General features: G+C 68.9%; 39 protein-coding genes and 3 pseudogenes. 18 read left to right on the top strand and 24 right to left on the bottom strand.

Annotated features, from left to right (window positions below):
• A pseudogene (locus ON26_RS06525) lies at positions 1-1,176 on the bottom strand (hypothetical protein); the annotation flags it as partial.
• Positions 1,177-1,324: 148 nt separating this feature from the next.
• Positions 1,325-3,175, bottom strand: coding sequence for a translation elongation factor 4 (gene lepA, locus ON26_RS06520; protein ID WP_157171803.1), 1,851 nt, complete (start codon positions 3,173-3,175; stop codon positions 1,325-1,327).
• A gap of 111 nt (positions 3,176-3,286) precedes the next feature.
• On the opposite strand from lepA, the gene ON26_RS06515 reads away from it, so the two are divergent.
• Entirely contained in the window at positions 3,287-3,838 is a 552-nt protein-coding gene (locus ON26_RS06515) for a type II toxin-antitoxin system PemK/MazF family toxin (protein ID WP_040795069.1), read from the top strand.
• 45 nt (positions 3,839-3,883) lie between these two features.
• On the opposite strand, the gene ON26_RS06510 is transcribed toward ON26_RS06515, so the two are convergent.
• Positions 3,884-4,744, bottom strand: a complete 861-nt coding sequence (locus tag ON26_RS06510; protein WP_083883797.1) for an aquaporin — start codon at positions 4,742-4,744, stop codon at positions 3,884-3,886.
• 274 nt (positions 4,745-5,018) lie between these two features.
• Between ON26_RS06510 and rpsT the strand changes: the two genes are divergently transcribed.
• Together rpsT and ON26_RS06500 are read left to right on the top strand one after the other, a co-directional pair.
• Positions 5,019-5,279 (top strand): 30S ribosomal protein S20, encoded by a 261-nt coding sequence (gene rpsT, locus ON26_RS06505; protein WP_040795068.1) that lies wholly within the window; start codon positions 5,019-5,021, stop codon positions 5,277-5,279.
• 123 nt (positions 5,280-5,402) lie between these two features.
• Positions 5,403-5,651, top strand: coding sequence for a hypothetical protein (locus ON26_RS06500; RefSeq protein WP_040795067.1), 249 nt, complete (start codon positions 5,403-5,405; stop codon positions 5,649-5,651).
• A gap of 138 nt (positions 5,652-5,789) precedes the next feature.
• Here the strand turns inward: ON26_RS06500 and holA are convergent, their stop codons facing one another.
• Both holA and ON26_RS06490 read right to left on the bottom strand, forming a co-directional pair.
• Positions 5,790-6,761 carry a DNA polymerase III subunit delta gene (gene holA / locus ON26_RS06495; RefSeq protein WP_040795084.1) on the bottom strand — a complete coding sequence of 324 codons (972 nt, stop codon included), beginning with the start codon at positions 6,759-6,761 and terminating at the stop codon, positions 5,790-5,792.
• Positions 6,762-7,074: 313 nt separating this feature from the next.
• Complete coding sequence (locus ON26_RS06490) at positions 7,075-8,427, bottom strand: ComEC/Rec2 family competence protein (RefSeq protein ID WP_218000549.1); 1,353 nt, start codon at positions 8,425-8,427, stop codon at positions 7,075-7,077.
• Positions 8,428-8,506: 79 nt separating this feature from the next.
• Between ON26_RS06490 and ON26_RS34155 the strand changes: the two genes are divergently transcribed.
• The gene (locus ON26_RS34155; protein ID WP_218000548.1) at positions 8,507-8,821 is read left to right on the top strand and encodes a hypothetical protein; all 315 of its coding nucleotides are present in this window, start codon (positions 8,507-8,509) and stop codon (positions 8,819-8,821) included.
• A 322-nt stretch (positions 8,822-9,143) separates the two neighbouring features.
• Here ON26_RS34155 and ON26_RS32095 read toward each other — a convergent pair whose 3' ends face one another.
• The 10 genes from ON26_RS32095 to ON26_RS06435 all read right to left on the bottom strand — a co-directional run bounded on the left by ON26_RS32095 (position 9,144) and on the right by ON26_RS06435 (position 19,598).
• Positions 9,144-10,409 (bottom strand): ComEA family DNA-binding protein, encoded by a 1,266-nt coding sequence (locus ON26_RS32095; RefSeq protein ID WP_083883793.1) that lies wholly within the window; start codon positions 10,407-10,409, stop codon positions 9,144-9,146.
• Between the two features lie 120 nt (positions 10,410-10,529).
• Complete coding sequence (locus ON26_RS06475) at positions 10,530-11,372, bottom strand: DegV family protein (RefSeq protein WP_040795065.1); 843 nt, start codon at positions 11,370-11,372, stop codon at positions 10,530-10,532.
• 3 nt (positions 11,373-11,375) lie between these two features.
• Entirely contained in the window at positions 11,376-12,119 is a 744-nt protein-coding gene (octT, locus tag ON26_RS35005; RefSeq protein WP_040795081.1) for a diglucosylglycerate octanoyltransferase, read from the bottom strand.
• A 1,087-nt stretch (positions 12,120-13,206) separates the two neighbouring features.
• A complete protein-coding gene (locus tag ON26_RS06465; RefSeq protein ID WP_040795064.1) occupies positions 13,207-13,866 on the bottom strand; it encodes a histidine phosphatase family protein in 660 nt (219 codons plus the stop codon).
• Positions 13,863-14,267 (bottom strand): ribosome silencing factor, encoded by a 405-nt coding sequence (gene rsfS / locus ON26_RS06460; RefSeq protein WP_040795063.1) that lies wholly within the window; start codon positions 14,265-14,267, stop codon positions 13,863-13,865. Before rsfS ends, ON26_RS06465 begins: the two co-directional genes overlap by 4 nt.
• Positions 14,268-14,303: 36 nt before the next feature.
• Positions 14,304-14,945 carry a nicotinate-nucleotide adenylyltransferase gene (gene nadD, locus ON26_RS06455; protein WP_281032359.1) on the bottom strand — a complete coding sequence of 214 codons (642 nt, stop codon included), beginning with the start codon at positions 14,943-14,945 and terminating at the stop codon, positions 14,304-14,306.
• 22 nt (positions 14,946-14,967) lie between these two features.
• Positions 14,968-15,819, bottom strand: coding sequence for a hypothetical protein (locus tag ON26_RS06450; protein ID WP_051026747.1), 852 nt, complete (start codon positions 15,817-15,819; stop codon positions 14,968-14,970).
• A gap of 152 nt (positions 15,820-15,971) precedes the next feature.
• On the bottom strand, positions 15,972-17,396 hold the full coding sequence (locus tag ON26_RS06445; protein WP_040795062.1) for a vWA domain-containing protein: 1,425 nt from the start codon (positions 17,394-17,396) through the stop codon (positions 15,972-15,974).
• A gap of 1 nt (position 17,397) precedes the next feature.
• Complete coding sequence (locus tag ON26_RS06440) at positions 17,398-18,291, bottom strand: AAA family ATPase (protein WP_040795061.1); 894 nt, start codon at positions 18,289-18,291, stop codon at positions 17,398-17,400.
• Between the two features lie 41 nt (positions 18,292-18,332).
• Positions 18,333-19,598 carry a glutamate-5-semialdehyde dehydrogenase gene (locus ON26_RS06435; RefSeq protein ID WP_040795060.1) on the bottom strand — a complete coding sequence of 422 codons (1,266 nt, stop codon included), beginning with the start codon at positions 19,596-19,598 and terminating at the stop codon, positions 18,333-18,335.
• Positions 19,599-19,884: 286 nt separating this feature from the next.
• Between ON26_RS06435 and ON26_RS06430 the strand changes: the two genes are divergently transcribed.
• Positions 19,885-21,102: an RtcB family protein gene (locus ON26_RS06430; protein WP_040795059.1), complete on the top strand. Its 1,218-nt coding sequence runs from the start codon at positions 19,885-19,887 to the stop codon at positions 21,100-21,102.
• Positions 21,103-21,183: 81 nt separating this feature from the next.
• On the top strand, positions 21,184-23,316 hold the full coding sequence (locus ON26_RS06425; protein ID WP_051026746.1) for a RecQ family ATP-dependent DNA helicase: 2,133 nt from the start codon (positions 21,184-21,186) through the stop codon (positions 23,314-23,316).
• Positions 23,317-23,366: 50 nt separating this feature from the next.
• Here the strand turns inward: ON26_RS06425 and ON26_RS06420 are convergent, their stop codons facing one another.
• Positions 23,367-23,675: a hypothetical protein gene (locus ON26_RS06420; RefSeq protein ID WP_040795058.1), complete on the bottom strand. Its 309-nt coding sequence runs from the start codon at positions 23,673-23,675 to the stop codon at positions 23,367-23,369.
• Positions 23,672-23,923 carry a hypothetical protein gene (locus ON26_RS06415; RefSeq protein WP_040795057.1) on the bottom strand — a complete coding sequence of 84 codons (252 nt, stop codon included), beginning with the start codon at positions 23,921-23,923 and terminating at the stop codon, positions 23,672-23,674. Before ON26_RS06415 ends, ON26_RS06420 begins: the two co-directional genes overlap by 4 nt.
• 159 nt (positions 23,924-24,082) lie before the next feature.
• Between ON26_RS06415 and ligD the strand changes: the two are divergent.
• The 11 genes and pseudogenes from ligD to ON26_RS33160 form a co-directional block, all read left to right on the top strand.
• A pseudogene (ligD, locus tag ON26_RS06410) lies at positions 24,083-24,436 on the top strand (non-homologous end-joining DNA ligase LigD); the annotation flags it as partial.
• A 37-nt stretch (positions 24,437-24,473) separates the two neighbouring features.
• On the top strand, positions 24,474-26,063 hold the full coding sequence (locus ON26_RS06405) for a recombinase family protein (protein WP_169333685.1): 1,590 nt from the start codon (positions 24,474-24,476) through the stop codon (positions 26,061-26,063).
• 263 nt (positions 26,064-26,326) lie between these two features.
• Positions 26,327-27,490 carry a hypothetical protein gene (locus ON26_RS33165; protein ID WP_157171802.1) on the top strand — a complete coding sequence of 388 codons (1,164 nt, stop codon included), beginning with the start codon at positions 26,327-26,329 and terminating at the stop codon, positions 27,488-27,490.
• Positions 27,491-29,753: 2,263 nt separating this feature from the next.
• Positions 29,754-30,644: a hypothetical protein gene (locus ON26_RS06385; RefSeq protein WP_157171801.1), complete on the top strand. Its 891-nt coding sequence runs from the start codon at positions 29,754-29,756 to the stop codon at positions 30,642-30,644.
• A 142-nt stretch (positions 30,645-30,786) separates the two neighbouring features.
• Positions 30,787-31,008, top strand: coding sequence for a hypothetical protein (locus ON26_RS34150; protein ID WP_157171800.1), 222 nt, complete (start codon positions 30,787-30,789; stop codon positions 31,006-31,008).
• A gap of 620 nt (positions 31,009-31,628) precedes the next feature.
• Complete coding sequence (locus ON26_RS06370) at positions 31,629-31,892, top strand: helix-turn-helix domain-containing protein (RefSeq protein WP_051026744.1); 264 nt, start codon at positions 31,629-31,631, stop codon at positions 31,890-31,892.
• A 98-nt stretch (positions 31,893-31,990) separates the two neighbouring features.
• Positions 31,991-32,617 (top strand): annotated as a pseudogene (locus tag ON26_RS06365) (DNA polymerase domain-containing protein); the annotation flags it as partial.
• A 291-nt stretch (positions 32,618-32,908) separates the two neighbouring features.
• Entirely contained in the window at positions 32,909-33,859 is a 951-nt protein-coding gene (locus ON26_RS06360; RefSeq protein ID WP_040795073.1) for a D-isomer specific 2-hydroxyacid dehydrogenase family protein, read from the top strand.
• Positions 33,860-34,092: 233 nt separating this feature from the next.
• Complete coding sequence (locus tag ON26_RS06355) at positions 34,093-34,803, top strand: ESX secretion-associated protein EspG (protein WP_040795050.1); 711 nt, start codon at positions 34,093-34,095, stop codon at positions 34,801-34,803.
• Positions 34,779-35,276, top strand: coding sequence for a hypothetical protein (locus ON26_RS06350; protein WP_245545747.1), 498 nt, complete (start codon positions 34,779-34,781; stop codon positions 35,274-35,276). The genes ON26_RS06355 and ON26_RS06350 overlap by 25 nt, the downstream gene beginning before the upstream one ends.
• Complete coding sequence (locus ON26_RS33160) at positions 35,273-36,448, top strand: hypothetical protein (protein WP_040795049.1); 1,176 nt, start codon at positions 35,273-35,275, stop codon at positions 36,446-36,448. The genes ON26_RS06350 and ON26_RS33160 overlap by 4 nt, the downstream gene beginning before the upstream one ends.
• On the opposite strand, the gene ON26_RS34145 is transcribed toward ON26_RS33160, so the two are convergent.
• Positions 36,418-36,627: a hypothetical protein gene (locus ON26_RS34145; RefSeq protein ID WP_040795048.1), complete on the bottom strand. Its 210-nt coding sequence runs from the start codon at positions 36,625-36,627 to the stop codon at positions 36,418-36,420. The genes ON26_RS33160 and ON26_RS34145 overlap by 31 nt on opposite strands.
• A 75-nt stretch (positions 36,628-36,702) precedes the next feature.
• Positions 36,703-37,863: an erythromycin esterase family protein gene (locus ON26_RS06335; RefSeq protein ID WP_040795047.1), complete on the bottom strand. Its 1,161-nt coding sequence runs from the start codon at positions 37,861-37,863 to the stop codon at positions 36,703-36,705.
• Positions 37,864-37,945: 82 nt separating this feature from the next.
• On the opposite strand from ON26_RS06335, the gene ON26_RS06330 reads away from it, so the two are divergent.
• A complete protein-coding gene (locus ON26_RS06330) occupies positions 37,946-38,704 on the top strand; it encodes a MerR family transcriptional regulator (RefSeq protein ID WP_040795046.1) in 759 nt (252 codons plus the stop codon).
• Between the two features lie 38 nt (positions 38,705-38,742).
• On the opposite strand, the gene proB is transcribed toward ON26_RS06330, so the two are convergent.
• From proB to ON26_RS06305, 5 genes are all read right to left on the bottom strand, one after another.
• Positions 38,743-39,843, bottom strand: a complete 1,101-nt coding sequence (gene proB / locus ON26_RS06325; RefSeq protein WP_040795071.1) for a glutamate 5-kinase — start codon at positions 39,841-39,843, stop codon at positions 38,743-38,745.
• 155 nt (positions 39,844-39,998) lie between these two features.
• A complete protein-coding gene (gene obgE / locus ON26_RS06320) occupies positions 39,999-41,459 on the bottom strand; it encodes a GTPase ObgE (RefSeq protein ID WP_040795045.1) in 1,461 nt (486 codons plus the stop codon).
• A 156-nt stretch (positions 41,460-41,615) separates the two neighbouring features.
• The gene (gene rpmA / locus ON26_RS06315; protein ID WP_040795044.1) at positions 41,616-41,882 is read right to left on the bottom strand and encodes a 50S ribosomal protein L27; all 267 of its coding nucleotides are present in this window, start codon (positions 41,880-41,882) and stop codon (positions 41,616-41,618) included.
• Between the two features lie 36 nt (positions 41,883-41,918).
• Positions 41,919-42,230: a 50S ribosomal protein L21 gene (gene rplU / locus ON26_RS06310; protein ID WP_040795043.1), complete on the bottom strand. Its 312-nt coding sequence runs from the start codon at positions 42,228-42,230 to the stop codon at positions 41,919-41,921.
• A gap of 315 nt (positions 42,231-42,545) precedes the next feature.
• The coding region (locus ON26_RS06305; RefSeq protein ID WP_040795042.1) for an Rne/Rng family ribonuclease at positions 42,546-45,471 on the bottom strand (2,926 nt) is incomplete at its 5' end.

Raw genomic sequence — 45,471 nt, 5'->3', positions numbered from 1 at the left:
CGGAGCGACGGGGACTGCGGCCACCACGGGCGCGGGCGCGGGCTGGGGGGCGGAGACGGGGGTACCGGCCGCGGCGGGCGTACCCGTGGCCGCCGCCGGGGTGGCGCCACCGGCGCCGGGGCCCGACTGCTCGTTGACGCGGTTGCCGGGCGCACCCGGACCACTGCCGCCCATCCACTCGGACATCTTGTCGATCTGCTCGCCGACATTGTTGCCCGCGGCTGCCTTGACGGTGAGCCCGGCCGAGGCGTCCACGCGGACATCGGTGGTCAGATAGACGCCCTTGGGTCCGATCTCGAGATCCACATCGACCTTGGCCCAGATCTGGGCATAGGCGTCGGTCTCGATCCAGACGCCGAAGCCCTCACCCGCGCCCTCTCCGATGCCGTCGAACAGGTCCCGGCCCTGGAACGGATCGAATCCGCTGTAGAAGTCCTCGGCGCGGGGAGCCGACCCCTCGCTCCCGTCCTCGGGTCCGATCTCGCCGACGGCGGGCTTCGTCGGCAGGAACGGATTGGCGGCCGGGTTGGTCAGGTCGTCGAGGCCGGGAGCGCCGAAGTCGTAACCGGGCTGACCGGTGCCGTGCCCGGGCAGGCCGAAGCCGTCCGGCCGCCACCAGTCCGACGGGTCGTCGTGGCCGGGACCGTAGCCGCCGCCGGTGACGGGCGAGACCGATCCCTCGGTCGGAGCCGGCACATCGTCGGTGCCGTAGCCGTAGCCGCTGCCGTAGTCCGAGGAGGCGCCGGAGTCGCGGTAGTACTCGTGGTAATCGGGATACTCGCCGTAGGAGCGCGCCTCCTGCGTCGGTGCGGACGGGTCGTGCCCGGCGCTCGCCAGATCGATCACGGTGGGCGCGTCACCGAAGCCGGGGACGGGTGCGGGCACGGGATCGGAGTCGTACCGGAAGCTGGGCACCGGGTCCGGGAAGGTGACCACCGGGCTGGGCACATCGGGCTGCGGGTCGCTGTTGTAGGCCCAGCCCGCGTTCCAGCTGTCGAGCTGCTGCCCGTCGGACTGCCCGGAACCGCCGGCCCCGTGCGAGGCCACCAGCGCGCCGCCGGTGACATAGGCGCCCGCTCGCGCCACCCGCGCGACGCCGGTGGCGATCTTGTAAGCGGTGTCGTCTCCTGGCGCCGTGACAGCGGGGTCGTCGTCGAAAGGCAAGTCGCGCTTCATAAGGGCTCCACGTCTCGGGAATGCCGGCCATCCTCACCCCGGCCGCCCGAGAGAAGACATCCATACGATATTTCCGCTGGCCCCGGCTGTCACATCTTCGGCACAGGCCGGTCACCACAGTGTGATGACCGACACATATGCCGATTCGCTATTTCTTCTCTTTCGGCTTGTCCGAGGACGCGTCGGAGGACAGCGCGGCCACGAAGGCTTCCTGCGGAACGTCCACCCGGCCGATGGTCTTCATCCGCTTCTTGCCTTCCTTCTGCTTCTCGAGCAGCTTGCGCTTACGGCTGATGTCACCGCCATAGCACTTGGCCAGCACATCCTTGCGGATGGCGCGGATGTTCTCGCGCGCAATGACTTTCGAACCGATCGCGGCCTGGATCGGCACCTCGAACTGCTGACGCGGGATCAGCTCGCGCAGCTTGGTCGTCATCTTGTGGCCGTAGGCCTGCGCGGCGTCCTTGTGCACGATCGCCGAGAACGCGTCCACCGCCTCACCCTGCAGTAGGATGTCGACCTTCACCAGATCCGAGATCTGCTCGCCGGACTCCTCGTAGTCGAGGCTGGCGTAGCCGCGGGTGCGCGACTTCAGCGAGTCGAAGAAGTCGAAGATGATCTCGGCCATCGGCAGGGTGTAGCGCAGCTCGACGCGGGTCTCCGACAGGTAGTCCATGCCGCCCAGCTCACCGCGGCGCGACTGGCACAGCTCCATGATCGAGCCGATGAACTCGCTGGGCGAGATGATGGTGCACTTCACCACCGGCTCGAACACCTTGCGCACCTTGCCCTCCGGCCAGAAGGAGGGGTTGGTGACGACATGTTCGGCGCCGTCCTCCATCTCCACCCGGTAGACCACGTTCGGCGCGGTCGAGATGAGGTCGAGGTCGAACTCGCGCTGCAGGCGCTCGCGGGTGATCTCCATGTGCAGCAGACCGAGGAAGCCGCAGCGGAAGCCGAAGCCCAGCGCCACCGAGGTCTCCGGGGTGTAGCTGAGTGCCGCGTCGTTGAGCTGGAGCTTCTCCAGCGCGTCGCGCAGATCCGGGTAGTCCGAGCCGTCCACCGGGTACAGACCCGAGTAGACCATCGGCCGCGGTTCGCGATAGCCGGTGAGCGGATCGGTCGCGCCGTTGCGCGCCGCGGTCACCGTGTCGCCGACCTTGGACTGGCGCACGTCCTTCACGCCGGTGATCAGGTAACCCACCTCACCCACGCCCAGACCGGTGGTCGGCTTGGGCTCCGGGGACACGATGCCGATCTCCAGCAGCTCGTGGGTCGCGCCGGTGGACATCATCTTGATCTTCTCGCGCGGGGTGAGCTTGCCGTCGACCACGCGCACATAGGTCACCACGCCGCGGTAGGTGTCGTAGACCGAGTCGAAGATCATCGCCCGCGCGGGCGCGTCCGGATCGCCGACCGGCGCGGGCACCTGCTTGATCACCTCGTCGAGCAGCTCCGGCACGCCGACACCGGTCTTGCCCGACACCCGCAGCACATCCGAGGGGTCGCAGCCCACGATGTGGGCGAGCTCGGCGGCGTAGCGATCCGGATCGGCGGCGGGCAGATCGATCTTGTTCAGCACCGGGATGACGGTCAGATCCTTGTCCAGTGCCAGATACAGATTGGCCAGGGTCTGCGCCTCGATGCCCTGCGCGGCGTCCACCAGCAGAATCGCGCCCTCGCAGGCCTCGAGCGCGCGGGAGACCTCGTAGGTGAAGTCGACGTGCCCGGGGGTGTCGATGAGGTGCATGACGTAGTCGGTGTCCTCGACGCGCCACGGCAGGCGCACGTTCTGCGCCTTGATCGTGATGCCGCGCTCACGCTCGATGTCCATCCGGTCCAGGTACTGGGCGCGCATCGCGCGCTCCTCGACCACACCGGTGAGCTGCAGCATCCGGTCGGCCAGCGTCGACTTGCCGTGGTCGATGTGCGCGATGATGCAGAAGTTCCGGATCCGCGACGGATCGGTGAACGTCGTATCGGCGAAGCTGGCGGGCACTGAACTCCTCAGCTGGGGTATCGGCAAACTGCCCCCATCGTCCCATGTGCGCGCGAGCACGATCGCCACCGGTCCCGGGCCTACCGGCGTGAGCGCCGTTATTCTCCAGAGATGGCGCGCAATTGGAACGCGATCGGCAAGCAGCTGAGCACGATCGCGAAACAACAGGGCCCCCGGATCGCCAAGCAGCAGGGGCCGCGACTGGTCCAGCGCCTGGTCGGCGGCCTCTCGCAGCGGAAGCCCGCACCGGCGACCGGGCGGCCCGCCGCATCGATGCCGGTTCCGACCGCGGAGCGGGCCAGGCAGATCGTCTACGCACCGCACCTGGACGGCCGCGCCGATCCGGGCGAGATCGTGTGGACCTGGGTTCCCTACGAGGAGGACCCGAGCAACGGCAAAGACCGTCCGGTGCTGGTCGTCGGCCGCGACAAGCGCACCCTGCTCGGGCTCATGCTCTCGTCGAATTCCGAGCGTCAGCACGACCGCGACTGGCTCGCCATCGGCAGCGGCGACTGGGACCACCAGGGCAGGCCGAGCTGGGTGCGGCTGGACCGCGTGCTCGACGTGCCGGAGGCGGGCATCCGCCGCGAAGGCGCGATCCTGCCGCGTAAGACCTTCGACCTCGTCGCGCACCGGCTCGTCGTCGAATACAACTGGAGCTGATCTTGCGGCCGGTGATCCGGGACCGCCCGGATCACCGGATCCCGGTCACTCGGTGTCGGTGATCCCGCGGTCGGCCTCCTCGCTGTCGGCCCGCTCGCGTTCCAGCTCCCGCTCGATCTCCTGCACGATCTCGCGGCGACGGCCGAACAGCAGGCCGTAGATCAACGCGCCGAGCACGCCGCCGATCAGCGGAAAGACCACGAATGCCCACACCTGACCACCCGCGCCGTCCTGGTAGAAGGCGACACCGAGGCTCCGAGCCGGGTTCACCGAGGTGTTGTCGACCGGGATCGCGACCAGGTGCATGACCGCGAGCGTGACGCCGATCGACAGCCCGGCCAGCGGCACGTCGGAGATCTGGTCGGTGGAGGCCAGCACCACGAAGACCAGAACCGCGGTGAGCAGGACTTCCACGATCACCATCGCCGCGAAGCCGTAGCCGTCCTGGACGACTACCTGGCCGAGCGGCCCCTTCACGGCCGAGGGACTGTGCGGCCCCCAGCCGTTGGCACCGAGCCCGTCGACCGCCCGGTCGTAGGAGGGCAGGTTCTTGGCCAGCGCGAAGAGCACGAGACCGGCCAGAAAGGCGCCGATCAGCTGAGCCACGATGTAGCCGGCCGCGTTGACCGCCGATACCCGCCCGAGAATCAGCTGCCCGGTGGTGACCGCCGGATTGACGTGACAACCCGACAGCGGCCCGATCGAGTAGACCAGGAACATCAGGGTGAGGCCGAAGGCCAGCGCGATGCCGAGCGCCCCGACCCGGTCGCCGGCCAGCACCGCCGTGCCGACACCGCTCATCACCAGCACGAAGGTGCCGAACCCCTCCGCCGCCCACTTCTTACCGTCGGGAATCGGCCGGTTCTCGGCGAATTCCTCTACTACTTCCTGCGCCGTCGGAGACATACAGACACACCTTCCGCCATCTCGAGCCGTTTCTGCCGCTGAGCCGAATTTGCTGCCGCTACGCCAAGACGAGGTACTGCCGGAACGTTCCTGTCTGGAAAGCTACGCCAGGCGGGTGGCAGGGACAATGACCACGGACCGGATGCGATTTCGTGTGCCGCGTCGGGGCTGGTACCCTCGACATTCGGCATGGCGTGACCCGATATTCCGGAGTTTCGCCGTCGCGAGACTTCTCGAAGCAACCCATTCAGCGACAGGAACACGAGGAACAGGCGTGGCCAACATCAAGTCCCAGGTGAAGCGGATTCGTACCAACGAGGAAGCGCGCAAGCGCAACCAGTCGGTCAAGTCCGCGCTGCGCACCGCGATCCGCAGCTTCCGTGAAGCCGCCGCGGCCGGCGACAAGGACAAGGCCGCCGAGCGTCTGCAGTTCGTGAGCCGCAAGCTCGACAAGGCGGCCTCGAAGGGCGTCATCCACGCCAACCAGGCCGCCAACAAGAAGTCGGCGCTCGCGCTGGCCCTCAACAAGCTCTGATTTCCCGGTCCCGCACGCCGGGACCGGATTTCGCTGACGCAGCCGCCGCGGCCTCGATGACCACGGCGGCTTTTGTCGTGCCCGTCGGGCGTTCTGTCGCCTCGGACCGCTACCATTCCGCGCATGGTAACCGTCTACGCGAATCAGACCGTGGTCAGAGCAGAGGATCTGCCGGATGTGATCCGGGCCGCCGAAGTGCTGGGAATCGGCCTGCGGATCGAGAACGTCATGGTTCCCGACGACGAGGGCGGCTATACGCCCGAGTGGATCGTCACCAGGGAGGACGATATCCCGGTGTACGACGAATGGGAGGGCCGTTTCGACGAGTCCGACATCGACGAGGAGCTGGTGATCTCCGCGACGTCCGAGTGAGCGAACGCGGCACGCCCACCGATGCCCCCGGCCGACCGTAGCCGGGCGTCGCCGAATCGGCTGGGGGTCCGTTCGCCACGGACTCCCACATTCGACGGTGCCTACCGGTCTACCGGCCGTGCTCGCCGGGTTGCGCCGTCAGTTGGCGGCGCGCAGATCGAGAATGCGTCCCAGGGCATGTTCGAGGGCGTAGCCGGAGTCCGCCGCCCCGCCCTTCACATCCGCGTTCAGGGCCGCCACGACCTGCAGTGCCACGCCGATGGAGGCGGGAGTCCAGCCCCGCGCCTGGGCCTGTGCCTTCTTCACCTTCCAGGGCGGCATGCCGAGTTGCTGAGCGAGGGCGAACGGGTCGCCCCGGCCCGCCGAACCCACCCGCGCGATGGTGTGCACCGAATCGGCCAGCGCGTCGGCGAGCAGCACATGCGCCACCCCGCGGTCGGTGGCCCAGCGCAAGGCCTCCATGGCCGCCGCCCGGTCACCGGTCACCGCGAGTTCGGCGACCTCGAAACCGTTCACCTCCGCCTTGCCCGAGTAGTAGCGCCGCACCGCACCGACATCGACCTTGCCACCGGTGTCGGCCACCAGCTGCGAGCAAGCTGCGGCCAATTCGCGCAGCTCCGACCCAACCGACTCGAGCAGGGCCTGCACCACGTCGCCGGAGACCCGGACCCCCGCCGTCCGGAACTCCGCGCGGACGAACTCGACCCGTTCGGTGGCCTTGGTGAGCTTGGCGCACTCGTGCACCACCGCGCCCGCCTTCTGCAGCGCGGGCACCATAGCCTTGGCCCGGCCGCCGCCGGAGTGCAGCACCACGATCACGACACCGTCCGGAGGATCCTTCGCCGCGTCGGCGATCAATCCCGCTGCTTCCTTGCCCGCCTCGGCCGCGGACTCGAGCACGATCACGCGGTCCTCGGCGAACAGCGAGGGACTCAGCAGTTCGGCCAGCTCCGCCGTACCGGAATCGCCCGCCCGCCGCCGGTCCACCGGGACCGCGTCGGGGTCGGGCGCGACCGCCCGCACCCCGGAGACGATCGCGGACACCGCGCGCTCGATCAACAACTCTTCCTCGCCGAGGACGAGGTGTACCGGTGCCGGTCGTTCGCTCACCCGGCCGATCCTACGGACCCGGGCCACCACCACGACGCTCGATGTCGAGCTGGTCGCAGCCCGACGCGCGACACCCAGCGCCGCGACGCTCGACGCCCGGCGAGACGTGACCCGACGCCACGACGCCACGAACCTGACGCTCGACACCACGACACCCGACGCCTACGCCCGACGCGACGTAACCCGGCACCCGACACCACGACGCCCGACGCCTACGCCCGGCGCGACGTAACCCGGCACCCGACACCACGACGCCCGAGACCACGACGCGACGTAACCCGACACCGCGAGACCCGACGCCCCGCGCGGCGGATCACGAGGCGCGACTTGCAGGCCGAGCGTGTCCGGAGCCGCTGGGACCGGAACCGGTCGGTGCGCGTGAGCGGATCAGCAGGACAACCCAGATGGCAACGGCGGCGGCCGCGGCCCCGCCCGCGGTCCCACCCGGCACGTCGACGGCCGCGCCGGGCAGCGCCGCGGCACGGTCACCGACGGTCAGCAACCACCACATCGGCAGCGCCGCCAGATGCAGAAACCCTTGCGCGAGGGGCGACCACAGCCACGCGACCGCCGCGGCCAGGGCGCCGAGCACGGTGATGGGGGCGACGACCGGGGCCACCAGGACGTTCGCCGCGATCGCGACCACGCTGACCCGGCCGGTCAATGCCACCATGATCGGCAGAGTGACGGTGAACGCGGCCGCCGACACCGCGAGTAGCTCGGCGGGAAACTGCCACCAGCCCCGGTTGCGGAGCCGGTCCGCCCAGCCGGGTGCGAGCAGGATCAGCCCGCCGGTCGCCAGCACAGACAGCGCGAAGCCCGCGCTCACGGCCAATTCCGGCCGGACCAGCAGTACGCCGATGACCGCGGCGCACAAGGCGGGCAGCGCCTGTTTTCGCCGGCCGGTGAGCAGGGCGAGCAGTGTCACCGCTCCCATCGCGGCAGCGCGCAGCACGCTCGGATCGGGCCGCGCGATCACCACGAACATCGCCATCGCCGCGGCCGCGACCCCCACCGACGCCCGTGGTCCCAGCGTCAGCCTGCGAGCGACGGCCAGCACGGCCGCGCCGATGATCGCGAAATTCGCCCCGCTGACGACACACAGATGCTGCAATCCGGCGATCTCGAACTCGTCGCGCACCGAGTCCGGCAGTCCGCCGGTGTCCCCGACGACCAGCGCGGGCAACAGCCCGGCCGCTTCCTCCGGCAGCGCCCGCACCGCCGCCGCACGCAGGCCGGTGCGCACCGCCACCGCGACACGCTGCCACCAGGGCAGCGGGCCGGCGATCTCGGGATTCCCCTCCGCGCGCAGAATCGCCACCGTGAGATCCCGGCGATCGGGTTGCCCCACCCTGGCATCGAAGGCGATCGCCTGCCCGGGCGGCAGCGTGGCCCAGCCGTCGCCGCCGGCCAGCACCACCACCGCTCCCCCGCCGCGCACGACGACATCGCCGCGCCGATAGGCCCCCAGTTCGGCACGCACCACCCACCGCTGCCGCCCGTCGAACGATCTGCCGCGTAGCGGTCTCGGATCACCGACCGGCGTCACGGTCACCTCGATGCGCGCCTTGGCACCGATGTCCCGCAACGGATGAGCATCCACCTGATACGCCCGCCAGCTCGCCGACAAGGCGAAGCCCGCTGCCAGACCCGCCGTCGCGACCACAACCGTCAGCAGCGTGCGGCGGCCGCTCGTCCCACAGGTCGCCGGTGACCGCCACCGCCTCTGTGGACGGTGCTCGTCCTTGCGCGGCACGGTGGCCGAGCGGCACGTCCACGTCGACGCTCGCCGCGACGACAGCGGCTGGGTACTCGGCCCCGCCACCGGGCTCGACCGCCGTGTGCAGCCGGACGGCCGCGAGAGCTTTCGTCGCCTCCCCACGCGCTCCGTACACCCACGGGTGCCGATCACCCAGATCACCACTCCGGTCACCGAGGCCACAACGGCGACAACGACTCCCACCGGCCATCCGGCACGGATCACCACCAACGTGGTCATCCAAGCGCCCGAGGCCGCGGGCAGAAGCCGGGCGTCGAGAAGCTCCGTCGGCCTCCGATGATCCCCGACCAGAGCCTGTCGTATGCGTCGGACAGTCGCCCCGGCCGCCCCGCCTCGAACGTGTGGAGCAGCCGTTCCCGACACTGCGCCCGGAACACGTCCAGCTACCGCCCCCACCACCGCGAACCGAACACGTCGGGCAACCGCCCCCACCGACACGACCCGCGGACTCGAGGCGGCCACCACGTCTCGTATGCGTGGGCCGGCTCTCCCCCATCCGGGTCGCGGCGGGGCCTCGCTCGGGCCTGTGCGCCGCGACCACCGCCTGATTGCCGACGTGGCCGGGCGTGCGGGCCGGGCGCGCGCGGCACGGCGCCGGTGCGTCATACCGTGACCAGATCTCTGAGGCGGGCCAACCGAGTGGGGCCGATGCCGTCGACTTCGGCGAGCTGATCGATCGAGCCGAAGCGGCCGTTGGCCGTGCGCCAGGCCAGGATGGCGCGGGCGGTCACGGGGCCGATTCCCGGCAGGGCGTCGAGTTGCGCCTCGGTCGCGGAGTTGAGGTCCACCTTGCCGGTGGGACCGATCTCCGGCGTGGTGTCCGCACCGGGCGCGGCGCCGGACCCGCTGACGGTCACGCTGCCCGCCTGCGGGGGACCGCCCTCGTGTGGGGCCGCGCCGACGAGGATCTGGTCACCGTCCCGAACCCGCTGCGCGAGATTGAGACCGGTCAGATCCGCGCCTTCCCGTGCCCCGCCCGCGGCCGCGACGGCGTCGGCGACACGGGCGCCTTCGGGCAGTCGGACGAGGCCGCTGTTGTGGACGAGGCCGACGACACTGACGACGAGTTCGACCGGCGCACCGGCGCTTACGGGTGGCGAGAGCCCGGCATCGGGCGGCCGTGCCTCGGACGTGGGTACTCCCGGCCCGATCGTCGTTGTCTGCACGGAGGCGAGCGGCGGTACAGGATAGGAAACCGGTCGCTCACGCATCACCACGTACGCCGTGAGGAACAGCGCGATCAGGCCGACGACCGCCAAGGTGAGCGCCCCGCGACGGCCCGGGTCGAGTCGCGCGCCCCCGAATCGGCCGACCGGCACAGCATCGTCCCCCTCGAAGTCGTCGTCCCCGCCGAGGTCGTCGTCGCGATCGTGGCGGTCGCGCAACCAGTCCGGTGTCCGGACGTCGGTCTCGTCATCGGTTTCGGCGACGGCCGACGGCGCCCGGACATCGGACCCGACGGTGCGGCGCTGCCGTCGGACGGGCTGCGCCGGAACCGGTTTCGGCGTGCCTTCCCGCACCCCTTCCCCGATGGACGACAGTGCCGAATCCGGGGGTGCGATCGTCGATGCGGTGCTGGTCCTCGGCGCTGTGCCGGACCCCGCACCCGCCCGCACCTGCTCCCCGGCAGCCTCATCGTCCGGTAGGTGTTCCAGATGCCACCGCGAGGTGGTCCGGGTGATGGAATCCGTCGACTCGGTTCGTCGTTCGCGTCCCTCCCGGACGGCCGAGCGCAGGTGCACACGGTCGGGATGCTCGACCGCGTTCGGTTTCCCCGGTGGGAGTACCGCCGCACGGCTCGCACCCACTCGCTCGGACAGCACCCCCAGCCGGCGGCGACGCCGCTCGCGTTCGTCATGTCGCACCATGTCGGCGAGAGTACGACCCACGGGAGCCGGAAACAGTTGCGCGACCAGGGAATACACCGGCCCTGTGGACAACCCCGGGGCTGTGGAGAACTCAGATCCGAGCGGCCGGGGCCGGCGCGCTCACCCGCATCCGCCGGGCACCACGAGCACCCCGACCGCGCCGAGGCCGAGGTGCACGCCGAGCACGGGACCGAACTCCGCCACGATGAGTTCGGCTATGCCGGGAACCCGCTCGCGCAGCTGATTCGCGATGTTCTCGGCGGTGTCGGCGGCGCCCAGATGTTGCACGGCGACAGCGGCGCCGTCCGCGCCCGCCGCCTCCACCGCGGCGGCGACCAGGCGGGCGTGTGCCTTGGAGCGAGTGCGGGCCTTCTCCCGCAACTCCAGTCGGCCCTCGACGATCTGCAGAATGGGTTTGGTGACCAATTCACTGCCGAAAAACGAGGCCGCGGTGCTCAACCGGCCGCCACGGCGCAATTGTTCGGTGCGGTTGACCAGGATGAAGGTCCTGGCCCGGTGCGCCGCGGTGACCGCCGCCTCGTAGACCTCGTCCAGCGCGGCGCCCTGGGCAGCGCGACGGGCGGCGGCCAGGGTGGGCAAGCCGGTGGCCAGGCCCGCGCCGAGCGAGTCGACCAGACGAATGTCGCCGTCCGTGCCCAGATCCCGCACGGCCTGCCTGCCCGCCTCCCAGGTGGCCGAGAGCTGGCGGGACAGGTGTACGGCCACCACGCCGTCACCGCCGCTGCGGGCCAGGGCGCGTTCGTAGGCCTCGCGCATCTCGCCGGGCGAGGCCGCCGAGGTGGTCACCGTGTCCGAGCTGTAGTCGATCTCGATCGGGTCGACGCCATCTCGGATCGCGCGGTCACCGACCAGCACGTGCAGGGGGACCACGGCGATGCCGAGCTCGTCCACCGTTTCGGTGGGCAGGCCGGCCGACGAATCGGTGACGACCACGACGGCCACGGACTACCGAACCTCCTGCAGGGTCTTCACCATCGCGTTCGCGACCGCGGTATGACCGTCCCAGCCCCAGTGGATGCCGTCGGGGTTGGCGTCGCCGGAGAAGATGTTCTCCCGCACCGCTTCCGCGAGATCAACCAGCGGCACCGCGGTCTTCTCCGACCACGCGCGCAGTGCCTTCTCGGCGCGCGGGCGACCGGAGTGCACCCGCCCGTAGGCGTCGCAGTTGTGCACCGAGGGCAGCACGGCGATCACCGGCAGGTCGGGGCGCAACTGGGTGATCGCCTGCCGCGACTGTTCCAGGTAATCCACGCTCAGCCGCGGCGGCAGCGCCACCGGCCGGCCCAGCTTGGACAGCTTCGGCTGCAGCCAGTTGTAGACATTGCGTACCACCCGGCGCAGGGCAGGCGGGCGGATGTAGCGGATCAGTTCCCGCAGCGCGGTGGGCAGCGGCGAGGGCAGCGTGTCCATGCCGCCCACCGCGAAGACCACGGCGGAAGCCTTCGGCACGGCCGCCCAGATCCGGGGATCGCCGATCAGCGCCCAGTAGGCGTCGCGGCTGGTCCAGCCGATCCGGCCGACGAGCTCGACATCCCAATCCAGTTCCGCGCCGACCAGATTCGGCCAGATTCGCGGATGATCGGCGGGCAGTCCGCCCTTCGGTCCGAAGTAGGACAGCGAATCGGCGATGACGATCAGCACCGGACGCTGCGATGCCGCCGGTACCTGCGCCGGGGCCGCGGCGGCCACCGGGGACGGCGATCCGGCATCGGCGCCCGCGTCGGGTGTCGAGGGAGTTGCCGCCGTCGGGGTCAGCTCCGCAGGAGCATCGACCGCCGGGGTGGATGCCTCCCCGGCAACGAGCCGGTCGCCGGCCGCGGGGTCGCCGGTTGCGCCCTCTCCGATCGCGGCTTCTTCGATCACGGCGTTGCCGGTCGCGGCGTCGTCAGTAGCGGCGCCTTCGGTCACGGCCTTGCCGTCCGCGGCGTCGCCGGTAACGGTGTCGCCCAGCGCACCGGCGGTGTCGGGTGCGCTCGCGGGCGCAGCCGCGTCACCGGCACTCGCCTCGGCGACCGCCTCCGCGGCAACCGAATCCGACTCTGGTTCCGCCTTGGCGACAGCGGTACCGCTCTCGGCCACGATCGTGCCCGGAGCGGAACTCGTTCCGGCACCGACGGCCGCGGCGGATCCGGCTGCGACCGGACCGTCGGCCGAGTCCGCCTCGGCGACCGCATCGGCGCCGACCGCGGCAGAGCCCGACTCGGCATCTGATTCCATTGCGCCCGAATCCACGCCGGCCCTGGCGATCCCGGGATCCGTCCCGGCATCCACCGCCGGATCGGCAGCGGCCCCCGGCGCGGGATCCGCCTCGACAGCGGCTCGGCCGACCGAATCCGAATCCGGGGCAGTGTCCACGCCGCCCGGAGCCGAACCCGGATCGGCGACCTGCGATTCGCCGGAATCACCCGGCGCGGGCTCCTTCGTGGAAGCCGAAGCCTCGGAGCGCGATTCGGCCTCGTCGGCCTCGGGAGCGGGCGCAGCGGCTCCCGGTACGGGCGAACTCGGGAACGGCCCGCCGAACAGCAGGTCCGGCAACTGCCGTTCGGCCTTGGCCGAGACCTTCTGCTTGAACAGCTCGTCGGGCACCGACCGCGCGTCCTCGGCCGCCGCGCGCGCACGCCCCCTCGCCTCGGCGGGGTCGTCCTCCGGCATGTCCTCGCGGACCGGACCCGCCTTCGCCGGCGGCGGGCCGCCGAAAAGCGCATCGGGGAGTTGTCGTTCCGGTTTGGCACTCACCTTCCGGAACAGTTCGTCCGGTACGGACCGGTCGGGCTCATCAGAGGACATCGGGTGCTACCTTCGCCGCTGCGTTCCACACATCGAGACGCCAGCCGGGCTGGTCGATGCCTGGACCGTGGCTGCTCAGTTGCACCCAGCTGGTATTGGCCAGTCCACCGAGGACAGGCCAGTTCTGCGGCGGCAGTTCGAGCAGCGCGGCCGTCAAGGCGGCGATCAGCCCGCCGTGCGCAACCAGGATGATAGTCCCGCCGGGCCAATCCTGCCGCTCCTTGTACAACTCCTGGACCACGGGCAGCGCCCGGGCGCCGACCTCGAGTTTGCTCTCCCCGCCGGGCGGGCGATAGGTCGCGTCGAGCCGCCAGGCCACCCGAGCGCCGGGAGCCCGAGCGTCCACGTCGATGTGCGTCAACCCCTGCCAGTCACCGAGGTGGGTCTCGCGCAGGCGCGGATCCACGGTGACCGGCACGTCGGTGTGCTCGGCGAACGCGAGCGCGGTGTCGTGGGCCCGCCGCAGATCCGAGGTCACGATGGCGATGGCGTTACGCGAAACGAGTTCGCGGGCGGCCTCTTTCGCCTGCCGACGCCCCAGTTCGGTGAGGTCGGTGTCGACCTGGCCCTGCATACGATCGGAGGCGTTCCATTCCGTCTGCCCGTGCCGCAGCAGGATCAGCGTGCGGACGCCGGCGTACTTGTTCACGCGTCGTTTTCTCCCTCGGCGGCCGTCTCCGGCCGCGGTCCCCCGACACCCTCGACCGGCAGGACCGGGCAGTCCTTCCAGAGCCGTTCCAGCGCATAGAAATTACGCTCGTCATTGTGCTGGATGTGCACGACGACGTCGATGTAGTCCAGCAGCGCCCAGCGACCCTCGCGGGTGCCCTCGCGGCGCACGGGACGGTGCCCGGCCGCGCGCAGCTTCTCCTCGACGTTGTCGACGATGGCGTTGACCTGCCGCTCGTTCGGCGCCGACGCGATGATGAAGCAGTCGGTGATCACCAGTTGCTCGGAGACGTCGAGCACGACCACGTCGGTGGCCAGCTTCTCGTCGGCCGCGCGCGCCGCCACTTCGGCCATCGCGATCGCTTCGGCGGACGCGCTCACCCGCTCACCTCCGAGCGGTACACGTTCTCGTTCAACTCAGTTACCTTCCGAGGGCTCCGACACATACAGGTGCCGCTTCGATATGTACTGCACCACGCCGTCCGGGACGAGGTACCAGACCGGCCGCATGTGCGCGGCTCGGCGACGGCACTCGCTCGAGGAGATCGCCAACGCCGGGATTTCGAGCATGGTCACCGCATCATCGGGGAGGTCACGCAGGTGTTCCGCGAGATGATCGGTGTTCAGTTCGTAGCCCGGACGGCTCACCCCGACGAACTTGGCCAGTTCGAACAGTTCGGCCCAATCCTGCCACGACAGGATGTTCGCCAGTGCGTCCGCACCCGTGATGAAGTACAGCTGCGCGTCCGGGTACTGCGCTTTCATCTCCCGCAGGGTGTCCACGGTGTAGGTGACCTTGCCCCGGTCGATATCGGCGCGACTGACCGAGAACCGCGGGTTGGAGGCGGTCGCGATGACCGTCATGAGGTACCTGTCCTCGGCCGGGCTGACCGTCTTGTGCGCCTTCTGCCACGGCTGCCCGGTGGGGACGAAGATCACCTCGTCGAGCTCGAACCGGTGCGCGACCTCGCTGGCGGCGACCAGATGCCCGTGGTGGACGGGATCGAACGTGCCGCCCATCACACCCAGCTTGCGGCCCGCCGACCCTGTCTCGTGCATGAGCAACGAGCTTACTGCGGCCTCAATCGAGCATGTCGGTGAGCTGGCGGCGAGTGTGATCGAGCTCGTTGGCGATCTCCCGGCTGGGCTGTCTCTCGGCGCGCTCCTGCAATTCGGCCAGCAGGCTCCGCAACGCCTCGATGCTCGGCCCGCGCAGTTCGCTGGTCGGGGCTGCCCAGAACCGCAGCCAGGCCGCCGAGCGCAGGCAGCGGGCACGCGGGCCGATCCGGCCGAGCTCGCCCCACAGATCGGCAGCCCGCAGGTAGGCGAGCGCGGCCGGGCCGTCGGCGCCACAGGCATCCAGCGCCGAGGCCGCCGACCAGGTGAGCTCCGCACGCAGTTCCCGGTGATCGCGGTGCCCGCGAATGGAATGCGCGGCCGCGAGGTACTGCCGGGCGGCCCCGCGATGGTCGCTCAGCAACCGCAGCGAACGGCCGTACTGGCCGCGCAACACCGCCATCTCGGGAGCCGGATAGGGGGCGGGCCCGGCGAGCGCGGCGGCGAACAACTCGGCGGCGCGGGCGTGCCTGCCGGCGCGGTGCAGTGCGCGGGCGGCCACCAGGATCAGATGGGTGGCGGTGTCGCCGGACAGCGCTTCCCAGTGCCGCGCGGCATCGAGCGCGGCCTCGGCCAATTCGGGCTCGCGATCGTGCGCACCGGACAGCACCGTGACCAGTTGGGCGTGCAATCGCGCCAGCTGCTCCTCGGCCAGCACACCGGTCCCGGCGGCCAGCGCCGCACGCAGATAGCGCTCGGCTTCCTCGGGTGCGGTGAGCAAACTGCTCGCAGCCAGTTCGCCGAGCCTGGTCGCCTCCCCGATCGGATCGGGATCCGGGCCGGTCGATGTCACGCCGTCGGGCGTCGTACTCCCCATGGCGGCGAATGCTGGCCAGCTGCCCCAACGATCCGCTTAACAAATCCTTGAACGCGGGCACGGCGAAGCGCCGGGAGCTCGGCGACCTCTCGTTCGAGTCAGGATCGACAGGTGCATGCGGTTCGTTAACCGCGCGCGCGAATCGGTGGCGATCAGACCGGCAGCAGGCGGGAGACCACCTCGGTCAGCTGCCTGGCCGAGCGGCATTCGTGCATCTCGATGACATCGACATACTTGTCCGCCGCCGAGTCGCCCGAACCCCAGTTGTGCGTGGGCTCGGGGTTGAGCCAGTGCGCGTGTTTGGCGGTGCCGACCAGTTCCCGCAGGGTGTCCAGCGCCGGGTCGCGGTAGTTGGTGCGGGCGTCGCCGAGAATCAGCAGCGAGCTGCGGCTGGTGACGGCGTCGGGGAAGTGCTCGGCGAAGGAGCGCAATGCGTTGCCGTAGTCGGAGTGTCCGTCGAAGCCGACCACATCGGCCTCGGTGAGGATGCGCGTCATCGACTGATCGAGCTGGGTATGCGGGTCGAAGAAGCGGGTCACCTCGTCGGTGTTGTCGACGAAGGCGAAGATCCGTACCCGGGAGAACTGCTCGCGCAGGGCGCTCACCAGCAGCAGGGTGAAGTTGCTGAACCCGGCGACCGAACCGGAGACGTCGCACAGCAGGACCAGCTCCGGGCGCCCCGGGCGCGGCTTCTTGTTGACCAGGTCGATCGGCACGCCGCCGGTCGACATGGATTTGCGCAGGGTGCGCCGCAGGTCGATCTCACCGCGCCGGTGGTGCTTGCGCCGCACGGCCAGCCGGGAGGCCAGCACTCTGGCCAGTCGCTGGGTGCCGCGCCGCAGTTCGGCGAGTTCGCGTTCGGAGGCGCGCAGGAAGTCCACGTCCTCGGCCTGGCGCGCGACGCCGTAGTTGGCGACCCGCTCCTTGCCGATCCGCTCGGCGACCCGCCTGCGGGTCTCGGCGTCGACACTGGCGCGGAAGCCCTCGATGCGCTGGCGGGCCGCGCGCCGGGCGACCTCGGTTTCGAACTCGCCCGCATCGGGGCCGAGGGCCATTCCGGCCAGGATCTTGGCCAGCAGGGTCTGCGGCTGAACGTCCTTGAGCGCCTGGTACGCCGAGAACGACGGCCCGCGGGCGGACTGGTACTGCCCCATCTGCTCGACCATCTGGGCGGCCATCTGCTCGAGGCCGTCGGCGTCCTGCTGGGCCAGCATCTCGGCGAGCATCTCCCGCAGTGCGGGTATGTCGACCTCGCCGGAGGGCTTGCGCGGGATCTCGACGATCTCGTCCACGGCGGCGCGCTCACCGACCGCGACCGGAAACCACAGGTCGAACAGCCCGTCGAAGGTGGCGCGGTGGGTGGTGCGACGCAGCAGCGCGCACGCCAGACCCTCGCGCAGCACCTCGCGGTCGAGCAGGTCGAGGACGGTCACGACCCGGCCCGCGTCCACCGTTTCCGAGGGACCGACCGGGATGCCGCGCGCCCGCAACGCCTCGACGAAGCCGACGAGGTGGCCCGGGATGCCGTGGTCGGCGCGCAGCGATACCGGCGTCTCGGGGGACGATCCGGTGCTCATGTCAGGCCAGTTTCAGCTCGGACAGCGCGCGCTCGTGGTCGCTGCGATGCTTGAGCACGACACCGAGCGTGGCGCGCACGGTCGTGTCGTCGAGGTCCTTCATGCCCAGCGCGAGCAGGGTGCGACCCCAGTCGATGGATTCCGCGACCGACGGCAGCTTCTTGAGCTGCATCCCGCGCAGCACGTGCACGATCCGCACCAGCTGCGCCGAGACCGCCGCCGAGAGCTCCGGCACCCGGCTGGCCAGGATGCGCCGTTCGAGTTCCTCGTCCGGGAAATCCAAGTGCAGGTAGAGGCAGCGGCGCTTGAGAGCTTCCGACAGCTCCCTGGTGGCGTTGGAGGTCAGCACCACGAAGGGCTTGCGGCTGGCGGTGATGGTGCCCAATTCCGGGACGGTCACGGCGAAATCGCTGAGCACCTCGAGCAGCAGGCCCTCGATCTCGACATCGGCCTTGTCGGTCTCGTCGATCAGCAGCACGGTGGGATCGGTGCGGCGGATCGCGGTCAGCAGTGGCCGGGAGAGCAGGAACTCTTCGGTGAAGACGTCGGCCTTGGTCTCGGACCAGTCGTTCTCACTGGACGCCTGGATCCGCAGGATCTGCTTGGCGTGATTCCACTCGTAGAGCGCGCGGGCCTCGTCCACTCCCTCGTAGCACTGCAGCCGCACCAGTTCGGCGCCGGAGGTCTGCGCGACGGCGCGGGCCAGTTCGGTCTTGCCGACGCCGGCCGGGCCCTCGATCAGCAGCGGCTTGCCCAGCCGGTCGGCCAGGAACACCGAGGTGGCGGTGGATTTGTCGGCCAGGTAGCCGGTGGTGGCGAGCCGCTCGACGACATCGTCGACCGAGCTGAAGATCGGCTCCTGGGGTGCGTCGGCCACTGGTCTTTCCTTCCTCATCCGAGCGACACGGGACGGCGCTCGGTGCAATCTCTACCGCGTCACGCGGGCCTGGTCTGGCCCTCGCCCCACACGATCCATTTGGTCGAGGTCAGTTCCGGCAGGGCCATGGGGCCGCGCGCGTGCAACTTCTGCGTCGAGATGCCGATCTCGGCGCCGAAGCCGAACTGCTCACCGTCGGTGAAAGCGGTGGAGGCGTTCACCATGACGGCGGCGGCGTCCACCCGACCGGTGAAGGCGCTCGCGGCCGCCAGGTCACCGGTCACGATGGCCTCGGTGTGGCCGGTGCCCCAGGTGTTGATGTGCTCGACGGCGGCGTCGAGGTCGTCGACCACCTTCATGGCGATGTCGAGGGTGAGATATTCCTCGGCCCAATCGGTTTCGGTGGCCGGGACCTGACCGGGCAGGTCACCGTGGATGGTGACGCCCGCGGCCTCGAGCGCTGCGGTGAGCCGGGGTACCGCGGTGTCGGCGACGGCCTTGTCGATGAGGACCGTCTCGGCCGCGTTGCACACGCTCGGCCTGCGGGTCTTGGCATTGAGCAGGATGCGCTCGGCCATCTCGAGGTCGGCGGCGGCGTGCACGTAGACGTGGCAGTTGCCGGTACCTGTCTCGATGGTCGGCACCGTCGCGTCGCGCACGACCGCGCTGATCAGACCCGCGCCGCCGCGTGGGATCACCACGTCGACCAGGCCGCGCGCCTGGATCAGGTGGGTGACGCTGGAGCGGTCGTGGCTGGGCAGCAGGTGCACCGACTCTTCGGGAATGCCTTGCCCCCGCAGGGCTTCGCGCAGGATCCGCACCAGCGCGGCATTGGACTTCGCCGCCGAGGACGAGCCGCGCAGCAGCGCCGCGTTGCCCGACTTCAGCGCCAGGCCGAAGGCATCGACGGTGACATTGGGGCGGGCTTCGTAGACCATGCCGACCACACCGAGCGGCACCCGCACCTGGCGCGTCTGCAGCCCGTTGGGCAGGGTCGAACCGCGCACGACGACACCGATCGGATCGGGCAGTCCGGCCACCTGGCGCAGGCCGGAGGCGATGCCGTCGATCCGATCCTTCGTCAGCCGCAACCGGTCCAGCAGCGAGGCCTCGGTGCCCGCCGCTTCGGCGGCGGCGATGTCCTCGGCATTGGCGGCCAGCACCTTCTCGGCGGACGCGAGCAGGGTGTCGGCGGCGGCGTGCAGGGCGTCGTTCTTCTGCGCGGTGGTCAACTGGGCAAGGGCGCGCGAGGCCACCCTGGCCTTCCGCGCGGCCTCGTGCACCGCTTCGCGCACATCGAACTCGGCCGTCGTATCCACCGTCATGAGGTACAGCCTACGCACCGGTATCAACGGGTTTCCCGCTGCTCCACCTCCCGAACACCCGCGGGCACATCGGGTCCGTGATCGGGTTCCGGTCACGGACGTCGGCGCGGCGCAGGCACGACGAGCACCCGTGATCGCGGTGCTGCTCGAGCGGTGACATCTGGACAGCACCGCCGCCGCGATCGTCCACGAGCGCGAAAATTCGAGTGTTTTCTCGCCGGGCGCTGCCTACCGTGGAATGTGCCGGCGACCATTCCGCCGCCGGTGAATTCGGAAGGATCGAAACATGTTTCCCGTCGAGTTGTCCGGTGCGCGGGCACGGACGTTGATGTGGGCCCGGGAAAGCGATATCGAGGCGGCGGCGCTGCAGCAGCTGCGCAATATCGCCCGGCTGGAATGGGTCCACGGCGTTCGCGTCATGCCGGATGTGCACCTCGGCAAGGGGGCGACGGTCGGCTCGGTCATCGCCATGCGGGACGCGGTCGCCCCGGCGGCGGTCGGCGTCGACATCGGCTGCGGCATGGAGAGCGTGCGCACCGATCTGACGGCCGCCGATCTGCCCGACGACCTGCGTTCGCTGCGGTCGCGCATCGAGGCGGCGGTGCCGGTCGGCTTCGCCGCGCACAAGAACGCGGTGCCGGTGAACGCGCTGGCCGGGCGACCCTCCGGCGCCACCACGGCGACGCTGCGGTCGGGGTGGGACCGGTTCTGGTCGCGCTTCGGCGAACTCGACCAGCGGGTCGCGCCGCGCGAGTCCAAGGCGCACAAGCAGATGGGCACCCTGGGCGGCGGCAACCATTTCATCGAGGTCTGCCTGGACACCGACGACCAGGTGTGGATCCTGCTGCATTCCGGCAGCCGCAATATCGGCAAGGAAATCGCCGAGCGGCACATGGAGATCGCGCGCAAGCTGCCGCACAACCAGAATCTGGTCGATCGGGATCTGGCCGTGTTCCTGGCGAACACTCCCGAGATGGCGGCTTATCGGCACGACCTGACGTGGGCGCAGGAATACGCGGCACGCAATCGCGCGGTCATGCTGGCGCTGGTGTGCCAGGCCGTGCGTGAGGAATTCCCGGCGCGCGAGGTGCGTTTCGACGTCCCCATTTCCTGCCACCACAACTACGTGGCCGAGGAGGTGATCGACGGGCTACCGATGCTGGTGACCCGTAAGGGCGCGGTCCGCGCGGGCGAGGGCGATCTGGCGCTCATCCCGGGCTCCATGGGCACCCGCTCCTATGTGGTCCGCGGCAAGGGCAACCCGGATTCGTTCTGCTCCGCCTCGCACGGCGCAGGACGGCGGATGAGCCGCAACGCCGCCAAGCGCCAGTTCAGTGTGGCCGACCTGGTCGCGCAGACCGAGGGCGTGGAGTCGCGCAAGGACGCCGGGGTGCTCGACGAGATTCCGGCCGCGTACAAGAACATCGACCAGGTCATCGATGCCCAGCGCGATCTCGTCGATGTGGTGGCGACCCTGCGTCAGGTGCTCTGCGTGAAGGGCTGACCGGCCCGGCCGGATGTGGAGTGCCCGGTTTCCACATCCGGCCGGTCGCCGGGCTGTCCGCTGTCGGTCGGGTGGGGCACGATGGGGTTCGTGACCACGGCGAGCGGAAGTCCGGCGATCGACCTCACCGCACCCGACCTGCGCGAGCGGGCCGAGGAGCTGCTCCGCGAGCTCGCCGGGGCGGGCGCGCGATTGCGGGAGGACCAGTGGACCGCCATCGAAGCGCTGGTCGTGCGACGGCAGCGGGCACTGGTGGTGCAGCGCACCGGCTGGGGCAAATCGGCGGTGTACTTCATCTCCGCGAAGCTGCTGCGCAGGGCCGGGCGCGGCCCGACGGTGATCGTCTCGCCGCTGCTGGCGTTGATGCGTAACCAGGTGTCCGCGGCCGAGCGGGCCGGGGTCGTGGCCGCCACCATCAACTCCGGCAATGTCACCGAATGGGACGAGATCCACGAACGGGTCGCCCGGGGCGAGATCGACGTGCTGCTGGTGAGCCCGGAGCGATTGAACAATCCCGACTTCCGCGATCAGGTGCTGCCCCGGCTGGCCGCCGACGCCGGTCTCGTGGTGATCGACGAGGCGCACTGCGTCTCGGACTGGGGCCACGACTTCCGGCCGGATTACCGCCGGATCCGCACCCTCATCGCCGACCTCGGCTCCGACGTACCCGTGCTCGCCACCACCGCTACCGCCAACGACCGGGTGGTCACCGATGTCGCGACCCAGATCGGCACCGACACCCTGGTGCTGCGCGGCAGCCTGGACCGGGAGTCGCTGCATCTGTCGGTGGTCTCCTTCGACGACGCGGTACAGCGCACCGCCTGGCTGAGCGGCCGGCTGCACCAGCTGCCCGGCTCCGGCATCATCTACACCCTCACCGTGGCCGCCGCGCACGACCTCGCCGACGTGCTGAACTCGAACGGCCACCACGTGGCCGCCTATACCGGTCAGACCGACCCCGCCGAACGGGAGGTGCTGGAGAACGCCCTGCTGCGCAACGAGGTCAAGGCGCTGGTCGCCACCTCGGCACTGGGCATGGGCTTCGACAAGCCCGATCTGGGGTTCGTGGTGCATGTGGGCGCGCCCTCCTCCCCTATCGCCTACTACCAGCAGGTCGGGCGCGCCGGCCGCGGCACCGAGCGCGCCGAGGTCGTGCTGCTTCCCGGCCCCGAGGACGCGAGGATCTGGAGCTACTTCGCCTCGGTGGCCTTCCCACGCGAGCACATCGTGCGCAGCGTGCTCGACGCGCTCGATCACGACCGGCCGATGTCGACGGTCGCGCTGGAGCCGATGGTGGAGTTGAACCGGTCACGGCTGGAGATGGTGCTGAAGGTGCTCGACGTGGACGGGGCGGTACGCCGGGTGCGCGGCGGCTGGCTGGCCACCGGGCAGCCGTGGGAGTACGACGCGCCCCGCTACGAGCGGTTGGCCGCGGCCCGCGAGGTAGAGCAGCAGGCGATGCTGGACTATCAGCGCACCACCGGATGCCGGATGAACTTCTTGCGCCGCCAGCTCGACGACCCGAGCCTGCCCGCTCTGGACGGCCAGGTGCCGGGCTGCGGCCGGTGTGACAACTGCACCGGGGAACGGCCCGATCTCTCCCTGGACGCCGAGGCCGTCGCCGCCACGCGCGCCCGGCTGGACCGGCCCGGCATCGACCTGGCCCCGCGCAAGCAATGGCCCACCGGAATGGCGAAGCTGGGCGTGTCGCTGTCGGGGAAGATCACCGCGGGCGCGGAGACCGGGCGCGTGGTCGGCAGGCTCACCGATCTGGGCTGGGGTCAGCGCCTGCGCGCACTGTTGGACGGACCGGACGGGCCGGTGCCCGACGCGGTCTTCGACGCGTGCGTCGCCGTTCTCCGCGAATGGGATTGGGCGATGCGCCCGACCTCGGTGCTGGCCCTGCGGTCCGAGCGCCACCCGATCCTGACGCAGAGTCTTGCCGCGCGTCTCGCCGAGGTGGGCCGGTTGCGGCCGCTCGGCGCCATGCCGCTGCGGCCGGATCGCCCCCCGGTCTCGGCGGCGAACTCCGCGCACCGTGTCGCCGGTTTGTACGACTCGTGGGAGGTTCCCGACCTGTCCGGCCTCGACGGACCGATCCTGCTGGTGGATGCCCTGACCGACACGGGCTGGACCTTCACCGTCGCCGCGCACGCCCTGCGCCGGGCGGGGGCCGAGGCGGTGCTGCCGTTCGCGCTGGCGAGCGTGACGTGACTCCCGCGCTGCGGCGAGTGCGCTGCTTCCGAGGCGTGCGCGCCGCGTCGCTAGAGGCTGAGCGTGGCCCGGAGGCCGGCGTCGAGCGCTTCGGCCTCCTCGGCGGTGAGCCTGCCGACGTGGGCGCTCAGCCACGGCCGGTAGGCGCGGTGGAGTTCGAGCGCGTCCACCCAGCCGTAATCGGTGTAGACGCCGAGCACGTGGCCCGGATCGTTCTCCACCACCGGTACTACGTGCACCCACCGATACGGCGAGATGATGACCGCCGGGTCGGAGACCAGCACCACGGTGCTGCGGCGCGGCAGTGGTGTGCCGTCGCTGAGTGCCGGGGTATAGGTCCAGATCTCGCCGCGTTTCATGCGGCCCCGCGCGAACGCCGCCTGGCGTCGGCAGCCGCCTGTTCGGCGATGTCGACCTCCGCGCGCGCGGCGGCCTGCTCGGCTTCCTCGTCGACCGGCAGTTCGGACAGACTGTCGTGCACGAGTGCCGTGCGCAGCGCGGCGTTGACGACCTCGGACAGGCTGCGATCCTGCCGTTCGGCAGCCGCCCGCGCCCACGCGGCGACCTGCGGATCCAGGGTCACCGTGACCTGCGCAGCCTTGCTCATGCCCTATGAATACCAGCCGAGGCAGCGCGACGAAACCGGTGTTCGGGGGCACGCGTGTGTCCTGGTGGACACCGTGCGTGCCGAGCCGACCCATCCGCCGGCCCGATACCGGCGCGCCGATCACCCGCCCGTACCGAGTCCGAGCGCTAGGGTCCCAGAATGGCCGGTAAGTCGGCGGCCCCGGCGGTGGAACTCGACGTCGGCGCCCATCGTGTACGCATCTCGAATCCGGACCGGGTCTACTTCCCGGAGACCGGGGCGACCAAGCTCGACCTGGTGCAGTACTACCTGAGCGTCGGCGACGGCATCGTCAACGCGCTGCGGGAGCGACCGTGCATGCTGCACCGCTTCCCGAAAGGGCTGGCAGGCGACAAGGTCCACCAGAAGCGGCTGCCCGCGGGCGCGCCGGACTGGGTGAACACCGTGCGGGTCTCGTTCCCGCGCTACGGCCGCCATGCCGACGAACTGTGTGTCCGGGAGCTCGCCGAGGTCGCGTGGGCCGTTCAGATCTCCGTTGCCGTACTTGTACAACATCGGTCATCATGGCCGGGTGAGTAACGAGCACGTAGGTAAGAGAGTCCTAGGCCGTATCCGGCTGTCCCGTGAAGCGCAGGACACCGGAACATCGGCGGAGCGCCAGCGTGAGGCCATCGAAGCATGGGCACGGATGCACAGCGCCCGGATAGTCGGTTGGGCAATCGACCTGGGCGTATCGGGTGGTATGGACCCGTTCAAGACGCCGGAATTCGGCGCATGGCTGAAGCCCGAACGGCTCCATGAGTGGGATGTGGTGGTGGCGTACCGGCTCGACCGGGTATCGCGCCGACTAATCCCGTTGTCGGGTCTGCTGGAGTTCCTGAAAGACAACGGCAAGTCTCTGGCCTCTACTTCGGAGTCCATCGACCTGGGCACATGGGCGGGCCGTCTGGTCGCCACCGTGCTAGCGATCGTTGCGGAGGGCGAGCTAGAGGCAGCGACCGAGCGCAACCTTGGATCGCAGGCGAAGACCCGGAAGCTGGGCCGTCTGCACAATGCGTCGGTGCCGTTCGGCTACCGGCGGGAAAAGCTCTCAGCCGGTCAAACGATCTGGGGTAACACGGTCGCCGAGACCGCCGGTTGGTACGCGGTCGTAGACCCAGAACAAGCGGAAATCCTCCGTACGCGGATGATCGCGCCACTGTTGGCGCATCGGTCCGCTAACGCGATTGCGAATGATCTGAACGAGGCCGGTATACCGTCCCGGTTCGCCAATCGAACCCGGTCGGGACAAGCGCACTCCGGTGTGTGGGATTCCACGGTGGTCCGCCGGATTCTCGGATCACCGGCATTGCTCGGATACGGGCTGCACAAGGGGGAGGTGATCACCGACGACGACGGGGTTCCGCTCCAGCGGTCCGAACCGCTGGTGACGAAAGAGGAATTCGACCAGATTCAAGCGGTACTTGCCGCTAAGTCGATTCGCCAGACTCAGCGCGACTTGTCTACCAACCTGCTCAGCGGCGTAGCGTTCTGCTACGTCTGCAAGGGTCCGCTGTACCGACAGCCGTACAAGAATCGGAACGTCACCTACTACCGTTGCCCGAACTCGTACCACGGCAAACCGAAGTGCGAATACAAGAACATGCGTGCCGAGACGTTGACGGCACTTGCGGAAGAGTTGTTCATGTACCACGTGGGAGACGTGGAACGTATGGACCGGGTATTTATACCCGCCAGCGACCACACAGAGGCGCTGGAACGGGTGGAGGTAGCACTCAGTACGGCCCGCCGGGAAAACGAGCTAGGGCTGTACGAGGGCTCAGAGGATGAATACCTGGACAGGGTTAAGCGTCTGGTGGAGCGCAAGCGCGAGCTTGAAAAACTCCCATCGGAACCGGCCCGGTTCGAATACCGGGGACTCGGCGAAACCTACGGTGAGGCGTGGCAGCGGATGAACACGGAGCAACGCCGGGCGCTGTTGCTCGACAGCGGTATACGGATCGAGGCTGTAGGGCCGAACAAGTCCCCCACGGTGCACATGTTCGTTCCGGAAGACATCCGCCAACGGTTCGGCGATCCTCGCACGCCGGAACAGACCAGGGCCGACCACGAAGCATCGGCCCGCAAGGAACGGGAGAAATACGGGATTCCCGATGCCTGATCTTCTCGCTACCCAACTTTGTTGGTAGCTAGAATCCACGTAGACGAGCGAAACACTCCCCGGGGTACATCGGTATACCCCGGGGTTTCTATTGAAGTAGGAGAGAATGAAATCACCAACAATCACGAGACAACGGGACAGCCGCACCGGTCGGCTGACGTTCCGGGTTTCACTGGAGGGAACCAGCCGGTTCCTGCTGTTCGATGAAACCGAGCTGAGTCAGCTACGCAAGCTGATTGATAGAGCCCTGGAGGGCAACGAGAATGACCTACGCACTACCCGATAAATACCGCCGGGCGAACCAGTGGCTAGAAGGTGCGTTCGGAGCACCTGGGAACGAGAACGCCAGCGGTATCGGGATCGTTGCACTCGCGTGTATCGACGCTGGCGACACGGAAACCGAATTCACCGCCCGTCTCTTGTCGTCGCCTTACGGCGAGATGTTGCAGGAACGGAAAGAGTTCCAGCGAGCACCGCACAAGCTAGACGCGCTCCTAGCGAAACAATGGGAATTCGCGGAAGACATCTACCGGCCGGGCAGTGCGGCCGAGATTCGAGATAGGGCACGCTGCCTGTATTGGCGCGTGCTCACCTGGGGAGAATGGTCCAGCGGTAAACGCGGTAACAATGTCCGCGTTGCCGCGTTGTCGTTGGTTTCACTGGCCGCTGAACGCGGCGCTTACTCGTTCGACTGTTCCGCCCGGTTCCTGTCCGGGCTGGCCGGGTTCACCAAACCAGAGACAGCATCGGCCGCATTGAAGGCCGTTGCCGATACCGGACTGATCGAACTGTCCGGAGAAGGTCGGCAGATTCGCAAGGTCTCGATTGACCTTGATTGGCAGTTGGCGCTAACTGGAACAAATAAACTACTCCGAAATAGTTTATTCGTACCGAATAGCGCCACCGGCGCAGAACACGATGTTTTCTCATCTGCCCGTAATGCACTCGGACCCGTGTCCGGGTGGGTATGGGTTTACCTGACTGTCACCGGTCCGGCGGTACCGAAGGACATTGCCGCCGGGCTAGGTATCACCAGGGTTCGCACGGTTGGCGACAGCATCACCAAGCTTTTCGAGAACGGGCTAGTCGTCCGGTTCGAAGACGGCCGGATAGATGCCCTGGACGTTGATCTGGACCGGGTAGCCGAGTCGCTAGGCGTACTCGGATACAAGGAACGGCTGAAACAGGGTTACGCGGTAGAGCAAGCGCGTAACAGGCTGGCCCGTGATGAGTGGGCCGCAGAGCAGGCCAGTGAGCGCCTACGGGCAGCGGTTGAGTACGAACAAGGGTTCGCAGAAGGTGAGCGGTCCGCGCGGGACGAGTGGACGGCTTGGTTCGCCAGTCTCGACTACAGCCGGGTATCCGACCCGGACCCGTTCCGAGCAACCACCACGGGTGGTGTGCCCAGTGGAGTCACTGACTCCTAGGGTGCCTAGCGATTCTGTGCCCTAGCTTGCCCTGTACGGCCCTAACAGCCGTACGGGGTACATCGACATAGGGAACGGGTAGTGCGCTGCTCTGAGAGGCACGGTTTTGAAGTAATGGCATAGATGCCATGCCGAACAATCCGACACGCCGTAGCGCTGCACACAAAAGCCCAGGTGAGTAATAAAGATTCTGTAACGTTCCTCACACGTTTTTCAGCGACCTGGGGAAACGCTGAAAATCTCCGGAGTTGTCGAAGGTACCTATACATGGAGGGAGGAACGACCGAAGGGAGTTCCGACCCTGGTAGGACAAGCCAATAGGGCTTGTCCCAATACTTCCAATCTTCACCTGCACGGTGAAGCTGCCCGGTTGATGTGCCCGGGCAGGGTGCCCGGTCCGGTGGTAGACCCCGGATTGTCTCCCTACTCCCGGGAGTGCTCCCGGTACCGGGTGACCCGGATAGCCCGTTTCGTGGGCGGGCTATCCCAATCTTCTAGGACACCGCTAAGCGGTGATCCGCACGAGCTGAAAGCTCTTATCAACGCAGCCGTAGCGGCTGCATTTTCTTTTACCAGATATCCCTAGGCCCTAGTGACGAAAGGATAGGCATGTGAATAAGTGCCGTAACGGTCATCTCATCCGAGGATCGCAGGACAGATACGCGAATGGCACGTGCAAGCAGTGCCAACGCGATTACATCAACCGGTATCGAGCCCGGTGCAGGGCCGCGCTGCGCATCGTGCGGGAAGCGCACAGCGAGCCAACCGCGTTCGAATAACAACATTTATCGAAAAGAGGAAATATGAACATCGCACTTCCCGGCTGGCTGGTCGGTGATTTCGGAACGCTGTACAACGGGCAAGCTCCGGGGGTCACCCTGGATATTCCTAAGTTCACCAGGGCAGACCACTACCCCGGGGGCAACATGATCGCCGGGATAGTCCTGGGCAAGGTGTCCGAGACGGGCCTATACGGTCCGTATGACCCTGAATCCTCAGACGGTCGCCAGAATGCTAAGGGATTCCTTCTCGGCTCTCCGCCGGTTGTGGACGGAGCTACCCAAATGCGGGGAACTATTCTTCTCGCTGGGTTCGTGGACCCCGGCAGGCTGCCCACGGTGAGCGGTTTGGATGCCGCTGCCCGTGCTGCTCTCCGGAATGTCGTCTTCGTGGACGTGTAATACACGGACCACCCGTTGGGCCGGTGTTCGCGGATGATCGCGAACACGCCGGTTGATACCGATTACCAGGAATAAGAAAGTTGTAACTAAGCAATGGAGTCGTGGCTAGACAAGCACGGCAAACTGACTAACCCGAGCGAGGAACGCCAGCGAGAGGCATTCGGAGAGTGGTACCGATCGCCAGCGAAGGAAAAATATCGAGACGTACGCCGCAACGGTGGCGGCAAGGTGCTCGGACCGAATGAAGCATTCGAGCTGTTCCGCCAACGGTGGAAGCCGGTAGGCGTAACCGACACTTCCGCATTACCGGCCCCGTGGTGCTGACACGGGTACCGCATTAGATGCCGCTATACGGCCCTGTACGGGGCTTTCTACGTTGAAGGGATACAAGACATACCAGTGACCAATACAGCTGTTTGTGACGGGCCGAATCTGGAAGAAATCCGAGACTGGGCCGTGGGTCGCACTCGGCGAACGGATCGAGAACACACCCCCGGCTACACGGTGAACGACTACGCCGGGGCATTCGCTGAACGCCTATCTGGCTACTGAGCCGAGGATATCGACCCCTGCGGGTATAGCCCTCCCCCCGGACAAAATGTCAGTTTCTCAGGCATACGGGTCTGTCACGCGCACAGAGGGGGGACCGGGAGGGAAGGGGAATAACCGGCGACGGGAAACCATGAAAACGTGTACGAAATGCGGCGAAAACAAGCCGCTAGACCTATTCGCAAAAGACCGCCGAGCATCGGACGGCTGTAAGTCGTGGTGCAAGGCTTGTATGAGCATCAGCCGCCGAGAGTGGCGCAGGAACAACCCGGACAAGCGACGGGCACAGAAAGTCCGTGAGCGTGAGAACGCTCGGAACCGGAGAATTGTTCGTAGATCCTGCCCTTGTGGCGGGCAATGCCCCGCCGGGTATCCATGACTACCCGGCAATCCAATTAGTCCGCCAGCGTGGCGGATAGCTACCAACAACGTCGGTAGCACATCGGAGCACCTGAGCGTCAGGTGTTCCTAGAGGCCGAAAACGGCCATAGTTTCGGCTGCCCTGGTGCAGCCATCCACGAAAGAGGAAAAAGATGGCTATCAGTACCCCAGCTTTGAATAAGTACCGGACTGTTCCCGTGCTTGTAGAAGCACTCGAGGAGCAACCCGGATTCCGAACGGCGTTCGCGGTCTACGAGCAGACCGGCGATATCTTGGCTGACCTACTGCGGAAGCGGGACGAACTTCCGCCAGCGCTCGACTTGGACTCCATCCTGGACAGCGGCACCGTGCCGGAGAGCTGGCTAGATGCCATCGCATCGGCGCAGACCGAGCGGGACACACTCGCCCGGCAGATCGAGGCAACCGAGCGGCTGAAAGGCAGTGCCGAACACCGGCTAGAGACGTTCGCCAACGAACCGGACCCGATTCTGTCTGCACTCGGTAAGCGTTTCGACGCTGTGGTTTCCCGTATCGGTGAAGCCGTCGCCAACCTGGGCACGGCATCTACTCCGGTTGAAGCTATCGCTACGGGAACCGCCGATGCCTGGCGAGACCTTGTGTCGGCCCGTGAGGAATACGAACGGCTACGCGATGCACAGCGAACCGTGATGCTCACCAGCGCCGGGGAGACGTGGCGTCTAGCCCGCATGGGTAAGCGTGTGGAGGATGACCGGGTTTCGTTCGCGATCATCCGGAACCTTCACGACGTGTTTCCGCAGTTCTCCTACGCGGATACCGCTCCGTGGCCGGAGGATATCGACGGCTTTCTCATCTGGGCAGTGCGCAACGACGCTGAACTACATCTACCGACCGCACGAGAGCTGAGCGACCACGTAACCGAGATTCGGCAGTACTTCTACCGGGAGACTCAGGCACTCGCTGAACAGGCTCGGCAGGACTTCGACCGGGTGGTAGAGCGTGTCAAGGCAGCTGAGGTCCATCCGCATGTGCAGTTCGCCCTACGCGAGCTAGGCGTTCTGTGACCCGCTGGCCGGTGGTGATCACAACGGCTGAGGAACCACGCGGTAAGCGGCCGGAGGAACTACTCAGACGGCCGAACATGTGGGAAACACACCGATTCCTGTGGTGCCAGAGCACCCCGAAGAACAAGAGGAAAGAGAAGAGATGACAGACAACGAGTTGACCGCCCGGCAGAGGGGCGAGCGGGAGCTAGCCCGCCGGGGCTGGCTGACCCCGGAGGACACCGACCGAGACGAGACCGGCACCGGCACCGGCACCGAGGACAGCCCACGGGCTAGGGGCCGAACGGCCCCAACGGGCACACCGTCCGAGTCGGTTGCCAAGGCACTCCGGTGGCTACAGCGCAACGGCAAGACGTTCGGCTGAGCCCGGAAGCAACTGGACAAGCGTTCAACCTCCGATAACCCTCGCTTATCGGCGGTTAGACCTTTGGTTGAGAGTTGACCGATTCGCCCGGTTCACTCGGTAGGCCAGAAGACAGCCCACAACAGCACGGCCATAGGCAGGCCGATCGCTGCTGTGTAGCCGAGCGCGATCACCGCCGGTACCCACCGAGCAGAGACCAGCGGTTCAGCGAGACCCGTGGTGCTGCGCATTCGATATCCGCCACGCAGAGCACGCGGTTCATGGTCACGGCGTCTACGTGCGCCGTGCTCGGCATGATCACCACGTCCACGCCGGAGGACTCCACTTGTTCAGCGAGTCCGAGCACGGAGTTCGGGTCGGCCCACCGGAGCACGTACCCGAGACGGCGCGCGAGTCTTCGGACCTGGGCACGGTCCCACTCTTGAACCGGTGATGACGGATCAACCCACCCCATCGCATACATAGTCGTTCCCCTGTCGTTTCACCGCCCTAGCTGGGCACTGATAACGATAAGTCTCCAAGAATTCGAATGATGTTGCACGGTTTCAGTCTCGATTACGTATGGAGACGGATACGGCTGTAGACCGTTCAGTCTCGTCCCCGGCAACCTGGGGGACATCATGGAAGGTGAGTTGCAGCGCATCGTGGGCGATAACGTCCGACGTATCCGGCTTGCGCGCGGGATGAGTCAGGAAGCGCTAGCCGAACAAGTCGGGTTGCACCGGACCTACTGGGGCGGAATCGAGCGCGGGCGTCGGAACCTGACGCTGCGCGGTGTGGAGCGGATCGCGGACATGCTCGGCGTGGATGTTCACGCCTTGCTGAGCCCTGACATGGAAGTCAGCGTTACGGTGCGGGTCACCCGTGCCGATTACCCGGAGTGACCACCACCTAGCGCGGCTGTCTGTTGCGCGAAAACTGTTGCTGCACAACGGTTTGCAGCGCGCTTCACTCGTCTGTCAGATGTTGTATTTCTACTACCGTACTGATGAGCACCGTCGAGTTCCATCCGTGGAATTCGCGGGCGGCCGACACCGAGCGTCCCGACGAGTGGCGTATCGACCTCGACCCCATGCCCGACTGCCCGTGGTCGCGGGTGCAGCGGGTGGCGGGGGTGGTGCGGGAGGTGCTCGGCGAGCTCGGCGCGACGGGCTGGCCGAAGACCTCCGGCGGCCGGGGCCTGCACGTCTACGTGCGCATCGCCCCGGAGTGGACGTTTTCCGAATTACGTCGCGCGGCACTGGCTTTCGCCCGCGAGGTGGAGCGCCGCGCGGCACGGGACGTGACGACCACATGGTGGCGGCGCGATCGCGACCCGCGAATGCTGTTCGTGGACTACAACCAGAACGCCCGCGACCACACCATCGCCGCCGCATACTCGGTGCGCGGCGTTCCCCGGGCGACGGTGTCCACCCCCGTCCGCTGGTCGGAGATCTCCGACATCGACCCCCGCGACTTCACCATGCGCACAGTGCCCGCCCGGTACGCCGAACTCGGCGATCTGCACGCCGGAATGGACGACGCGGTGTTCCTGATCGACGAACTGCTCGAATGGGCCGACCGGGACCGGATCGAGGAGGAACCGGAGCGCGATCCCGACCGGGGGTGAACGGCACTGCCCCCGGCCCGGCGCCCGGCTCACGGTGAGTGCAAACCTCGACCGCTCCTCCCGTCTCGGGCAGGCTCCTACATCGGCGGCGCCGCGACCCGGCGCTGCCACCGCGACCACTCCGCCACCGTCCACCCCGGTGCGTGGAGTGCCGCACGGGGTCTGCGTGCGTCGTACGCTGGGCGACGGAAACCTCACCGCGCAGCGGTTCTTCACCGTGAAGAGCGGTTTTCGGATCGGCAACAGTCCGCCGCGGGGGTGCGTCCCGGCGGCGGAGAGGAGGTGCACCCCATGGTCAGGTCGGTGGTCCCGATCGCGATCGGCCCGGACGGTCGTGCGACGACCGTGCTGGAGAAGGCGGTCGCCGACGCGGGGGCGAAGCTCGTCGACATCGATGCCGCCGCGGGGCTGGTCTGGGTGGGCGGGCCGGAGGAGTTCCCCGAGACACTGCCCGAGTCCGTGCGGTGGGTCCAGCTTCCCGCGGCCGGAATCGAGGACTGGTTCGCGCGTGGTGTCTTCGCGCGGCACCCGGGCGTGCGGTTCACCTCCGCCGCGGGCGCGTACTCCGCGTCCGTCGCCGAGCACGCGCTGGCCCTGCTGCTCGCGGGCGTGCGTCATCTGCCGGCGCATCTGCGGGCGCGCAGCTGGCGGCAGCAGGAGTTCTTCCCGCACGTCGGCACGCTGCGCGGCGCGACGGTGGCCATCGTCGGCGCGGGCGGTATCGGACGCGCTCTCGTTCCGCTGCTGATTCCGCTCGGCGCGCGGGTGATCGCGGTCAATCGTTCGGGCCGTCCGGTTTCCGGACCCGGCATTCCCGACTCGGTGGAGACCGTGCCCGCCGACCGGTTGTCCGAGATATGGCCCCGCACCGACCACGTGGTCGTGGCCGCGCCCGCCACCGCGCAGACCCGCCACCTCATCGACGCCGAGGTCCTGTCCCGCCTGCGCCCGTCCTCGTGGGTGATCAATATCGCCCGAGGCAGCCTGATCGACACCGACGCCCTCGTGCACGCTCTGCGGACGAACGTCATCGCCGGCGCCGGACTCGATGTGACCGATCCCGAACCGCTTCCCGACGGTCACCCGCTCTGGTCACTGCCCAACGTCGTGATCACGCCGCACGACTCCAATCCACCGCATCTGCGCGGCGTCGCCTTCGCCGAACACGTCAGGGAGAACATCATCCGATTCGCCGGGGGTGCCGAGCTTCTCGCGCAGGTCGACCCTGATCACGGCTACTGAATTCCTCGTCCGGCCGCGCCGGCCCGACAGCGCGGCGGCCACCCACGTCGCCGGATCCCTATCGGCCCGTGTGGGTGCGATGCCGGACGGGTGCGCCGGTGAGGGCATCGGCTTCGCGACCGCCCGGTAGCTCACGGACTCGAGGACCGTCCCTCGGTCTCGCCCGGTCCCGCGACCGACCGCGAATCCGGGGGGAGGGAGTTCGCGGGAGCGAAGGCGGCATAATCGGCACGGTGCATTGGATTTTCACGCCGGACGAGTTCGCCCATGTCTGGCGGGAGACCGACGTCGATCGGCCACCGTATCCGCTGCGCATCCTGGAATCGCCGCGCACCGAGCACGCCGCCGAGGCTCTGCGTGCGACGCTCGCGCAGCGGTTCCCACCGGGCGCCGACCCGGATCTGACGGCCTGCCTGCGGATCATGGCCGATCCGCACACCCGGTTCATCGCGGTCGGCCGGGGCGCCGACCCGCGTGCCGAACTGCGTCTGCTGGCCTGCGTGGTGTACGACCGGGCGGTGCTCGCGGTGCAGGGACGTCCGGCGCGGCTGGGTGAGGCGGGCCCGGTGCGGATCTCGATCGGTCACGCCGCCAAACTCGGGGCGGGCATCGCGAGTGTGCTGCCCAAAGCGCCCGCCGGCCGTGAGCCGGCGCGAGCCGCGGCGACGACCACGGTGTACGACACCGAAGCGGTGCGCCCGGCGCCGGAGGTGGCGCGGATCCGCAGGCTGCTGCTGTCGAAACACACGTCCTCGGGGCACATTCGCATCGAGCCGCGACTGGATCGGGCGCAGCCGCCCCCGCCGGCGCATTACACCTGGATCGACGTCGACGGCGACGGACGATATCTGGTCAAGGCGGACGAGACCGTGCGCGTGGTCCCCGCCTCGGTCGAGCAGGTGGCGGGTCAGCTGCAGAAATGGGTGCCGTCCCGGACCGGGTGAGCGCGACGCCCGCGACGGTGTCGGCGGTAGCGGTTAGTCTGAATCCGACCCGACCGGTGGGCGTTCCGGTCGGACCGACCGATCGCCTGGGGGTGCGCATGACGCTGGAGTCGAGCCGAGCCGATATCGCGCGGTTCAAGGAACAGGCCCGCACGGGCGAGGTGCGATTCGACCCGGAGGCCGCCCGCCGCTGCGCCGATCTGTACGAACAGCAGGCCGATCGGCTGCTCCATCTGCGCGATCGGATCGAATCGGTCACCCAGGCAGCGGGTTTCGGCGGCTTCGACTCGGCCAAGCAGTTGCAGGCCGGTTTCGGTCACAAGGCGCGCGACGCGGCGACACTGCTCGACCACTACATCGAGGCCTCCTACCGGCTGAAGGAAGCGTTCCTCATCAGCGCCGGGCTCTACGAGGAGGCCGATGCCGCCAATGCCGCGGCACTGCGCGCGATCGAGACGAGGCTGCCCCGATGACCGGTACCGATCCCACCTACATCAGCTCGATGGAGCATTTCGAGTCGATGTCGCACGAGGAGATCTACGCCAAGACCCAGCAGATCGACGCCGGGGAGATCCTGCGCGCGTCCGGTGTCTGGCTGGAGGCGGCCGCCACCGTGGCAGGTGCGATGCCGTTGACCAGGGCCGCCGCGGACCGGGTGATGAACTCGATGGAGTGGGAGGGCGCGGCCGCCGACGCCGCCTACGCCAGTACCCGCAGTTTCGCCGAGTCGGTGGAGGAGCTGACCGCGGTGATGGGGCAGGTCGGCGCGCGCCTCGGCGCGGTCGCCGCCGCCGCGGAAGCGGTGAAGCTGGCTGTCGTGCCGCCCGGTGATTCGGGGCCGATCGGCGCGATCGCCCGGCTGCTGGAAGCGGCGAAGGTGATCGACGCGCAGATGGTGCAGGAGGCACTTCGCCAAGAAGCCGTGCTCGCGATGAACATGATCTACAAGCCCGCCTACTCGGCGGCGGGTACCGGCGTGCCCGCGCTGCCCGAGCCGCCGGGATCGCTGCGCGTTCCCGGCGCCGACGATGTCCCGTCGCCGAAGTCGGCGCCCGCCCCGGCGTCCGATGTGGCCCCCGGCAGCGGGGGCGCACCGGAGGCGCGGCAGCCGGAGGCGGAGTCCGAGTCGCCGGGTGGAGAAGTTGCTCCCGGAGAAGGGGTTACGCCGGGACCGGAGTCGGAGCCCCGGGAAGCACCCGCCGAGCCGGCGCCGCCGGCCGATCAGGCGCCGAGCCCCGAACCGGCCCCGAGCCCGGGACCCGATGCGGCGCCGCCGACTTCGGAGGCGCCGTCGGAGCCCGCACCGAGCCCCGAACCGGAGGCGCCACCCACGCCGAGTGATCCGTCGCCCGCACCGCCCCCGGAACCCGCGCCCGAACCGGCGCCGTCCCCGGAACCAGTGCCTCAACCTGCGCCCGCCCCCGAGCCTGCGCCTGCGCCTGCTCCCGCCCCGGAACGCGCGCCAGAACCGGCGCCAGAACCGGCGCCGGCACCGCCCCCTCAGGACCCTCCCGCCGGTGTGCCGGGTCAGCTTCCCGACCCCGGTGGCCAGCCAGGCGTAACCGGCCCGATCCCGGGCGCGGATCAAGGCGCGGCGCACGAATCCGGCATGGATCAGCCCGGCGTCATCCCGACCAGTTCCTGACTCGCGCCGAACGGGTCCTCGGCGCGCAATTCGTGGCAATCCGTTTTCGCGGTCGGGGCGTCGTGACGCACGGTCGCCACGGCAACGCTGGTCGACGGCGGGATCACGCTGTCCGATGTGACCGGGCAGCCGGCCCCGGGCCGGTGCTGGTCGTCATGGAACCTGCGCGCCGTCGCCACCGCCGCCCCGCGGTCACCGGTCGACCGACCTGTCCGGGGAATTGACGGCGGGGCGGGCCGGCATGGGCGCAACGCTCAGCGGGCCCGAACCGCCGCGGTGACCGCCGCACCGTCGGTGACATGAAGAACCGCGTCGGCCGCGCCGAGGGTGTCCCGATCGAGCGGGAAGTAGCCCTGCATCGGGTCGATGTCGGTGCGGACCCGGCCGTCGGGCAGCTCATCCGGCGCCGACAGCCCCCACCCGGTGATGCGGGACTGCAAGGAACCCTCGAAGGTGCCCGGGGCGGGCTCACCGAGGCCGATCGTCGCGCTCCGGCCGAGACTGCCCACCACGAAGCGGTAGTCGCCGGGGTGGATCGCGTCGAAGATCGCGCCCGCGCTGAACCAGTCCACGGTCACCTCCCCCATACGCATCGAACCCGGGTTGCGTTGCAGATGCAGGTTGTGGGCGAAGACCAGGGTGGCGCCGCGCGCGGACTCGATGGCGCGGATATCGGCGAGGTTCTCGGCCATGCAGGCGTCCCTGGTCGCGCACATGCGGGTGAGCCGTTCGCTCTCGTCGACACGCCGGGCGCACTTGGCGTGGTAGCGCAGCAGGTGCACGGCCGCCATGAGATGGGTGCGCGCGGTGTGCCATTCGTCGCGGGAGGTCGTCGCGACGAGACCCGGTGTGCGGATCTGCAATTCGAGGCACATGTCGTCGACGACGGTGCGCAGCCGTCCGGCTTCGGGGGTCAGGCCGGGTGACGAGGTCGGGTCGAGTACCGCTTCGGTGCGGCTCCAGAGTTCGTCGGCGCCGAGCAGACCGTCCGTATCGACGTCGTAATCCAGGTAGTCCCGAGCGAATTCGAGGTAGCGGCGTGGGCTGGGAGCACTCATGGTCTCCAGCGGTGCGTCGAAACCGTGGAAGGCGAGGCGGCGCTGCGGCGGCAGATTCTCGTTGTGCTCGCGCATCCAGGTCACGAGCCGGCGGTTGGCCGGGAAGGCGCCGAAGCCGTGGGAGAAGCCTTCGCGCAGCACCGTATCGAGATCGCCCACACCGCGACGGACGTAGTCGTCGACCAGGCGCGCGGCCACCCGATCGGTCTCGAGGGCGATGGAGGTGAACCCGTGGTCGGCGAGCCGGGCGAACAGTTCGTTGCGGAGCCAGGCGATCGAGGGCTCGAGGTGGGTGGGTTCCCCCAGGGCGAGCACTGCGCAGGACGGGGTGAGGAATTCAAGAATGTCTCGACTCATGTGTCTCGATCGTATCTCTGAAAGAACAGTTGAGACTTTGTGCGGAGTATTGCGAGTAACAGGGGCAGATACCCTCAAACAGGTGAAAACTCTGCGGCCCGCCGACCTGGCGCGCGAGCACGGATTGTCCACCCAGGCCGTGCGCAACTACGAGAGCGACGGGTTCCTCCCCGCCGCAGACCGCACGCCCACCGGCTACCGGATCTACACCGAACGGCACGCGGCCGCGCTCCGGGCCTATCTCGCGCTGGTGGCCGCCTTCGGATATCCGACAGCCGGTGACGTCATGCGCGCCCTGCATCGCGGCGACCTCGACACCGCCCTGGGCACCGTCGACCGCGGCCATGTCCAACTGGTCCGTGACCGCGAAACCCTCGACCGGGTCCGCAGCGCTGTCGGACACCTCGCGTCCGGCACGTCGGACCCGGCAGAGGCGACCGGCACCCGGACCATCGGCGAACTGGCCCACCTGCTCCGACTCTCCCCCGCCACCCTGCGTGTCTGGGAACGAGCCGGAGTACTCACCCCCGCCCGCGACCCCCGCACCGGCTACCGCGTCTACGCCGCCGCCGACATCCGCGACGCCCGTTTGGCCCACCTGCTACGGCGCGGCGGCTATCCCCCGGCTCACATAGCCACCGTGATCGAACACCTCCGCACCGCGGGCAGCGCCGACACCCTCACCGACTCCCTGACACACTGGCAGGCGAAACTCACCGCCCACGGACTGGCCATGCTCGACGCCGCCGCCCTCCTCGGCGCCTACATCCGCGTGCTCGACGTCCCCCCACCTCTTCAGCGCATCGCATCCGGCCGCGACTCGGCCTCATCTTCGAGTTGACCAGGCCCACACCTGCGCCGAAGCAGCGATCCCGGTTGCTAGACCCGGACCAGGTCGTCGGCGTGGATGACCGGGCGCTGCATGGTGTCGGGGAGTTCGGTGGTGGAGCGGCCGAGCATGGTCGACAACTCGGTGCTGTCGTATTCGACGACGCCGCGGGCGACGAGGCGGTGGTCGGTGGCGAGCAAATCGACGACGTCGCCGCCGTAGAAGCGGCCGCGGACGCCGGTGATACCCGCCGCCAGCAGGGAGCGGCGCCGGAGGGCGACGGCGTGGACGGCGCCGTCGTCGAGGACGAGCGCGCCGCGGCTGTCGGCGGCGTGGCGGACCCAGAACTTGCGGGCCGACAGCCGGGTCGGGCGGGCGGCGAAGGCGGTGCCGACGGTGCCTTCGGACAGTGCGGTGCCCGCCTGTTCCGCGGCGGCCAGCAGGACCGGAACGCCCGCGTCGGCGGCCAGGCGGGCGGCGGAGAGCTTGGAGGCCATGCCGCCGGTGCCGAGCACGCCGCCGCTGCCCGCGATCACACCGTCGAGATCGGCGCTGCTGCGGACTTCGGGGATGAACGAGGCCGAGCCCTTGCGGGGGTCGCCGTCGTAGAGACCTTCGACATCGGAGAGCAACACCAGCGCGTCCGCGCCGACCAGGTGGGCGACGAGGGCGGCGAGCCGGTCGTTGTCACCGAAGCGGATCTCCTCGGTGGCGACGGTGTCGTTCTCGTTGACCACGGCCACCGCGCCGAGCGAGCGCAGCCGGTCGAGGGTGCGCTGGGCGTTGCGGTGGTTCTCGCGGCGGGCGAAGTCGTCGGCGCTGAGCAGCACCTGACCGACGGTGCGGTTGTAGCGGGCGAAGGAGGTGCCCCAGGCGTGCGCCAGGGCGAGCTGGCCGACGCTGGCGGCGGCCTGCTTGGTGGCCAGATCGCGTGGGCGGCGATGTAATCCGAGCGGGGCCAGGCCCGCGCCGATCGCTCCCGAGGACACCACGACCACATCGGAACCGGCGCGCATCCTCGCCTCCACGGCATCGGCGAGCCGATCCAGCCGGACGGTGTCGAGACCGCCTTTCAGGCTGGTCAACGCCGAGGAACCGATCTTCACGACCACGCTGCGCGCCGAGGCGATGGCCTGTCTGGCCTCGCTCAGCTCCTCGGTACCACCCAGCGCATTCACCTGTGTCACCACAACACTCCTACCGCGAGCCCGCGCGGACCGGTGCCGTGTCGGCACGGTGGGCGCGGGCGAGCCTCTCTACTGTTCTCCGTCCCCCGCCGAACCGCCGCGCCTGCCGGCGAGTCCGGTCACTGCTGGTCCTCGTCCGCGTCCACCAGACCGCGACGCACCCGCGACGCGTGCTTGCGTTCGGCGGCACCGATCCGCTCGGACTGTTCCAGCCTGGCGTCGGTGCCGCGACCGGTGCGGACCATGTCGACACCGGCGGCGATCTGCGGCTCCCACTCGAAGCAGACATCGCCGATGGTCACCGGGGCGCCGGGGACGGCACCTCGGCGCACCAGCTCCTCCTCGACGCCGAGGCGAGCGAGCCGGTCGGCGAGATAGCCGACGGCCTCGTCGTTGTCGAAGGCGGTCTGGCGCACCCAGCGCTCCGGGCGCGCGCCGCGCACGATGAAGCCGCCGGGCTCGGCGGGATCGGCGTAGACGCTGAAGCCGGACTCGTCGGCCGCGATCGGGCGGATGACCGGACGCTTGGGCGCGGCCTTCGGGTGCGCTTCCCGGTATTCGCGGACCAGATCGGCCAGCGCGAAGGTCAGCGGGCGCAGCCCGGCGCGCGAGACGGCGGAGATCTGGAAGACCGGCCAGCCGCGTGCGGTGAACTCCGGGGTCACCATGTCGGCGAGTTCGGCGGCGTCGGGCACGTCGGTCTTGTTGAGGATCACCACGCGCGGGCGGTCGGCCAGATCGCCCAGGCTCTCGTCGGCCGACAGCGCGGGCTTGTAGGCGGCCAGCTCGGCTTCGAGGGCGTCCACATCGGAGATCGGGTCGCGGCCGGGTTCGAGAGTCGCGCAATCGACCACGTGGGCGAGCACCGCGCAGCGTTCCAGGTGGCGCAGGAAGTCCAGGCCGAGGCCGCGGCCCTCGCTGGCGCCGGGGATGAGGCCGGGCACGTCGGCGACGGTGAAGGTGGTATCGCCGCTGGCGACGACGCCGAGGTTCGGGACCAGAGTGGTGAAGGGGTAGTCGGCGATCTTCGGCTTGGCGGCCGAGAGCACCGACACGAGCGAGGACTTGCCCGCCGAGGGGAAGCCGACCAGGCCGACATCGGCGACGGACTTCAGTTCCAGGACGAGATCGTGCTCCTCGCCCTCCTCACCGAGCAGCGCGAAGCCGGGGGCCTTACGCGCCTTCGACGACAGCGCCGCGTTGCCGAGCCCGCCGCGACCGCCGCGCGCGGCGACGAACCGGTTGCCCGCACCGACCAGGTCGATGAGGATCTCACCGTCCCGGCCGAGGACGACGGTGCCGTCGGGCACCTTGAGCACCAGATCGGCGCCCATCTTGCCGTCCCGGTTGCCGCCCTCGCCGGGCTTGCCGTTGCCTGCCTTGGCGTGCGGGTGGAAGTGGAAGTCGAGCAGGGTGTGCACATTCGGGTCGACTTCGAGGACGACGTCGCCGCCGTTGCCGCCGTTGCCGCCGTCCGGGCCGCCGAGCGGCTTGAACTTCTCGCGGTGCACCGACGCGCAGCCGTGACCGCCCTTGCCTGCGCGCACATGCAGCACGACACGGTCGATGAATTTCGACATGGTCGAATCATCCTCCTTCTGGGCTGGTCTACGAACGTGTCCTCGCTCGCATTCCGGGGTTACGGGACGACGGGAGCGAACCCCGCCGGGAACGCGAAAAGCGGGCCAGGGTTGGCACCCTGACCCGCTCGGCTCGAGTCCGGATCGGCTCGGCGGTCAGGCCTGAACCGGCTCCGGGACAACGATATTGACGGTCTTGCGACCACGCTTGGTGCCGAACTCCACCGCACCCGCCGACAGGGCGAACAGGGTGTCGTCGCCGCCACGGCCGACGTTCACGCCGGGGTGGAAGTGGGTGCCGCGCTGACGGACCAGAATCTCGCCGGCCTTGACGGTCTGGCCGCCGAAGCGCTTGACGCCGAGCCGCTGGGCGTTGGAATCGCGTCCGTTCCGGGAGCTGGACGCGCCCTTCTTGTGTGCCATAGCAGTGTCTCCTCGGTGATGCTTGCTGGCCGGTGCTTACTTGATGCCGGTGACCTTCAGGACCGTCAGCGGCTGACGGTGACCCTGGCGCTTGTGGTAGCCGGTCTTGTTCTTGAACTTGTGAATGCGGATCTTGGGGCCCTTGGTCTGCTCGACCAGTTCCGCGGTCACCGAACGGCCGGCCAGCGCGGCCGCGTCGGTGGTCAGTTCGGCGCCGTCCACCACGAGGACGGGCGAGAGCTCGACGGCGGCGCCGGGCGCGCCTTCGATCTTTTCGACCTTCACCAGGTCACCGACCGCGACCTTGTACTGCTTTCCGCCGGTCTTGACGATCGCGTACGTTGCCATCGGTCGGCTTCCTCCACTCGATGTATGTCTTAATCGTGCTCACCGCGCCACAGGTTGCGACGCGACTTGTCTTGGCTGGTTGCTGCACGGGGCGCTTGCTCCGCCGACCGCTCGTGTCTTCTCCGATGTCTGCACTTCTTCGATATCGGAGAGCACTTCGAACGCGTCGGCATCATGCGCATCGCCAGGCAGCGACCGATCAAGGCTAGCAGAAGGGGTCCCCGCTACCCAATTCGGCCTCCTGGCAACCCCGCGGTCACCCCTCACCGGCCCGGTGACGGCGCGCCGGGAGGCTCGCCGTCACCGGGGACGACCTCAGTTGGGCGCGTCCACGGGCGGACCGGCCGGACGGCCCACCGCACGGCGACGTGGCCTTTCCCTGGGCAGCACGGCCGGCGCCGGACCGTCATCGAGCACCGGGGTGGCGGGCGCTTCGCTGCCGGACACCACGAACACCGCGGGAGCGCTGTCGGTCGAGAGCGCGCCCTTGGTGCGGGCAACCCGGCGGCGACGCGGCTTCGGTGCCGGTTCGGTCACCCCCTCGGCCACCGGGGCCTCGGCCGCCGCGAGCGGCTCGGCACCCGGCTCCGCACCGGCTTCGACCTCTTCGGCGTGCGCGTCCGCCTCGCCGGTGCCTGCGGCAGCCGGTGCGGCGGTCGCGGATTCCACATCGGTGGTCTCCTCGACAGCGACGGCCTCAGCCGTCTCCGGGCCCGACCCGACCGGACCGGCGGCCTCGGCAGAAGCGGCGACCTCGGCGGGAGCGGTGACCTCGGCCGAAGCCACGGTCTCGACCGCTTCGGCGTCCGCCTGCTCGGTCGCCGCAGCAGCCTCGGCCTCGGCCGCTGCGGCGCGAGCCGCCTCGCCACGCCGCGACCGCCGCCGCGACCGGCTCGGCCGCTGCGCCTGCTCGGAGCCGTCCTCGTGGGCGGAAATCTCCCGCGCCTCGCCCGTCTCTGCCGAGGCCGTGGCATCGACATGCTCGGCGGCCCGGTCGGAACCGGATTCGGCCTCGCCGGACTCACCCGAGTGATGCGCCGCCATCGCCAGCGCGACCGGATGCGCGCGCTTGACCGCCGCGTCCTCGACCGGCTCGGCCACATGCGGGGCCACGCCGTTGGTCGCGGGCGCGGCCGGCGCAGCGCCCTTGTCCCGGCCGCGACGGCGGCGGGTACCGCTGTCCCTGCGGCTGCCGCCTTCCTCGGACTGCGACGGCTCGACCGGATAGTTGTGCACGATCAGGCCACGGCCGTGGCAGTGCTCGCAGGTGGTCGAGAAGGCCTCCACCAGCCCGGTGCCCAGCTTCTTGCGGGTCATCTGGACCAGGCCGAGCGAGGTCACCTCGGAGACCTGGTGGCGGGTGCGGTCCCGGCCGAGCGCCTCGGTGAGCCTGCGCAGCACCAGGTCCCGGTTGGACTCGAGCACCATGTCGATGAAGTCGACGACGATCATGCCGCCGATGTCGCGCAGCCGCATCTGGCGCACGATCTCCTCGGCCGCCTCCAGGTTGTTCCTGGTGACCGTCTCCTCCAGGTTGCTGCCGCCGGAGCCGGTGAACTTGCCGGTGTTCACGTCGATCACGGTCATCGCCTCGGTGCGATCGATCACCAGGGTGCCGCCGGAGGGCAGCCACACCTTGCGATCGAGCGCCTTGGCCAGCTGCTCGTCGATGCGATGCGCTTCGAAGACGTCCAGCCCGTTGTTCTCGTGCCGCGACACCCGCGCCAGCAGATCGGGGGCGACGGTGCGGATGTAGTTCTCCACCGTGGTCCAGGCCCGCTCGCCTTCGATGACCAGCTTGGAGAAATCCTCGTTGAACAGGTCACGGATGACCTTCACCAGGAGATCGGGCTCCTCGTAGAGGGTCTTCGGGCCGCCGCCGTCCTTCTTCGACTGCTCCTCGATGGCGCGCCAGGTGCTCTGCAGCCGCTCCACGTCGCGGGCCAGCTCGGCCTCGCTGACGCCTTCGGAGGCGGTGCGGATGATGACGCCCGCGTCGGCGGGAACGATCTCGCGCAGGATCTCCTTGAGCCGCTTGCGCTCGGTGTCGGGCAGCTTGCGGCTGATGCCGGTGGAGGTGCCGCCCGGCACGTACACCAGGAAGCGGCCGGCCAGGCTGATCTGGGTGGTCAGGCGGGCGCCCTTGTGCCCGACCGGGTCCTTGGAGACCTGCACCAGCACCTGATCGCCGGGCTTGAGCGCCTGCTCGATCTTGCGTTCCTTGCCGCCGAGCCCGGCGGCTTCCCAGTTCACCTCGCCGGCGTACAGCACGCCGTTGCGGCCACGGCCGATGTCGACGAAGGCCGCCTCCATGCTCGGCAGCACGTTCTGCACCTTGCCGAGGTAGACATTGCCCACCATCGACGGCGCGCCGGTATCGGTGACGAAATGCTCGACGAGGATGTCGTCCTCGAGCACCGCGACCTGGGTGATGTTCGGATGGTCGGGGAAGTTCTTCTCGCGGACGACCATGACCCGGTCGACCGCTTCCCGGCGGGCCAGGAACTCCGACTCGGTCAGGATCGGCGGACGCCGCCGCCCGGCTTCGCGTCCGTCGCGGCGACGCTGACGCTTGGCCTCCAGACGGGTCGAGCCGGTGATGCCCTGCACCTCGTCGACGCTCGTGCGGGCGCGCGACTTGTTGCGCGGTTCACGCTCGTGCACGACGGTATTCGGCGGATCGTCGTCGGCCGGCTCGGCCTCACCGTCGCCGCCGACCTTGCGACGCCTGCGGCGACGGCGGCGGCGGGTGGAGCTGTCCGAGGCCTCGTCGGCATCCTCGGACGATTCGACGGTGTCGCCCTCGTCGCCGGATTCCTCGGACTCGGCCTCGTGCTCGGCGCGGTCCGCGGGGCGCGCCTGCTGCGCGTCCTCGCCGGTGTCGGCCTCGGATTCGTCGCCGTGGTCGTGCTCGTCGTGATCCTGGTCGTCGCCGTCGTGCTCGTCGGTCTGATCGCCATCGCTGTGCTGCTCGCCACGGCCCCGGCCCCGGCCACGACGACCGCGGCGGCGCCTGCGCGGCTGACCGTCGGCCTCACCGTGCTGATCGGTGTCGCCGTGCTGGTCCTGCTCGGTGTCGTCGGTCTCCGCGGCGGCGCCGACCGGCGCGGCCTCGGCGGCGGGGGTCTCGGCGGCGGATTCGGCCGCCTCCCGCTCGGCGCGACGGCTGTCGCGTTCGGCGCGGCGCTTCTTGCGAAGCTGTTCCGCGGCAGAGGCGTCCGGCGGCAGGAACAGCGGCGCG

It is taken from the genome of Nocardia higoensis NBRC 100133 (assembly GCF_000308595.1).
Classification (GTDB): domain Bacteria; phylum Actinomycetota; class Actinomycetes; order Mycobacteriales; family Mycobacteriaceae; genus Nocardia; species Nocardia higoensis.
This window is presented reverse-complemented; position numbering and strand designations above follow the sequence as displayed.

Coding starts and splice junctions, on each gene's coding strand:
- ON26_RS33160 (WP_040795049.1), top strand. CDS start 35,273: ATGACCGGTACCGATCCCACCTACATCAGCTCGATGGAGCATTTCGAG.
- ON26_RS06445 (WP_040795062.1), bottom strand. CDS start 17,396: ATGAGCACCGGATCGTCCCCCGAGACGCCGGTATCGCTGCGCGCCGAC.
- ON26_RS06430 (WP_040795059.1), top strand. CDS start 19,885: ATGTTTCCCGTCGAGTTGTCCGGTGCGCGGGCACGGACGTTGATGTGG.
- ON26_RS06360 (WP_040795073.1), top strand. CDS start 32,909: ATGGTCAGGTCGGTGGTCCCGATCGCGATCGGCCCGGACGGTCGTGCG.
- ON26_RS06515 (WP_040795069.1), top strand. CDS start 3,287: ATGGCGCGCAATTGGAACGCGATCGGCAAGCAGCTGAGCACGATCGCG.
- ON26_RS06440 (WP_040795061.1), bottom strand. CDS start 18,291: ATGAGGAAGGAAAGACCAGTGGCCGACGCACCCCAGGAGCCGATCTTC.
- ON26_RS06420 (WP_040795058.1), bottom strand. CDS start 23,675: ATGAAACGCGGCGAGATCTGGACCTATACCCCGGCACTCAGCGACGGC.
- ON26_RS06350 (WP_245545747.1), top strand. CDS start 34,779: ATGGGTGCCGTCCCGGACCGGGTGAGCGCGACGCCCGCGACGGTGTCG.
- rpmA (WP_040795044.1), bottom strand. CDS start 41,882: ATGGCACACAAGAAGGGCGCGTCCAGCTCCCGGAACGGACGCGATTCC.
- ON26_RS06415 (WP_040795057.1), bottom strand. CDS start 23,923: ATGAGCAAGGCTGCGCAGGTCACGGTGACCCTGGATCCGCAGGTCGCC.
- ON26_RS06385 (WP_157171801.1), top strand. CDS start 29,754: ATGGCTATCAGTACCCCAGCTTTGAATAAGTACCGGACTGTTCCCGTG.
- ON26_RS06335 (WP_040795047.1), bottom strand. CDS start 37,863: ATGAGTCGAGACATTCTTGAATTCCTCACCCCGTCCTGCGCAGTGCTC.
- ON26_RS06370 (WP_051026744.1), top strand. CDS start 31,629: ATGGAAGGTGAGTTGCAGCGCATCGTGGGCGATAACGTCCGACGTATC.
- ON26_RS32095 (WP_083883793.1), bottom strand. CDS start 10,409: ATGGTGCGACATGACGAACGCGAGCGGCGTCGCCGCCGGCTGGGGGTG.
- ON26_RS06435 (WP_040795060.1), bottom strand. CDS start 19,598: ATGACGGTGGATACGACGGCCGAGTTCGATGTGCGCGAAGCGGTGCAC.
- ON26_RS06510 (WP_083883797.1), bottom strand. CDS start 4,744: ATGTCTCCGACGGCGCAGGAAGTAGTAGAGGAATTCGCCGAGAACCGG.
- ON26_RS33165 (WP_157171802.1), top strand. CDS start 26,327: ATGACCTACGCACTACCCGATAAATACCGCCGGGCGAACCAGTGGCTA.
- nadD (WP_281032359.1), bottom strand. CDS start 14,945: ATGCACGAGACAGGGTCGGCGGGCCGCAAGCTGGGTGTGATGGGCGGC.
- ON26_RS06450 (WP_051026747.1), bottom strand. CDS start 15,819: ATGGGGAGTACGACGCCCGACGGCGTGACATCGACCGGCCCGGATCCC.
- ON26_RS06425 (WP_051026746.1), top strand. CDS start 21,184: ATGGGGTTCGTGACCACGGCGAGCGGAAGTCCGGCGATCGACCTCACC.
- ON26_RS34150 (WP_157171800.1), top strand. CDS start 30,787: ATGACAGACAACGAGTTGACCGCCCGGCAGAGGGGCGAGCGGGAGCTA.
- rplU (WP_040795043.1), bottom strand. CDS start 42,230: ATGGCAACGTACGCGATCGTCAAGACCGGCGGAAAGCAGTACAAGGTC.
- ON26_RS06500 (WP_040795067.1), top strand. CDS start 5,403: ATGGTAACCGTCTACGCGAATCAGACCGTGGTCAGAGCAGAGGATCTG.
- obgE (WP_040795045.1), bottom strand. CDS start 41,459: ATGTCGAAATTCATCGACCGTGTCGTGCTGCATGTGCGCGCAGGCAAG.